Below are 57,441 nucleotides of genomic sequence, written 5' to 3'. Positions count from 1 at the left end.
CCAGGAAAAACGCCATCGCCATCGGTGTCACAACGAAATGCGCGAAGCTCGCCCCCAGCAGGAACATGAAGGGGGACGCGATCATGAAGGGCAGAAAGGCGCCCTTTTCCGACTTGTACAGTCCCGGCGCCACAAACCGCCACATCTGGTAAGAGATAACCGGGAACGCCAGCGCAAAGCCAAAGACCATGGAAATCCGGAACAGCGTGAACAGATATTCCTGAGGCGAGGTATACTGCATCGTGGGCGACGGATCCCCCAGCGCGCGCAGCGTGTGTTCGATCGGACCCAGCAGAAACTGCAGGATCGGCTCTGACACGGTAAAGGCCAGACACATCCCGATGATGAACGCCACGGCCGAACGGATCAGCCGCGTGCGCAGCTCGGCAAGATGCTCGATCAGCGGCGCGCTGGAATCCTCGATGTCGTCCTTGACACTCATGCGTCACCCTTCGGCGTTTCGCCGTCAGCCGTTGGTTCAGGGCCGATCTGCGCTTCGGCCTTCATCGCCGCTTCCATTTCATCCGCCCGCTTGGCGGCGGCTTCAGCTTCGCGCTTCTTGCGCTCTGCGGCCGCCCGCGCGGTCGACACCTCGATCTTCTTGCGGTCCGCCTCGCGTTCCTTGGAAAGCTTTGCAGTCTCGCTGTCGGGTGTCAGATTGGTCATCGACTTCGCCGCATCCCTGACCCCGTCAAACGCCGAGGACATCGGGCTCGACGCGGTCTTGAACGTCTTGGCCACGTCCCTGACGCCGCTTTCGTCCGCGGCATCGTTCATCGCCTTGGTGAATTCACGCGCCATGCCTTTGGCACGGCCCATGAACCGCCCGATATTGCGAAACAGCACCGGCAGGTCCTTGGGACCCACCACGATCAGGGACACGACCCCGATCAGCATCAGCTCGGACCAGCCAAGATCGAACATTTGGGATTAAACCTTGTCTTTTTCTTGCTCTTTGGGCGTGACGTCGCGCGCAGACTGGGCCTGCTCGTTCTCGTCGTCGACCTCTTTGGATCCGTCACTCACGCCCTTCTTGAAGGCGGTGATGCCTTTGCCGACTTCCCCCATCAGGCTGGAAATCTTGCCGCGACCGAACAGGACCAGCACCACAACCGCGATCAGCAAAAGGCCGGGCAGGCCGATATTGTTGAGCATCTCATTCTCCTAGACGCAGGCAGGCCAGTCAGCGGCCCGCAAAAAAATCATCACCCGTTTCTAGTGGGTTTCGCTCTCCCATAAAAGCGGCAAAGCCACCGGATCACGGCGGTTTGCGGCCCATTTTACCGCGCTGTTTGTCAAGAGGTTGTCAGTTGACAGGTTTTTGTCAGTATCATTCTCGTGAGCCCCTCGAATCACATCCTCTGAAAGGTCCGAATCATGAAACGTGCCGACCGGCTTTATGCGCTGATGATGCGGCTCAAGGACGGCGATCTGCACCGGGCAGAAGACCTCGCAAAGGCACTGCATGTGTCGATCCGCACCATCTACCGTGACATGGACACGCTCGCCGCCTCTGGCGTCCCGGTCGAAGGGGCGCGTGGCATCGGCTACACTGCCCGCGCCGCCATCACCCTGCCACCGCTGAACCTGACCGAGGTTGAACTAGAGGCGCTGCACCTCGGCCTTGCCGCCGTCGGTGCAGGCACCCTGCCCGACCTGGCAGAAGCGGCCCGCGCCCTCTCGGCCAAGATCGACGCCGTTCTGCCGCAGGATGTCGGCCCCGCCCCGGGCCGCTTTGGATTTGCCACTTATCCCTTTGCCGAGGCCGCACAGGGTTTCCGCCACATGCCGGCCTTCCGCTCTGCCATCCGGGCGCGGCAGAAACTCCGTGTCACCCTCGCGGGGGATACACAGGCGCATGTGGTCCGCCCGCTGCACATCGACTATTGGGGCCGCGTCTGGACCTGTGTTGTCTGGGATGAAACCACCAGTGATTTCGCCAGCTTCCGCATCGACCGCATCACCGCGCTCAGCACGGTTGCAGGACTGTTCGTCAACGAGCCGGGAAAGCGGTTGTCGGACTACGCCCCGCATGCAGACGACCGTCCACAGCGCCGCTAGACCCCATATGCGCAGCCATACGGTTTCCATACGCAAACCATACGCCTTCCATATCGGCTTTTTCAGCCCTTTCGGGGAAAGATGAAACAGCGGTCGCGCCGCACGGTCAGCCACATCGCGGTGCCGACCTTGGGCAGGAACACGTTCGGCACCGTCGCCTTGAGCACCGCACCATCATGGTCCATGCGAAACTCGACAAGGCTCTCTGACCCCATGAACCGCGCCCGCTCCACCGTGCCCCGCGCGGGCATACCCTGCAATTCGGTCGGATTCGGGCCACGCCCGGCACGGTCAAAATCGATGCCAACATGCTGCGGGCGGAACACAATCTCGACCGCGCCGCCATCTGGCACCCCTGGTGCTAGGAACTGACCAAAGGCTGTATCCACCAAAGCGCCCTGAACATTGCCTTGCAAGACGTTGATATCGCTAAAGAAGGCAACAGCTTCCTTATCCGCTGGGGATTTGTAGATATTGTAGGGCGCACCCTTCTGCACGATCCGCCCGCCACGCATCAGCGCGATCTCATCGGCCATGCGCATGGCCTCTTCGGGTTCATGGGTGACCAGCAGAACACTGGTACCCTCTTCCTTCAGCAGCGCCAGCGTCTCATCCCGGATGCCGTCGCGCAACCGGTTGTCCAAGCCCGAAAAAGGCTCGTCCATCAGCATCACCCGGGGGCGCGGCGCCAATGCACGCGCCAGCGCAACCCGCTGCTGCTCACCCCCAGAAAGCTCATGGGGATAGTCATCAATGAAATGCAAAAGTCCAACGCGTTCAAGTAGTTCCGTAACACGCTTGCGCTTTTCCGCCTTCGTGCCACTCAGGCCAAAGGCGACATTGTCCCCCACCGAAAGATGCGGAAACAGTGCGAAATCCTGAAACATCAACCCAATCGAGCGCCGTTCCGGCGGCACCCGGAACTGGGTGTCACAGATCAGCTGACCATCCACATAAATTTGTCCTGAATCCTGCATATCCACCCCGGCAATCATCCGCAGCGTGGTGGATTTCCCGCAGCCAGATGGCCCCAAAAGGCAGGTCACATGCCCCGGCAAAATGCTGAGCGAGACGTCATCCACAACCGCCTTGCCCTCGAACCGACGGATAAGGTTACGAATTTCCAGCCTGGGTTGGGTGATTTGGGTGGGGGTGATGTTCACCGGTGCCTCGCATCGTATCCGATGAAAACCATCGGGTTTTGAAGGCGCAGTATCAGCCTGAACAGGCTGCCGCAACCCTTCTGGCCGTCCATCCCTGTCCGGTAGAATTTCTCTGAAAATTTATACACGCAAAAACAGTCCCTTAAAAGACACAGCGCATCAAGAGGTGACCGCCTTGGCCAGCCGTGGTAGCCGCGCTTTCTTCAGCAGGGCGCGCATCTCCCAGGATTGCCCGGACAGCCGCCGTGCCTCCTCAAGCACGCTGTCACAGACACCCGCCACAACCTCGGGCTGCGCCTGCCAGTGCCCCAGCAGAAAGGCATCGGGATCGGCGCGGCTCAGCCCCTCGTCCGCCAGAACATTGCGTGGAAAATCAGAGGCATTGAGGGTAAGGATCACATCCGCCGAACTGGCAACCGCCGCCGCCAGCACATGCACATCGTTGGGATCAGGCAGCCACAGCCGCGATTCAAGCGAGGGTTTCCAGACCACCTCGGCCTTGGGCCAGTCGATCCTCAGCGTGGCAATCTCGCCCCGCGCCTGCGCCTCACCTCCAGGGCCCAGCTTGCGCGCCGCGCGGGCCCATTCTTCCAGGATCCGCGACGACCACAGGGGCGTGAATGCCCCCGTCGCCGCCACGCCCAGAACAACGACACGCATCACCGTCGGATACATGACACAGGTGTCGATCAGAACTTTCACAGGCGGAAGAACAGCGCCTTGAGATAGCCGCTTTCAGCCAGTTGCGGCATCAGCGGATGATCCGGCCCGGCAAAGCCGGTGTGCACCAGCTGCGCATGCCGACCCGCGCGACCAATCCCGCGCAGGCAAGCGCCTGTAAACACGGTCAGATCCGCCGCATGGCTGCAGGAACACAGCACCAGATAGCCGCCGTCCTGAACCAGACCTGCCGAAAGCCGCGCCACACGCTCATAGGCGCGCAGGCCCTTTTCCAGCGCCGGTTTCGACGGTGCAAAGGCGGGCGGGTCGCAGATCACCAGATCGAACAGCGCATCTTCCTGCGCCAGCCCCATCATCGCATCAAACGCATCCCCCTGCCGGGTCGTGAACCGATCACTCGCCCCCATACGATCTGCCGCTTCGGTGGCCAAAGCCAGGGCCGGCGCCGATCCATCAACGGCCAGGGCTGATTGCGCGCCGCCCGCCAGCGCTGCCAGAGCAAAGCCGCCCACATGCGAAAAGACATCCAGCACGCGCGCATCTTTGGCCAGACGTGCCGCAAAGGCATGGTTGGGCCGCTGGTCGTAGAACAGCCCGGTCTTCTGACCGCCCGTCACATCCGCCATATAGATCGCGTCGTTCATTTCCACCGGCAGCGCAGCCTCGGGCGCAGTGCCGACAAGAACGGCATCCAGCGCATCCAGACCTTCCAGCATCCGTCCGCGCCCTCCGGCGTTTTTCAGCACGGTTGTCACCCCCGTCACTTCGACAAGGGCCGCAACCATCGCATCTAGATAGACATCCGCCCAGGCCGCATTCGGCTGAACCACGGCAAGATCGCCGAACCGGTCGATGATCACGCCGGGCAGGCCATCGGCCTCGGCGTGGATCAGACGGTAAAACGGTGTGTCGAACAGCCGTTCGCGCAGCGACAGCGCATGGCCGATCCGCGCCGCGAACCAGGCCTGATCCGGTGCCTCTGTCCCTACGGGATCAAGCATGCGGCACATGATCTTGGAGGTCGGATTGACCGCCACAAGACCCATTGGCGTGCGCTCGGCATCCTCCAGCAGCGCGACACTGCCCGGGGGCAAGGCACCAGTGCGGCGGTCAACGACCATTTCATTGGCGAATACCCAAGGAAAGCCACGCCGCACAGCGCGGGCATTGGCCTTGGGTTTCAGGCGGACGGTGGGGAGAAGGGGATCTGTCATTCTGCTCTCTTAAACGGTCCGGTGCGCACTGGAAAGCGTCCACATGCCTGTGCAGGCCCTGTCACGCCAGAATTCGCACGCGGAGTTGGTTCCTTTTGGCACATGCCCTTGTTGCCCCCGGAAAAATTGCGCAAACTGTAATCACATTCAACGCACAGCGACCCACTGCCCGCTGCAGTCCTAAAACGCCGCCCTGTGGAGAGCGTTCTTTACTGTTAGCGCTAACTGGTCTAAAGTAGTTTTATTCAGCCATTATCGGGACAAGGACAGGTCCATGACCCTGAACGCCACAATCGCCAAAGTCACAAACCGCATCGAAGAGCGCAGCGCCCCGCTGCGCGAGCGCTATCTTGACCGCATGCGCCGCGCCGCAGAGGAAGGCCCGCGCCGCGCCCATCTGACCTGCGGCAACCAGGCCCATGCCTACGCCGCGATGGGCGACGACAAGAGCTCTCTGGCCGACAGCCGCGCTCCCAATATCGGCATCGTTTCTGCCTATAACGACATGCTCTCGGCCCATCAGCCGTTCGAAAAATACCCCGACATCATCCGCAACGCGGCCCGTGCGCAGGGCGGCACGGCTCAGGTCGCCGGCGGCGTTCCGGCCATGTGCGATGGCGTGACCCAAGGTCAGGTCGGCATGGAGCTGTCGCTGTTTTCACGCGACGTGATCGCGCTCGCCACCGGTATCGCCTTGTCCCACAACGTCTTTGACTCGGCGATCTACCTTGGTGTCTGCGACAAGATCGTCCCCGGCCTTGTGATGGGCGCAGCCACCTTTGGCTATATTCCCGGCATTTTCCTGCCCGCCGGGCCGATGACCAGCGGCCTGCCAAATGATGAAAAATCCAAGGTTCGCCAGCAATTCGCCAATGGCGAGGTGGGCCGCGACGCGCTGATGAAGGCCGAGATGGCAAGCTATCATGGTCCCGGCACCTGCACCTTCTACGGCACCGCCAATTCCAACCAGATGTTGATGGAATTCATGGGCCTGCACCTGCCGGGCGCCTCCTTTGTCAATCCCAACACGCCGCTTCGCGACGCGCTGACCGTCGCGGGCACCGAACGCGCGCTGGAAATCACCGCCCTTGGCAATGATTACCGCCCGGTCTGCGACATTCTGGATGCCAAGGCGTTTGTGAACGGCATCGTCGGGCTGATGGCGACCGGTGGATCAACCAACCTCGTCCTGCACCTGCCCGCCATGGCGCGCGCCGCAGGGATCGCGCTGGAACTGCAGGACTTTGACGAAATCTCCAATGCCGTGCCGCTGATGGCCAAGGTCTATCCGAATGGTCTGGCGGATGTGAATCACTTCCACGCTGCCGGCGGGCTGTCTTACATGATCGGCCAGCTGCTCTCCGAAGGGCTGCTGCACGAGGATGTCAAAACCGTTGCCGGTGATGGGCTGTCGCTCTACACGCAGGAACCCAAGCTGGATGCCGGCCGCGTGACCTACATCCCTGGTGCAGGTGCGTCCCTCAATGAAAAAATCCTCCGCCCAGCCTCTGATCCCTTCCAAAAGACCGGTGGCCTGCAGCAGCTCAACGGCAATCTGGGCCATGGCATGATGAAAATCTCCGCCGTAGACCCGTCGCGCCATGTGATCGAGGCAAAGGCCCGCATCTTCCACGATCAGGACGATGTCAAAAAGGCGTTCAAGGCCGGCGAATTCACCGAAGACACCATCGTCGTCGTGCGCTTTCAGGGTCCAAGCGCCAACGGCATGCCCGAATTGCACAGCCTGACGCCGACACTCGCCGTCCTTCAGGACCGTGGCCTCAAGGTGGCACTGGTCACCGACGGGCGCATGTCCGGTGCGTCGGGCAAGGTGCCCTCGGCCATTCACGTCTCACCAGAGGCCGTCAACGGCGGACCACTGGCTCGCGTGCGCGACGGCGACCTGATCCGGCTTGACGCCGTCAAGGGCACGATCGATTGTCTGGCCTCTGACTTTGACAACCGCGAACCCGTCACGGCTGACATGACAGATAATGGTCATGGCGTCGGGCGCGAACTTTTTGACGTGTTCCGAAAAAACGTTGGCCTTGCCTCCAACGGGGCTGCCGTCGTGGTTTGAGCCTCGCTTCTTCTCTCCAAAATACACAAAAACTGACATCACCAAACTTGAAAAGGGCCGTCATGCTCACCCCCCATGCTGCCAGCATCCAATCCGAAGCGCTCTGCCGCCTCGCCCCCGTCATACCCGTTCTTGTCATAGATGACGCTTCCAGCGCACGCGCTTTGGCAGAGGCCCTGGTGGCCGGTGGCCTGCCCGTGCTCGAGGTCACCCTGCGCACCCCTGCGGCACTCGATGCAATCCGCGAAATGGCCAAGGTCGAAGGCGGCACTGTCGGCGCTGGCACGCTGCTGACACCTGCTGACGTGCAGGCGGCTGTGGCTGCCGGCGCCAGATTCGGCGTATCGCCCGGGGCCACCGAAACCATCCTGTCGGCCTGCGAGGCGGCAGATCTGCCGCTGCTCCCAGGAGCGGCCACCGCCTCCGAAGTGATGCGCCTGCTGGAACGCGGCTACACCGTCCAGAAGTTCTTTCCAGCCGAGGCCAATGGCGGCGCGCCAGCTCTCAAGGCCATCGGGGCGCCGATCCCACAGGTCCGCTTCTGCCCGACCGGCGGTGTCTCACTCAAGAATGCAGATGACTACCTGAGTCTCTCCAACACGCTCTGCGTCGGCGGCAGCTGGGTTGCGCCCAAGGATCTGGTTGCAAAAGGCGACTGGAAAGCGATCGAAGAGCTCGCCCGCGAAGCCGCAGCCCTTGCGCGCTAAAAGGTGGCTTAACGAGTTTCGGGTCAAACTTGGATCGGATGTTCGCGACAGATGCTTTGGTCAGGCGCTTAATCCCTTTGTCACGGGCTCGCGTTGACTCCGAAACTCTCCCGAAACCCGGCAGAAGGTCACCCAACGCCAGTGTCCTTCTGCCGTGAGCTCTTGATTTCTGATCGATGACACCAAGCCCCCGAAGCATACTAAATTGCCTGAACAGCATCTCATCTGTACCGATTTAGGGTGAGCTAAGACGCGCCCCATCGACCGATGCACTGCAGAAGTATGAGAACCCCTGCGGCAAGCGCAGGAATGGTCGTCTCTTCAACAGCACTTTATGCCGCCCGATAAGACGATCCGTTGTCGAGTCCCATTGATGTGGACGACACCACCCCTTGCATGCCTGAGAGCTGGAAGCGCGCGACAAGCTGAATAAGTCGCTGGGAATCCGAGCTGAGAACCATCGCAGCGGAAGAGGACTCCTCGACCATGGCAGCGTTCTGCTGTGTCACTTGATCTAGGCTCGTCACGCCAATGTTGATTTCATTGATCCCTAGAGACTGCTCCGAAGCGCCATGAGCGATGTCGCTCACCAATCCGGAAATGTACTGGACCCGGTCCACCACCTCAAGCATCGCAGCACCGGCCTGCTCCACCAGCTGCGCACCGGTTTTCACCTGCAGGCTGGAACCGCTGATCAACGATTTGATCTGCTGTGCGGCACCGGAACTGCGCTGTGCCAGCGCACGCACTTCGGATGCGACCACAGCAAACCCTTTACCAGCCGTGCCCGCACGTGCAGCCTCGACCCCCGCGTTCAGAGCCAGCAGGTTGGTCTGAAAGGCGATATCGTCGATCACGCTGATGATTTCGCCAATCTGTTCCGAAGATTTCTCAATCTCGGACATGGCGGTGACGGCGTTTTTCATGATTCCAGCGTTCTGCTCTGTCATGGCATTTGCGGCTTTCACTGTGTCATCCACCTGTCGCGCGCTGTCCGCAGCCGATTTCACGCTTGTCACAAGTTCATCCAGCGCAGCAGCGGTCTCTTCCAGCGTTGCGGCCTGGGTCTCTGTCCGGTGGGACAGGCTTTCTGACGCCTCATTGATCTCATCCGCACCGCTCCTGATGCTCTCCGCGCTGCTCTTCACCTCTGAGATCGCAGTGCGAAGGCTATCGACTGCGCTGTTGTAGTTCTCTCGCAAGGCCTCGTACTCTGCCGGGAATCGCGCAGAGATATTGTGGGTCAGCACCCCGTCGGCCAAAGCCACCAGACCGTCACTTAGGAAGCGCACCACCTCCGACTGCTCCCGTTGATTGGCCTGCCGGACTTCCTCAGAACTCCGCGCGAGACGCAGCATTTCAGTCAGATCCACCAGTTCCCGCGCAATAGATCCAAATTCGTCCCCTCGCCCGGCTAGCTCGCTGCTCACGTCATAATTGCCCGCAGTAAGCTCTGAAATCGTTTGTTTCAGCGCAGCCACCGGCTTGCCTATCACGTGGCGCAGCAAGAAAACCGTCATTGCAAGCATGGCAAAGAACACGACGCCTCCATAAAGAAGGGCCGCTGACTTTTCCTCATTCAGATCGCCAACAGCAGCATCTGGAGTCCAGATCATGGCAAAGGCGCCCCCTGCGGCTTTCCCTTCCTCTCGTATCAAGGGCTTGGCGATCACGAATCCGTCTTCAGATGTCTGAACCTGGCCGCTGGACGTCGCAACTTTGGCCAGATCGACGGCCTCCGTGTAACGATCGCTGGTCAGATCGCCCTCTTCGAATATGACGCTCGCATCGGCCCCCACCACAATCGCTGCAACGCCACTTCTTTCAGCTTCCTTCAAAGCACGACTGCTGATCGTTGTGATCTTGTCCATGGCTTTGAAGCGTACCGCATCGATCAACTGGTCTGTACTGGCTTCGACTGTTCTCATCGCGGTCTCCAGAACAGAGGCCCGTGCAACACGGCTGCTTATATCGAAGGTCCGGTTTACAAGGACGAACGATACGACGATGGTCGTCACTACCACAATGGCCGAACATTTGACAAAAACCGAAGCCGTGACAGGCCGCAGGCGGTTTCGGAGGGTTTTCATATTCATGCCATTATCCTCTTTTCACGCATCACATGACACTGTCAGGATTTATCCCGACGGTGACTGCTCCGATAAGTTCACCGCTTGTCGGATCTGTGAGGCTGAAGGAAACCTGTGCCTGATACTGCTGGCTGGATTCATCGAATTCCACTTCACCGTAGTTGAAGGCATCTGCCCCGACCCCATAGGTTTTCTGGAATTTCGCCTCATCCCCCTGCCAGTAATCCGATGTCAGGCCGGACGCCGCGACGTTCAGCCCCTTTGCGTCCATCACGAAGATCTCGTAGATCGCGCCGCCTGATTCACCCACATGCATGCGTAGAAAATTCGAAGCCGCCGATTCGATCACCGCGTTGATCAGCGGCGTGTCGCTTCCGCCAATTTCCGCCATCCACTGTGCATCCACTTGCAGCACCTTCGTGGCGTCATAGCCCGCACTCACCGCGTTGTGCGCATTCACCGCATCGATGAGCACAGGGTCCTGAACCCAAGGCATCACGTTCGCTTCGACAAAACTGTGCAAGGCCGTTTCGATTTCCGTGGCCGAAGCAGTCTGAACCCCGGCAAGCAGGACTGCCATTCCCAATAGTGCATGTTTCATGGATCTTCCTCCGCTCAAAGAATGATACCCGGGCGCCGACATGTCGTCCGGTCTGGAGGGAACAATAAGTGTGCAATCCCTCACAGGCCGTTAATCAGACCCTGATCAGCTGTTTTGTGACGAATGCGGTGTTCACAGACTTGGTGGGAATGCGCGCCTTTGCGCGACACACGCAGAATAACCGTACAGACCGCCCCCTCCTCCTCGGGCAAGAACGGGCCCCCTGAGAGAGGATTTCGATTCCCATCCCGTGTCTGATACCCCGAAAGGACAACTGCGCCCTGTCGCCGGTCTGGCTTTTGCGCTATCGCAAAACGACCCGTCCCTGCACGCGGACAGTTCGCAAAGACCACCGCCACCGACGTTTCAAGGACCTGCCATGCCCTATCTCATCCTCGCCATCGCCATCCTGTCGGAAACCATCGCCACCACCGCCCTGCAGGCCAGCCAGCAATTTACCAAGCCGCTTCCCTCGGTCATTGTGGTTATCGGCTACGGTCTCGCCATCTATTTGCTGTCGGTCTCCCTCAAGACCTTTCCGGTCGGCATCGCCTATGCGCTTTGGGCCGGCCTTGGCATCGTGCTCATCGCAGTGATCGGCTACGTCGCCTTCGGACAAAAGCTCGATCTGCCGGCCGTGGTCGGAATGGGGTTGATTATCGCCGGAATTGTCACCATAAACCTGTTTTCAAGCACTGCGACGCATTAGGGGCTGGCCTTTTGGTGCCCTGGCCGCTAGGCCGCGCGCAACACATCCCAAGAGGCAGACCCGAAATGGACCTTCGCAACGTTGCGATCATCGCTCACGTGGACCACGGCAAGACAACGCTGGTAGACGAGCTTCTGAAACAATCCGGCACCTACCGTGAAAACCAGGCCACGACAGAACGGGCTATGGACAGCAACGATCTGGAACGTGAACGCGGTATCACGATTCTTGCCAAGGCGACTTCCGTTGAATGGAAGGGTCATCGCATCAACATCGTGGACACACCCGGCCACGCCGACTTTGGGGGCGAGGTTGAACGCATCCTCTCCATGGTCGATGGTGTTGTCCTGCTGGTCGACGCCGCCGAAGGCCCGATGCCGCAGACCAAATTCGTGACATCAAAGGCGCTTGCCCTTGGTCTGCGTCCCATCGTGGTGCTCAACAAGGTCGACAAGCCCGATGCCGAACCGGATCGCGCGCTGGACGAATGCTTTGACCTTTTCGCCAACCTCGGCGCGGATGAGGACCAACTCGACTTCCCGCATCTCTACGCCTCGGGCCGCTCCGGCTGGGCTGATGCGGAACTCGACGGCCCGCGCAAGAATCTGGACGCTTTGTTCCGGCTGATTCTGAACCACGTTCCCGCCCCGGCGCAGCTGAAGCGCAAGGACGAAGATTTCCGCATGCTGGCCACCACGCTGGGCAATGACCCCTTCGTCGGCCGCATCCTGACGGGCCGCGTTGAATCCGGCCATATCAAGGTCGGCGCAACCGTTCAGGCTCTGTCGCGCATCGGCCAGAAGATCGAACAGTTCCGCGTGACCAAGATCACCGCCTTCCGCGGTCTTGGCCAGCAGGACATCGAAGAGGCCACAGCGGGCGACATTGTCAGCCTTGCCGGCATGACCAAGGCGACCGTTGCCGACACGATCTGCGCTCTGGCGGTGGACGACGCGCTTGAAGCACAGCCGATCGATCCGCCCACCATCACCGTCACCTTCGGCATCAACGACAGCCCGCTGGCTGGCCGTGAAGGCAAGAAGGTTCAGTCCCGCGTCATCCGCGAACGTCTGATGAAAGAGGCAGAATCCAACGTCGCGATCAAGATCGCCGACACCCCCGGTGGCGAGGCGTTCGAAGTATCCGGCCGTGGCGAACTCCAGATGGGTGTTCTGATCGAAAACATGCGCCGCGAAGGGTTTGAACTGTCGATCTCGCGCCCGCAGGTCATCTTCCGTGACGGTGAACATGGTCAGGAAGAGCCGATCGAAGAAGTCACCATCGACGTGGATGACGACTATTCGGGCGCAGTCATCGAAAAGATCACCGGCAACCGCAAGGGTGAACTGGTCGAGATGAAACCGGCAGGCGTCGGCAAGACCCGCATCATCGCGCATGTTCCGGCGCGTGGCCTGATCGGCTATCACGGCGAATTCCTGACCGACACGCGCGGCACAGGCGTCATGAACCGCGTTTTCCACAGCTGGGCGAAGCACAAGGGTTCGATCCCGGGCCGCCGCGCGGGCGTTCTGATCTCGATGGACAGCGGCAACGCCGTGTCCTACGCGCTCTGGAAGCTTGAAGATCGCGGCAAGTTCTTCATCGGTGCACAGACCCCGGTCTATACCGGCATGATCATCGGTGAACATGCGCGTGAAAACGACCTCGAAGTGAACCCGCTCAAGGGCAAGCAGCTGACCAATGTGCGCGCAAGCGGCACCGACGAAGCTGTCCGCCTGACCACGCCGGTCACGCTGACGCTGGAGCAGGCCATCGCTTATATCAACGATGACGAACTGGTCGAAGTCACACCGACTTCTGTCCGCCTGCGCAAGCGTTACCTCGACCCGCATGAGCGCAAGCGTCACGGCAAGAAGTAATCAGTCCTGAAGAAAAACCTTGTCTCCGAGCGTTATACGCCCGGGGACAAGCACCGATCCGCACCAGCCGCCATGCCCGCGCAAGGCATTGTAGCCGCCAAATCCCAAAGTGGTCTCCATCCGGGAACAGGGCGTGCAGGGGCCGGTGATCGCGATCAAAGCCTCCCCCAGACATATCGTGATATTTCGTAAAGCCGACAGGTTTATCCCCTGCACGACGATGTTGCGTCGCAACATCTGCGGCGTCACCTGGTCGAGACCGGCGAGAGAGGCTATGACAGGAAGGTGTTCGGCCTGGATCAGCGTCACGGCGCGTTTGCCCGGGCGCGCATGATCGCCCTCAAGCCCCGACACGGACAGCTGACAGCTTTCTACCTCTGCCAGATCCGCCAGTCGTTCGGATCGCAACCCGATCCAGATGATCCGCCCCGGCGCACGATGACGCCGGAGCATATCTTTCATCAGCAGGGGCAATAACTCACTCTTCGGTGATATCAACGATGATCAGATCCCGCTCGGATGCGCCGCGGGCATGGTCCAGCGCTTCCTGATATTCCGGCGAATGGTAGCAGGTCTCGGCCGCTTCGACGCTTGGGAACCGCGCGACCACATGGCGCGCGCGCTCCTTGCCCTCAAGCGTGACGTACTTGCCGCCACGCGCGATAAAGCTGCCGCCATGTTTGGCAATAGCAGGACCGGCCAGCTTGGCATATTTGCCATAGGCCTCTGCGTCGGTCACATGCACATGGGCAATCCAGAGTGCGGGCATCGTTTATCCTCCAATAACTTTCGCCGCAGCGGCAATCGCCGCCTCGGCATTGTCAACGCTGGCACCACCGCCCTGCGCCATATCCGGGCGGCCACCGCCCCCCTTGCCACCCAGCTCGGCGACCGCAGCGCGCAGCAGATCGACAGCGCTCAGCGTGTCTTTCAGATCATCCGTGACCCCAGTCGCCACAGCCGCCTTGCCACCGGTATCGGCGATCAGCAACACAGCCCCCGAGCCAAGCCGCGACTTGTGCTCGTCAATCAAGGGCGGCAGATCCTTGCCCGATACGCCGGTCAAAACCTGCGCGACAAAGCTGATGCCGTTGATCTGCTGAACCTCGGGCTCTTGCCCCTGCCCGGCACCACCGGCCATGGCCAGATCGCGACGCAACTGCGCAATCTCATTCTCAAGCCGCCGCTTGTCTGACACAAGCGTGCCCACGCGGGCGATCACATCCCCCGGCTGGGTGCGGAATTCCTGCGCCAGATCGTTCACGATCCGGCTGTTCTCGCGCAGATACGCAAAGGCGCCCTCACCTGTCAGCGCCTCGATCCGGCGCACCCCGTTGCTGGACGACGAATCGGACAGCGTCACGAACACGCCGATATCGCCAGTCTGGCGCACATGGGTCCCACCGCACAGCTCCAGCGAATAGGTCTGACCATCCGCGCCCTTGGCAGATCCGGGCTGCTGACCCATGGACACGACACGCACCTCATCGCCATATTTCTCGCCAAACAGCGCCTGCGCCCCGATGGCGCGGGCATCATCCGGCGTCATGATCCGCGTATCGACAACCGCATTCTGGCGAATAAAGGCATTCACCTCTTCCTCGACCTGCGCCAGCTCGGCCGCACTCAGCGCCTTGCCATGGGCAAAGTCAAACCGCAGCCGGTCGGGCGCGTTAAGCGATCCGCGCTGCGCGACGTGATCGCCCAAGGCACGGCGCAATGCCTCGTTCAGAAGGTGCGTCGCCGAATGATTGGCGCGGATTGCGGTGCGCCGCGCATGGTCAACGGTCAAAACCGCAGCCTGCCCGGCCTTTATTTCACCTTCGCTCACCTCGGCAAAGTGGATAAAGACACCGGCCACCCTTTTGGTGTCGGTGACCTTTGCCAGACCACCTTCGACGCGGATCACGCCCTCATCCCCGACCTGGCCACCGCTTTCAGCATAAAACGGCGTCTGGTTCAGCACGATCTGCACCGCATCGCCCCGTGCGGCGGTCTTCACCTCCGCACCATCCTTGACCAGCGCGTAAATCTGACCCTCAGCCGTCTCGGTATCGTAGCCCAGGAAATCCGTCGCGCCATGTTTGTCCGCCAGATCGAACCAGATCGCCGCATCCGCCGCTTCACCCGACCCAGACCAGGCAGCACGCGCCTTGGCCTTCTGTTCGGCCATCGCAGCGTCAAAGCCTTCGGTTTCGACAGTCAGACCACGTTCGCGCAGCGCATCCTGCGTCAAGTCCAGCGGAAAACCATAGGTGTCGTAGAGTTTGAAGGCAGATGCGCCGGGCAGCGCCGCACCCTCGCCCAAACCGGACAGTTCGTCATCCAGCAGCTTCAGACCACGGTCCAGCGTCTGCTTGAACCGTGTTTCCTCCAGCCGCAGTGTTTCCTGAATAAGTGCCTGCGCACGCCCCAGCTCGGGATAGGCCGCACCCATCTGCTGCACCAGGGCGGGGACCAGCCTGTACATCACCGGGTCTTGCGATCCGAGCATATGCGCATGCCGCATCGCACGGCGCATGATCCGGCGCAGCACGTAGCCGCGCCCGTCATTGGACGGCATTACCCCGTCCGCAATCAGAAAAGAGGTGGAGCGCAAATGATCCGCGATCACGCGGTGATGCGTTTTACCCGGCCCGTCCGGATCGGTCGAGGTCGCGTCAGCCGAAGCCTCGATAAGATTGCGCATGAGGTCGGTGGCATAGTTGTCGTTTGTGCCCTGCAACAGCGCGGCCACCCGTTCGATCCCCATGCCAGTGTCGATCGACTGCGCCGCCAGCTCCTTGCGGCTACCATCCTCGAACTGCTCGTATTGCATGAAGACGATGTTCCAGATCTCGACAAAACGGTCGCCATCCTCGTCCGGGCTGCCCGGAGGGCCGCCCCAGATGTGATCACCATGATCGTAAAAGATCTCACTGCATGGCCCGCACGGCCCGGTCGGCCCCATCATCCAGAAATTGTCGCTGGTGGCAATCCGGATGATCCGATCCTCGGGCACGCCAACCTTTTTCCAGATTTCCACTGCCTCGTCATCGGTGTGATAGACGGTGACCAGAAGCCGGTTCTTGTCGATCCCCAGATCCTTGGTGATCAGCTCCCAGGCAAAGGGAATGGCCTGCGCTTTGAAATAGTCGCCAAAGCTGAAATTCCCCATCATTTCAAAGAAGGTATGATGGCGCGCCGTATAGCCGACATTGTCCAGATCGTTGTGCTTGCCGCCCGCGCGCACACATTTCTGTGCTGTGGTCGCCCGGGTGTAGTCGCGATGTTCGACCCCGGTGAACAGGTTCTTGAACTGCACCATACCCGAATTCGCGAACATCAGGGTCGGGTCATTGCGCGGGACAAGCGGGCTGGACGGGACAACCTTATGTCCCTGTTTCTCGAAATAGCTCAGAAAGGTCGAGCGGATGTCGTTCAGGCTGGGCATCTGGTAGGTCTCTTCCGGATCAGAATGGCTTGTGTCGGGCAGGTGTACCGCCGCACCCGCCGCCTGTCCATAAGCCGATAGGCGTGATGTTGGGACGTATTGCCCTGTTAGGGCGGCGCGCAAAGCTCTGACAGCCCGATATGTGACGGTCCAGCGACGAAAAAGGGCACCGGTTAAGGTGCCCTGCTCTCGGATCATATCCTGTAGTCCCGGAAAATCGCCCTAGCGTCCCATCAGAAGGCGGCTCAATCAGCCCTCCATGAGGTCATCATCATCCTTGCTGTCGCTCTCTTCGGACATGTGGAAATCCAGACCATGTGCGGCGCGAATCTTGTCCTCGATATCCAGGGCGATGCGGCTGTTTTCCTTGAGGAAGGTCTTTGCATTCTCGCGCCCCTGACCGATCCGCTCATCCCCGTAAGAGTACCAGGCGCCCGACTTGTCGACCACGCCGGCCTTCACACCCAGGTCGAGCAGTTCACCCGTCTTGGAAATGCCTTCGCCGTACATGATGTCGAACTCGACCTGTTTGAACGGCGGTGCAACCTTGTTCTTCACCACCTTCACACGGGTCGAATTGCCGACAACTTCGTCACGGTCCTTGATTGCGCCAATGCGACGTATATCAAGCCGGACAGAGCTGTAGAACTTCAGCGCATTGCCGCCGGTCGTTGTTTCGGGTGAACCGAACATCACGCCAATCTTCATGCGGATCTGGTTGATGAAGATAACCATACAGTTCGAACGGCTGATCGATCCGGTCAATTTGCGCATCGCCTGGCTCATCAGACGGGCATGCACGCCCACCGACGAATCGCCCATGTCACCCTCAAGCTCGGACTTCGGCGTCAGTGCCGCAACCGAGTCGATCACGACCATGCTGACCGCGCCCGAACGCACCAGCGTATCGACGATTTCCAGCGCCTGCTCACCTGTGTCGGGCTGCGAGATCAGCAATTCGTCCAGATCAACGCCGAGCTTGCGCGCATAAAGCGGATCCAGCGCGTGTTCAGCATCCACAAAGGCGCAAACCCCGCCAAGTTTCTGCTGCTCGGCCACGCAATGCAGCGTCAGCGTGGTCTTGCCCGAGGATTCCGGCCCGTAGATTTCGATGATCCGCCCCTTGGGCAGGCCACCAATACCTAGCGCGATGTCCAGGCCTAGGGATCCCGTAGACACCGATTCAATGTCCTTGATGACATTGTCGCCGCCCAGCTTCATGATCGACCCCTTGCCGAACTGCCGTTCGATCTGGGCCAGAGCACTGTCGAGCGCCTTTTGCTTGTCCGCGGTCTTCTTGTTATCCATTGTCAAAAGATCTGCCGTTGCCATGAGTTCCCTGTCCTTATCCCACACCCGCCTCCGGGCGACAATCGCTGCTTTTGTTCACGTCCTGTTCTCATCCATATGAGGCCAAAAGGGGAACATTTCAAGGTGAATCTTCTGCAACCACTGTTGCGCCAATTCATTAAGGAGAGGTTTACCATGATTCAGAACATATCCGCCTGACAGTTCAGATCCGGCTCGCGATCGGCAAAACGCGCCCACCGTCACCACACGCCGCTTAAGGCAGCAGCCCGTTTGCGCCGCCGACACCGTTTAAGGATCTTGATGGATTGCTTCACACGCCCCCGTCAGGACAATTGCTGATAGACAGTCTCGGTCAGCTCGTTCAGCGAAAAGGGTTTCGGCAAGAAGACCGAATTCGGAACCCGGTTCTTGTCCTCGCCAAACACCTCTTCGGCATAGCCAGACACAAAGACCACCTTCACATCAGGCCGGGTTTCCAAGGCCCGCTTGACCCATGTCGGACCGTCCATACCTGGCATCACCACATCCGTCACAAAGATGTCCACGCAAAGCCCAAGGTCATCCAGTGTGCGCAAGGCGTCCTCGGCGGATTCCGCCTCGATCACCGTATAGCCCCGCAACCGCAGCGCCCGAGAGGCAAAGGCCCGTACCGGAGCCTCATCCTCGACCAGCAGAACCACGCCGTCACCCTGGCGCGCCCTGGGTTTGATCTCTTTTTTCGGCAAAGGCTCAACAACTCCCTGTGGAACTTCATGACTGGGAAAAAGAAGCGTGAAACAACTGCCAGCCCCTGGCACGCTGTCGACAAAAATGAAACCACCGGTCTGTTTCACGATCCCGTAGACGGTGGAGAGTCCAAGTCCCGTACCCTCGCCAGGTCGTTTGGTGGTAAAAAACGGCTCGAACACCTTCTGAAGCTTGTCCGCCGGGATTCCCATTCCAGCATCCGTCACCTTCACAGAGACATAAGAACCCGGTGCGACCACTGCGCGATCACGAGTCAGCGGCTCTTTCAGAAACACGCGCTCGGTCTCAATCTCGATCACGCCGCCTTTGGGCATGGCATCGCGCGCATTCACCACGAGGTTCATCATCACCTGTTCAAGCTGTCGCTTGTCGCCCCGGATGGGCGGCAACGCAGGATCGTGCCGCAGGTTCAGCGAAACCTTCTCGCCCACGAGACGGTTGAGAAGGTGAGTCAGATCCGACAGCGCGTCGCGCAGGTCCAGCACCTCGGGACGCAACGTCTGCTTGCGCGAAAATGCCAGCAGCTGTCCGACCAAAGCAGCCGCGCGATTGGCATTCTGATTGATTTGCACAAGGTCGCTGTAGTCCGGATCACCCTGATCGTGGCGCAACAGCAGCAGATCGCAATGTCCGGAAATCGCTGTCAGAAGATTGTTGAAATCATGCGCGATGCCGCCCGCGAGCTGACCAATGGCCTGCATTTTCTGGCTCTGGACGAATTGTGCCTCAAGTGTCTTGAGCTCGGTCGCGTCATTCAGAACCGCCACCAGAACCGGAGATCCCTTTTCTATCACGCGATTGAGCGTGACCTGAACGAACACCTCCCGATCCGGCCGGGTAAGCCGCAGGAATTCCGAACGGTTCAGACTGCGCCCCGCGGCCGCATCGGCCAGCCAGTCCTTGATCGACCGGCCCAGACCCTCCATAAAATCCGACAAGACTCTTTTTTCCGTCCCTTGGGTGTCAAGAAGCTTGCGCGCCTCTCGGTTTGATCTGACGATGACACCTTCGGGGTCGATCTTGAGCAAGGGCACCGGCAGCGTTTCAAAATCCGTATCGGGATCCCGCGCCACCAGTGTATCGGGCAGCGGCAACAGCAGCAGCTCTTCCCGCCCCGACCCTATTCCTATCTCGCTTATGAGGAACTGGCTGCGACCATCCTTTGTTGTCACTGCGTTGGCGGCACCCGGGCGCAAAGGCAGCTCCGGGAATACCTCGCTCAACCGGTTGGGCCGTTTGCCGATCAGCGTGCGCGCCGATTCGTTCATCGACAGGATCGCGCCATTGCGCCCAAGCGTCAGCACAGGTGTCCCATACCCAAATACCGAATTGGCCGCACCATCATCAAAGAACTCGAACCGCCACAGCGTACATCGGTCAGGCATGGACCGTGCGCTTACGCGGATATAACCGCCCCGGATCGCCACATCCTCGGTTGCCACCACCTTGTCGGACGCGCTGCTTTGCAGCCGGTAAAGGACCGCCCCCGGATTGGCCAGCGTCGGGCGCAGCAGAGCGGTGATTGTCTGCCCCTTTTCAGGCTCATAGCGGCTGCGCGAGGCGGCATTGGTATAAATGATGGCACCATCAATGTCAGAGATGATGCAGGGGGCACTGTCGCGTTCAATGAAATTCGACACCAGCCGGAACATCCGCTGGCGCGACCAGCGTGACATCTGCGAAAGACCCCAGCTGAAACAGCCCACAGCCGCCAGTGCCGCACCTGCAGCCGCCAGGCCAAGCTGACTGGCCTGGCCCGGTGCAACGGCCGCCCCAAGAAAGCAGACGCCACCCAACGTGACGATCAGCGCAACACGCCACAGGACGTTGCGCCGATGCGGGCCCGCATCATGAACGGACATAATGGCCTCAATCACCGTGCATGGACCTTCCAGGAAAACCAACTGCAGAGCAGCATAGTCGAACTTGGACTGGCAAAGGTTAATGCAGACTTAAGGTCGAATGTAATCCCCGGATTGACGACGTTTCAGAACAGGTCGGACTTAAGGCCCGCCGTCACGCACGCGTGAGGCAGGAAACAAAAAATCCATCCCCGCCATCGGCAGGCAGAAAATGGCGCGACGGCCCAACAGCCCAATCCGGCATATCTTTCAGGAAGGATTCGATCTGATCCATGTTTTCGCAGCGCAGAACAGAGCAGGTCACATAAGCCAGACACCCTCCGGACCGCACGAACCCTGAAGCCTCGCGCAGGATCTGTGCTTGAACTTTTTGGACGGCTGCCAGTTTTTCCGGCGTCAGCGTCCATTTTCCCTCGGGCGAGCGGCGCCAGGCACCGCTGCCCGAACAGGGCACATCGCACAGGACAAGGTCGTACTCGCCGTCCGGCTGATCAACGATGCTGACATTCGCCGCTGCCCGCTCGGCGCGGACCGGCAAATCCCGCAACCGTCCAGGATTGGCGTCATGCGCATCAACGGGGCCGTTCAGGCGGGCCGCCATGGCCAGCGTCTTGCCACCGCCGCCTGCACAATAATCCAGCACGCGCTGACCGCTTTCTAGCGGCAACAGATCCACAACCGCCTGACTGGCCGCATCCTGCAGCTCGACCCAACCATTCAGATAGGCATCAGACTGCGCGACACGGCGGGGATTCCCCGTCACCATCAGGGCCTGCGGTGACAGCGCATGGGGAGCAGCTGTAATACCTTCTTCCGATAGGGCCTCAATGGCTTGGGGTACGGAAGTCAGGCCCTGATTGACCCTCAGAAACACTGGAGCACGTGTTTTCAGCGCCTCGGCAACAGCCTCGGCCTCTGACCCCAGATCGGCAATGAACCGCGGCGCCAGCCAGTCGGGCAAATCCAGCGCTGCGTTTCCTTCGGCGGGCTGGCCGGCCTGCAGCTCTTCCTCGGACAGGGGCACGGGGCCATAGCCATCCCCAGTGAAAAGCGCCTCCGGGGCCACACCCTGCAGACGCAGAAGGCCAAGCATGCTCTGCCGCCCGCTTTCGCCGCCCCCGAGGGCAGCAACGCTGCGCCGCTGACGCAAAACATCGTAGACGTGATCGCGCACCGCCGCGCGGTCTTTGGACCCGGCGAACCGTGCGCCACGCGCCCAGTTGGTCAGCGCCTGTTCGGCCGCCAGATCCGCAGAGATCCGGTCGAGAACCTCGATCGCTGCCTGCACACGCGCCGCCGGCGTCATGACGACACCCCTTGAAGGATTCGCGTGCCTCTGGTCACAGTGCTGTCCAAGGAGTCTTGCATGATTATACCTCTGTAAGGGATGTCCCGGCCAAACATAGATATAGTGCACTCCCATCCAGCCGATCTGGAACAGGTGTGCATATCGATGTCACTGGCTGGAAAATGGTCGGGGCGATAGGATTCGAACCTACGACCTACGGTACCCAAAACCGTCGCGCTACCAGGCTGCGCTACGCCCCGAACATGATGCTCGTTTAGCGACAGGGGCGGGAATTGAAAAGCCCGTAAATTGAAATTTTCATTTCAGGGCGTCGGACAGGCCCAAGCCGCCGTATCCTGCACGATACCGGGGTGCTGAAAAACGCTTCCCGGCACGATGCCAAGCGACTTCGCAAGCCCGCCGTTGATCTCCAGAACATACTGAATCCCACTGCCGCCGGGAATCGGGGTCAGATCGCCCGGGACAGCGTTGGGGTGAACGGTCTGCACGACCCCGCGGGAATCGGCAAAAATGATGTCCAGCGGAATTAGCGTGTTCTTCATCCAGAAGTTCGCGACCTGTGGGCGCTGGTAGACAAAGAACATCCCCGTGCCCGTCGCCATCTTTTCAACAAACATCAATCCGCGCGCGCGTTCCTCTGCATCGTCTGCAACCTTAACGCCAAACCGGGCGGACCCCCAGTCACCGCGCAGCCAGACCGTATCATCGCGGCACTTTGCCTCCGCTTGGGCTGCGCCCGTCGAAAGCAAAAGCGCCCCCAAGACCCCTGTTACGAAATTTTTAATGCGGCTTCCCATGCAGATACCTCCGTGGCCATTGCGCCACGTTTACCGTCAATCACCCGGATCGCCAATGCCTCTCCAGGCTCCAGATCGGCAAGACCTGACCGGCGAAGCACCTCGACATGCACAAAGACATCCTCGGGCTTGCCGAAAATATTTGCAAAGCCAAAGCCCTTGGCCTTGTCGAACCACTTTACACGCGCAGGTTGGAGTGGTGCTGAGCGAATGATTTCCGGGTCGATTTCCTCGAAATCCGCAAGCGGAAGCTCCGAGCCACCAGCGGGCGGCTCAATCCGATAAATCTCGACGGCTTGGAACCCACGCTCTGTCGCCTGAACACCCATTTCTATCGTGGCGAGATCGGCAACCGACCCCTGCCCAAAATTCCTTAGCACATTCGCATGAAGAAGGATGTCTGGTCCGCCCATGTCGGGAATCACAAAGCCGAAGCCCTTGACCGGATCGAACCATTTTACCTTTCCCAGAACGCGCTGCGTCTCTGTCTCATTCTGTTTCAACGTGTGTCCACATGTTAAATCCCTTGAGGTGTCTTGCGACAATTGCGGGGATGATTGCAAGAAAATTTGCCCTTATTTTTTTGACTTCAATACATTTTAAGTAACGTGAATGTCATGGGCTCAGTCGCGTCACCTGCCACGCCTGAGCGGTGCTTTGCCGACGCCAGACAAAACGGTCGTGTAATCTGAAGTCACCATCAGCCCAGAATTCGATCTCAAGCGGCACGAGACGAAACCCTCCCCAAAACGATGGTCTGTCTGGGTTGGTCCCCTTCAGAGCCGTGACCTTTGCAACCTCTGCCATCAGCGTCCCCCGACCGGAAAGTGGCTGCGACTGCCTAGATGCCCAGGCCCCAAGTCTGCTTTTGAGAGAGCGGCTCTTGTAATATGCATCGGCCTGAGGACCATCTTCCCGGGACACCAATCCACGCACCCGGATCTGACGACGCAAAGACTTCCAATGCATGACGAACGCCGCCTTTCCCGTTGAAGCGATCTCTTGACCCTTTGCACTATCGTAATTGGTGTAGAACATAAATGCACTCGCCTCAATTTCTTTCAGCAGGACCATGCGCACGTTGGGTAGCCCGCCTTCGTCAACCGAGGCAAGTGCGATGGCATTGGGATCATTTATCTCGGTTTGCTCCGCCTCGTTCAGCCAACGCTGCGCGATCTCAAAGGGGTCGTCACCTGCGAAAATTCCGGCTCTGTCACTCATTGGGGCTCTCCTTGGGGATGAAGCGGGCATTCCCGCCCTTGATGGTGCCTGTCCTATCGCCTAAAGGACGTGCAACAAGTCGGGTGGAGTTTCCAGATGTCAAATAATTTAATGGCGGGCAAGCGGGGTCTTATCATGGGCCTGGCTAACGATAAGTCGATCGCATGGGGAATTGCAAAGGCACTGGGCGATGCCGGTGCGGAACTTGCGTTTTCTTACCAGGGTGATGCGCTCAAGAAACGCGTGGATCCTCTTGCCGCGTCTCTGGGGTCGAACATTGTGCTGCCCTGTGATGTGGGTGATGAGGCATCGATTGATGCGCTGTTCGACAGCCTCAGGGAAACTTGGGGCACGCTCGATTTTGTTGTGCATGCCATCGGATTTTCCGACAAGAATGAACTGCGCGGCCGCTATGTCGACACCTCCCGTGCGAACTTCACCCTATCGATGGATATCTCGGTTTACAGCTTCACTGCCGTTGTGCAGCGCGCGGAAAAGATGATGAACCGTGGCGGCTCCTGCCTGACCCTGACCTATTACGGTGCCGAACGGGTCATGCCGCACTATAACGTCATGGGCGTCGCCAAAGCCGCCCTCGAAGCGTCCGTGCGCTATCTGGCCGAGGATCTGGGCAAGGACGGCATTCGCGTCAACGCCATCTCCGCCGGCCCGATCAAGACACTTGCTGCCTCCGGTATCGGCGATTTCCGCTACATCCTGAAATGGAACGAATACAACTCACCCCTGCGTCGTAACGTGACCATTGATGATGTGGGCGGCTCTGCACTATACCTGCTCTCCGATCTCAGCTCTGGCACCACCGGTGAGGTGCTGCATGTCGATGCCGGATACCACGTCGTCGGAATGAAGGCCGTGGACGCCCCCGATATCGCCAAGGGATAAGACCCATGCTCGACGCCGCGCATCTGATTGCCTTCAATCTCACGCTGCTCGCGGCTCTGGCGAGTCCCGGCCCCGCCTTGCTGTTGGCCCTGCGCACCTCTCTGGTGTCGGGGCCGCGCGCTGGCATCGCCACAGGTGCCGGTCTCAGCCTCATGGCCGCCATCTGGACCAGTGCAGCGCTTCTTGGGCTTGATACGGTCTTTACCCTGTTTCCCTTCGCCTATGTGGCGATCAAGACCCTTGGCGCGCTTTACCTGCTCTGGGTCGCCTATACGCTCTGGCGCGACGCCCGGCAGCCTCTTGACGCCAGCAACGCGCCCCTGCCCCATGGCCATGCTTTCCGCCGGGGGCTGATGGTCAACCTCGGCAATCCCAAATCCGTGCTCTTTGCCTCTGCCGTGCTGCTGGTGATCTTTCCCCAAGATCTTTCGCTTGGCTCCAAGGCGATGATCGTTGCAAACCATCTCGCCGTCGAACTGCTCGCCTATAGCAGCTTTGCGCTGGCACTTGGCACAGCCCCTGCCCGTGCGGGCTACTTGCGGCTGAAACCCCTGTTAGACCGTATCGCCGCCGGGGTCCTCAGCCTGCTGGGCCTGCGTCTGCTTGTGTCGCGCTGACATGACGCTCACCGCCTTCCTGACGGTGGTCCTGATCCACCTCGCCGCCGCGATCAGCCCAGGCCCCTCCTTCGTCGTCGCCGCGCGCACCGCCGCTTCTGAAGGCTTCGCAACGGCCGCAGCACTTGCTCTCGGCTTCGGCCTCGGTGCCGCACTTTGGGCCGCGGCGGCGATGGCAGGCCTCGCGCTGCTGTTCCAGTTGGTTCCGGCACTGTTTGCCGCGCTCAAGATCATCGGCGGCGCCTTTCTCATCTGGATCGCGATCCAGATGTGGCGCCACGCCCGCGCGCCCCTGCCGGACCGCAGCGATCTCGCCCCGCGCAGCAGCCTCAGCGCCATACGGCTCGGCTTTCTCACCTTTGCGACCAACTCCAAGACGGCCGTGTTCTTTGGCGCGGTCTTTGTCGGCCTCGTGCCTGTGGACACGTCTTTTGCAGCACGCGCCGCCCTGCTTGCGGTGATCTTCCTCAACGAAACCCTGTGGTATATCACCGTTGCCCGCCTTTTTTCGCTGACCAGGGCCCGCGCCGCCTATATCAAGGCCAAAGCCTGGATCGACCGCAGCTTCGGCCTTCTGATCGCCGGATTCGGCCTTAAAATTGCCCTCACCTGACTGACCTCAAGGAGCCCTCAGCCATGACCGATCGCCTGCCCCATGAAAAAGGCTTCCACGTCAGCTGGGACCAGCTGCACCGTGACGCCCGTGCCCTCGCTTGGCGCCTGCAGACTCAAGGCCCGCAGGACACCGGCTGGCGCGCCGTCGTGGCCATCACACGGGGCGGCATGACCCCTGCGATGATCGTCGCGCGTGAACTTGACATCCGCACCGTCGACACCATCTCGGTCAAGTCCTACAATCACCAAACCCAGGCAGAACCGCGCGTGATCAAATCCCCCGACATGGACCTTATCGGCGACGGCACCGGCGTGCTCATCGTGGATGACCTCGTCGATACCGGCCGCACGCTCGAAGTGGTGCGCAAGCACATGCCAAAGGCCCATGTGGCCACGGTTTATGCCAAACCCATGGGCAAACCGATGGTCGATACCTTCGTGACCGAGGTCAGCCAGGACACATGGATCTTCTTTCCTTGGGACATGGCGCTGCAATACGTGGAACCCTATCGCGGCCGGGATTGATGACAGCTGAGCTTCAGCCCCTGCCCCGCGGTCCCGGCGCAATCGCAAGCCTCTACCGTCTGGGCCTGCTGTCCAAGGCCAGCGTCGGGCTGCTGCAATTCTGCGCGGGTCTGGGCCTCTGGCTTGCGCCCGCAGACAGTCTTGTGAGGCTGGTGAGCGGAATAAGCCAGGCGCGGCTGCTGCAAAGCCCGCTGCATTTTCTGATGCCCGCGCTGAACACCTGGGCCTTAGCGCTTCCCGCGCAGACCAACGCCTTCTATGCCCTCTACCTCATGGGCCACGGCGCGCTCAGCTTTGGCGTCATTACCGCCATCTTCCTGCGCCTGCGCCATGCCTATCCGGTGGCCATGGCCGTCCTCTTGGGGCTCGTGCTCTATCAGCTCGCCGAATACCTCCACACCCGCGACACGGCCCTTCTGTTTCTCTCGGGGATTGATCTCATCGTGATCAGCCTGATCTCGGTCGAGCGGTTTTTTTCGCCACATTCCAGCCACTAAGCCGCAAAATCCCCTTTCCCTGCGTGACTCCTCCCTTCATCTGTCCATAAATATCCCGGGGAGTTTGAGGGGCTGGCCCCTCAACTCTGTACTTCACCACAAAGGACACCGCAAAATGACCAGCCGCACCGCAACAACCTTCCCACCTCCGGTGATGGAGGCGCGCCGCTGGCTGGACGGTGTGACCTTTCCGGCAGACCGCCCGCTGATCAACGTCAGCCAGGCCGCCCCGGTCGATGCCCCCCCGCCGCAGATGCGCGCCGCCATGGCCGAAATGCTCGAAGATCCGGCCACCCATCTCTATGGCCCCGTCCTTGGCATGCCCGCCCTGCGCGAGGAACTCGCAAAACAATGGGCCGCCCATTACGACGGGCCCGCCCGCGCCGATCAGATCGCCATAACGGCAGGCTGCAATCAGGCCTTTGCCGCGACGATCACCGCGCTCTGTAACGAAGGGGATGAGGTCATCCTGCCAACCCCTTGGTATTTCAACCACAAGATGTGGCTCGATATGTCCGGCGTGACTTCCATACCACTGGCCACCGGCCCCGATCTGATCCCCGATGCCCAAGCCGCACGCAAACTGATCACCCCCCGCACCCGTGCCATCTCGCTTGTCTCGCCGAACAATCCCGGCGGCGTAGAATATCCAGGCGAAACCCTGCAGGCCTTCTTCGACCTTGCGCGGGAGACCGGCATCAAACTCTTGGTCGATGAAACGTACCGCGACTTCGACAGCCGCCCGACACCTCCCCATACCCTGCTCAGCAACGACAACTGGGACGACACCCTGATCCAGCTCTATTCCTTTTCCAAGGCATACCGCCTCACCGGCCATCGCGTCGGCGCTGTGATCGCGCATCCCGACATCCTGTTTGAGATCGAAAAGTTTCTCGACACCGTGTCGATCTGCGCGCCACAACTTGGCCAGCGTGCCGCCCTTTGGGGGCTACAGAACCTTGGCCAGTGGCTCGCCGGTGAACGGGCCGAGATTTTGGACCGCCGTGCCGCGATCACCGAAAACATGCCGCGCCTCGCGGCAAAGGGCTGGAAACTGATGGGGGTCGGCGCCTATTTTGCCTATCTCCAGCATCCCTTTGCCGAAGCCTCGGACAAACTCGCCCCGAAACTGGTGCAAGAGGCCGGCGTGCTGACCTTGCCCGGCACCATGTTCATGCCCCAAGATGACCCCGCAGGGGGCCGACAGTTCCGCATCGCCTTTGCCAATGTGGATCGCGACGGCATCGGACAGCTTTTTGATCGGCTCGCGGCACTCGACTGGCCCCTTGCCCCCCCGCACGTCACCGCATAGACACGAGGCCACAAGAAACCCAAGGAGCGCCTCTTTCATGGCATTCAAGGCCCGCAATCTGTCAAAGACCTTTGTCTGGATTATTCTGCTGATGTTGATGGTGGGCCTTGCCGGGTTCGGCGCCACCAACCTGTCTGGCACAGCCCGCAGCGTGGGCTCTGTCGGTGACAAGGACATCACGATCGAGGCGTATGGACGGGCGCTCCAGAACGAAATGCGCGCCTTCGAGGCACAGACCGGATCGGCTATGCCCTTTGCACAGGCCGAACAGCTTGGCCTGACGCAGCAGGTGCTCTCGCAGCTGGTCACCGCAAAGGCCTTTGATTACGAGGCAGGTCAGCTTGGCCTTTCCGTAGGTGACGAGCAGCTCGCGCAGGCCCTATCCCGCATCAAGGCCTTTCAAGGTGTCGATGGCACATTCGACCGCGAATCCTATCGCTTTGCCCTGCGCAATGCAGGCCTGACCGAAACCGCCTTCGAGGCGGAAATGCGCGACGAAACCGCCCGCACCATCCTTCAGGGCGCCGTGCTGGCAGGAACCTCTCTGCCCGACACCTATGTGAACACGCTGCTGGCCTATGCTGGTGAAAAGCGCGCCTTCACCTATGCGACACTGGATGAAAGCAGCCTGCAAACTGGCCTGCCCGTCGCCACGGATGAAGAGCTGCAAACCTATTACGACGCCAACACGGATCAGTACACCCGGCCCGAAACCAAGGTCATCACCTACGCCTGGATCACCCCGGCGATGCTCCTTGATACGGTCGAGGTCGACGAGGATGCCCTGCGCGCCGCCTATGACGAACGCAGCGACCAGTACAACACGCCCGAACGTCGGCTGGTGGAACGCCTCGTATTCGCCGATGACGCTGCCGCACAGGCCGCCAAGGCAAGCATCGATGCAGGTGAGACGGATTTTGAAACCCTTGTCAGTGATCGCGGTCTGGACCTTGCCGATGTCGATCTGGGCGATGCCACCCTTGTCTCGCTGGGCGCTGCGGGCGAAGACGTCTTTGCCGCCGAACCCGGCACGGTCGTCGGCCCGCTGCCGTCCTCGCTTGGCGCGGCACTGTTCCGGGTGAACGGCGTGCTGCCCGCACAGGTCACCCCGTTCGAAGAAGCGCGCGATCAACTCAATGATGAATTGGCGCTCGACCGCGCCCGCCGCGTGATCGAAACCCAGGCACAAAGTTTTGATGACGAACTGGCCGGGGGCGCGACTCTGGAACAGCTGGCCGCCGATACGGAAATGCAACTGGGTCAGATCGACTGGGCGGGCGAAGCTGCAGATGGCATCGCCGGCTACGACACCTTCCGCGAGGCGGCGCAGGCTGTGCAGGATGGCGACTTCCCCGAGATCACCGAACTGGGCGACGGCGGCCTCTTTGCCCTGCGTCTGGACGAGGTTCAGCCCGAAGCCCCGCTGCCGCTTGCGGATGTGATCGACCGCGTGCGCACCGGACTTGATCGCCAGAAGGCGACAGAGTCACTGACCAAAGCCGCCGAAGCGCTTGTCGCGCAGGTGGGCAACGGGCAAACCTTCAGCGATCTCGGCCTGAACATCACGGTCGAGGAGGGTCTGACCCGCAATGCAAAGGTCACCGACCTGCCCCCCGGTCTGCTGACTGCGGTGTTTGAAATGGAACCTGCCCAGATCCGCATCCTGCCTGGCAATGGACAGGTCACGCTGGTGCGTCTGGACGAGGTGATCCCGGTCGACCCCGAGGCTGACGACAGCAAGGCACTTGCCGATCAGCTGCGCCAGCAGGCGGCCAATGATGTGGCGCAGGATGTCTATGGCGCCCTGTCCGCGGATATCCAGTCCCGCGCCGGGGTTCGGATCAACCAGCAGGCGCTGAACGCCGTCCACGCACAGATACAGTAACCCGATGGCCCTGACCCCCGATTACGACAGCTTTGCCAAGGCCTATAAGGCCGGCGAAAATCAGGTTGTCTACGCCCGCCTCGCCGCCGACCTCGACACGCCGGTTTCCCTGATGCTGCGGCTGACTGGGGCGGCCAAGGACGCCTTCATGCTCGAATCCGTGACCGGAGGCGAGGTGCGTGGACGGTATTCGATCATCGGGATGAAGCCAGACTTGATCTGGCAGTGCCACGGCACCACCGCCCGCCTGAACCGGCAGGCGCGCTATGATGCAGAGGCGTACAAGGACGTGGACGCCGATCCGCTGACCTCCCTGCGTGCATTGATCGCGGAATCCCGCATCGCCCTGCCAGAGGACCTGCCCCAGGCCGCCGCCGGTCTGTTTGGCTATCTCGGCTATGACATGATCCGGCTGGTCGAACACCTCCCGGACGTGAACCCCGATCCGCTCGGCCTGCCCGATGCGGTGATGATGCGCCCATCGGTTGTCGCCGTGCTCGACGGAGTCAAGGGCGAGGTGACCGTGGTCTCCCCCGCATGGATCAATGACGGTCTGTCCGCCCGCGCCGCCTATGCCCAGGCGGCTGAGCGTGTGATGGACGCCATGCGCGATCTGGAACGTGCCATGCCGCAGGCCAGCCGCGATCTGGGCGAGGCGCAGGAGGTCGGCGCGCCGGTCAGCAACTTCACCCCCGACGCCTACAAGGCCGCCGTGGAAACGGCGAAGGATTATATCCGCAAAGGCGACATCTTTCAGGTTGTTCCGTCCCAGCGCTGGACGCAGGATTTCCCGCTGCCGCCCTTCACGCTCTACCGCTCGCTCCGGCGCACCAACCCCTCGCCCTTCATGTTCTACTTCAACTTCGGCGGCTTTCAGGTCATCGGTGCCAGCCCCGAAATCCTCGTGCGGGTCTTTGGCCGCGAGGTCACCATCCGCCCCATCGCCGGCACCCGCCCCCGCGGCGCCACCCCGGAAGAGGACAAGGCGAACGAACTGGAGCTTCTGGCCGATAAAAAGGAGTTGGCAGAACACCTGATGCTGCTGGATCTGGGCCGCAACGACACCGGCAAGGTCAGCAAGATCGGCACGGTGAAGCCAACCGAACAGTTCATCATCGAACGCTACAGCCATGTGATGCACATCGTCTCGAACGTGACGGGCGAGCTGGCGGAAGATCAGGATGCCCTTTCGGCATTTTTCGCAGGCATGCCCGCAGGCACCGTCTCGGGCGCGCCCAAGGTACGCGCCATGCAGATCATCGACGAGCTTGAGCCAGAAAAGCGCGGCGTCTATGGGGGCGGTGTCGGATATTTCAGCGCCGGTGGTGACATGGACATGTGCATCGCCCTGCGCACGGCGATCCTGAAAGATCAGAAACTCTACATTCAGGCCGGTGGTGGTGTCGTCTATGACAGCGACCCCGAAGCGGAGTATCAGGAAACCGTGCACAAATCCAACGCCATCCGCCGCGCCGCTGCTGACGCGGCCCGCTTCACCGGCAGCGGCAACACCTAGATCCCGCAAAGGCTCCACGCTGTCGACCTGACGCCACTGACCTTTCAGCCAATACAGCCAACATCGCAAAACCAGACTCCGCTCTGGGCGGCCCGTCGGCTCCGCCACCGACCCAAAAAGCGCCGTTCACCTGAAAGGCCGGACTCTATAGACCCAAACGTCTCCCGCGCCCAAAGCCCCGGTTTCATCTGCCCCTAAATATCCCGGGGAGTGTGAGGGGCTGGCCCCTCACTCCTGCCCTGACGAAAGGCACAACATCAGAGGGTCAGACCGCCTCAGCCGCCTGGATCCGGATCCGCTCGATCATCGCGCTCAACCCGTTAGAGCGCTGCGCCGACAGATGGTCGTTCAACCCCAACCGCCCCAGTTCGGCCCGCGCGTCAACCTTGCCGACTTCGGCCAAAGGCAATCCGTCATAAAGCCGGTGCAAGACGGCGATCAGACCGCGCACGATCATCGCATCGCTGTCACCCTGGAAATGGTATGCACCACCGCTCACCGCCGGATGCAGCCAGACCTGGCTTGCGCAGCCATCAACCTTGGTTGCCGGAACTTTCAACGCATCGGGCAAAGGCGCCATCGCCTTGCCCAGCTCGATCACGTGGCGATAGCGATCTTCCCAATCCTCAAGGAATTCGAAATCCTCGACCACGTCTTCAAATGCCGCCTGGGCCATGAAATCACTCCTCGTGTCCTTGGTCCTGACCTAAGTGCCCCCCCGATAAAGGTCCAGCCCTCTTGGGGAGGCTTTTCAACCGGCGCGCACTGCGCTATCCCTCAGGCAGTAGAAAAAAGGCAGCAGTTGCATGTTCAAACCCCTCATGATCCTGACGGTTTCAGCAGTGCTGCTGACCAGTTGCAGCACCGTGCGCGACTCGCGGGTCAATCCGATGAACTGGTTCGGTGGCGCCCGCTCCCAACCTGTGGCCGTCCAGAACCCGGACAGCACCGTGAACCCTCTGATCCCGGCAGAGCGTCGCTTCAATCTTCTGGGCGCCAAAAAGGCTCCCCCACCCTATGTCGGTCAGCCGATTGCGACAGTCTCCGAACTTTTGATCGAACGCCGCGCCGGTGGGGCGATCATCCGGGCCAGCGGTATCGCTGACCGTCAGGGTCCCTTCGATGTGCGCCTTGTGCCCGTGCCCGATCAGCCCGGCACCCTGAGCTATACGCTCAGCGCTCTGCAGACCAATGGCCCGCGTGATACCAATGACTGGTCGCGCACCGTGACAGCGGCCCTCTGGCTCACCGATCAGGAACTTGCCGGTGTCAGCACGATTCGTGTGATTGCTCGCAGCAACGAGCAGACCGCCCGCCGCTAAGACCGCGCCGCAGATCTATCTGCTCTTATAATCGCAGCCTGGCCCCATCCGGGCCGGGCTGAGGTTTCGTCGGGCTTGGGGTCGGCGCAACATCACAAAACGGGCCAAGGTGAAAAAGGCGGCGCTGTCTGCGCCGCCCCGATCAGATTTCGATCACTTCCACATGGTTGCCCTTCGCGGCAAGGGCGATGCGCCCTTCGCACAGCCGCAGCGCTTCCGCGCCAAAGACCTCGCGCCGCCAGCCTGTCAGAGCCTGCACATCGCGCAGTCCTGCCGCAATGGCATCCAGATCGGACGCGGGCGCGATCAGCTTTGACGCAACCCCGGAACTTTCGGTCTTTGCCTTCAGCAAGACACGCAGCAGATCAGCCAGCGCCGGGTTGACCTGCATCTTGTCGCGGCTCATGTCGGGCTGCGGCAGATCTTCTTTGGGGCATTCCAGGCCGCGCGTCACTGCCGCGATGATCCCATCGGCAATGTCGCCCTTGCGGGCCTCGCGCAGCAGCAGACGCGAACGGCCAAGATCCTCGTAACTCTGCGGCTTGGTCGAGGCGAGCTCGACCAGCGCATCGTCCTTGTAGACCCGGCTGCGCGGGATGTTGCGTTCCTGCGCATAGCTCTCGCGGAAAGCGGCCAGTTCCCGCACGATCGCCAGAAAACGCGGCGCGGTCGAGCGTGTCTTGATCTTCAGCCAGGCCTCGGCGGGCCGGGTGATATAGGTCTCGGGATTGGTCAGCAGCGTGATCTCTTCCTCAACCCACGGGGTGCGGCCGGATTTTGCCAGCTGTACCGACAGGAATTCGTAGATCTGGCGCAAATAGGTGACATCGGCCAGCGCATAGACCTTCTGCGCATCCGACAGCGGACGCCGCGACCAGTCGGTAAAGCGCGAGGACTTGTCCAACCCTTCCTTGGCGATCCGCTTGACCAGCGTCTCGTAACCGACCTGCTCACCAAAGCCACAGACCATCGCCGCAACCTGCGTGTCGAACATCGGCTCAGGAATCACTCCGTGATCCACATAAAAGATCTCAAGATCCTGACGGGCCGCGTGGAACACCTTGACCACCGACGTGTCGCGGAACAGATCCATCAGCGGCTCCAGCGACAGCCCCTCGGCAAGCGGATCCACCAGCACCGCTGTGCTGTCATCCCGGCCCGGCAAGGCAAGCTGCAGTAGGCAAAGCTTGGAATAATAGGTCCGTTCCCGCAGAAATTCCGTATCCACAGTGATATAGGCCTGCCCCTTGGCTCCTTCGCAGAAGGTCGCCAGCTCCTCAGTCGTCGTTATCGTCTTCATTCGGGCTCCGGGCGATTATCATTCTTGTTGAAAACATGTCGTAAACAATTTTTCGCGATAGATCAAAGCGGTCTTCACGTAAATCAACCCCCAATCCCGACAGAATGAAGGATTGTGTCCTCTGTCAGGGAAAGCAGGACCTCATCTTCCGCATCAAACATCCACTTTATGGCAAAATTAGGCGCCCGGCCACAGCCATCAATATTTGTGATTAACCTTACACAAAACATTCATTTTCATAACGCTTACCGGATCGCTATACCCTGATCCTGACTTCATGGATCGGAGCTAACCCCATGACCACACTTGATTTTCACATTGCAACGCCGCGCCGCGCGGCGATGGACCGTTCGACCCTTGCGGCCGCGCTGACGGCAATTGCGCTTGTTGTCCTGATGGGTATCCCTGCCCTGATGGCCCCGACGTCGGAAATTCCGGCCACAGGCTGGCACGGCAATGCCGCCACCTCGGTGTCACTGCGCTAAAGCGTTTCGGGTTCAAACTGAATCTAGACAGATGCGGCCACCCTTTTGGGGCGAACGCGAAATCTGATTCTGGTTCAGGGTGATCCCAAAACGGGCTAAGGTAGCCGCACCATTGTGCGGTCGCCACCAGCAAACCGACGCAACACCGCCGGATAAAGCTGATGTTCCATCACAAGGACACGCGCGGCCAATGTGTCGGGCGTGTCCTCTGCGTTTACAGGCACTGTCGCCTGTCCAAGTACCGGACCTTCGTCCAACTCCGGAGTGACCTCGTGCACCGTGCAGCCATGCTGTGCATCGCCCGCCTCAAGCGCGCGGGCATGGGTGTGCAATCCGCGATATTTCGGCAGCAACGAAGGGTGGATGTTCAGCATCCGGCCCTGCCAGCGCCGCACGAAGCCTTCAGTCAGCACACGCATGAACCCGGCCAGACAGATGATATCCGGCTGGGCCTGCACCAGACGGGCATGCAGCGCATCCTCGAACGCGGCCCGGTCACCTTTGAACGGGCGGTGATCGACAAAATCGGTCTCGATCCCCATGGCGCGGGCCTTGTCCAGCCCGCCCGCCGCCGCACTGTTGGCCATCACCAGCACGGGACGCGCCGGGTGATCACCCGTCATGCTCTGCGCCAGCGCCACCATGTTGGAACCGCCACCAGACAGCAGAATAGCAACCCGTCTGGTCACGCAAGGTCGCCCTGATACTGCACGCCCGGTGTGCCGCTCACATAGCCCAGCGGAATGACGCTCTCGCCCTCTTCGGCCAGCAACGCGGTCAGCGCTTCGGCCTGATCCGGCGCAACAACGGCGATCATGCCCACACCGCAGTTAAAGGTCTTGAGTAGTTCTGCCTGCGCCATGCCCCCCGTCTCGGCCATCCAGGCAAAGACCGGCGGCAGTTGCCAGGCGTCCAGATAGATCGTCGCACCCAGCCCCTCGGGCAGGACACGCGGCAGGTTTTCGGTCAGACCGCCACCGGTGATATGCGCCAGCGCATGCACGCCACCCGCCCGGACAGCCGCAAGGGCCGACCGCACATACAGGCGCGTCGGTGTCAGAAGCTCCGCACCAAGGCTCTGCTCCGACCAGGGGCACGGCGCGTCCCAGCCCAGCCCCGAAACCTCGACCAGCTTGCGCACCAGCGAATAACCATTGGAATGCACGCCGTCCGACGCCAGTCCCAGCAGCACATCGCCCTCGGCTACACCGGCAGGCAACTCACTGCCCCGTTCCATCGCACCGACGGCAAAACCGGCAAGGTCAAAGTCGCCCGCCGGATACATCCCCGGCATTTCCGCCGTCTCGCCCCCGATCAGCGCACAGCCGGACCGCACGCAGCCCTCGGCAATGCCCTCGATCACCCGCGCGGCCGTGTCGGTGTCCAGCTTGCCTGTTGCGAAATAATCCAGAAAGAACAGCGGCTCCGCACCCTGACAGACCAGATCGTTTACGCACATGGCAACCAGATCAATGCCCACGCCATCCACATGACCGGTGTCGATCGCGATGCGCAGCTTGGTGCCCACACCGTCGGTCGCCGCCACAAGAACCGGATCAGTGTACCCGGCGCCTTTCAGATCGAACAGCGCGCCAAAGCCGCCAAGACCCGACATCACGCCGGGGCGCGCTGTGCGCTTGGCCGCAGGCTTGATCCGCTCGACCAGGGCATTGCCCGCATCGATGTCCACACCTGCATCGGCATATGTGATGCCGTTCTTGCCGCCGGTCTCTGTGCTGCTCATGGCGCTCTCCCGTCTAGATTTACGGCGCTTTAGCGCACCTGCGAATTGAAGGAAAGCACCTTGGCACGCATGGGCGTGGTCCGGGACCTTTCTGACACTAACCTCAGCTCATGTGAACAAAGCTTTTTGCCTGTTGAATGAATTACAGCGTTTCGGGTTTAACCAAAGGCAACGGGCATCCGATGTCGCGTTCAATCAAAGGGAGAGACCGCGAATATCCGATCCAGGTTTAAGCCAAAACGCAGTAAACGCCTCAATCACCCTCCGCCAGCCGCAGATAGCCTTGGTGGGCATGGCAGTGGTCTCTACGCCCTCTGGCCGCATTTTGCGCCGGTTCTGTCTTGACCCGCGCCGCCCGGATGATATGCACAGGTCTCAGCGGGCCTGTAGCTCAACTGGTTAGAGCAGAGCGCTCATAACGCTTTGGTTGCGGGTTCAAGTCCTGCCGGGCCTACCATCCCACCCGCATCGTTCGAAATCCATGCAATCGCGCCAGACCAGCTGCCGCGAGCGGCCAGCGTGTTTCGTCGGCAACCTTTCCCCCCGTGCCGCGTTGGACACAGGCAAATACCGGCGAAATCCGCATCCCGCAGCCTTGCGGTCAAATATTTAAAAAGGGGCCAAAATGGCACTCCAGGCAATTCTTATCATTCTTCTCATCGGTGCCATCGCTGGATGGCTGGCCGGGCTGATCGTCTCGGGCTACGGCTACGGCCTTCTGGGCAATATCGTGGTCGGCATCATCGGCGCCTTTATCGCGGGCTGGTTGTTCCCCTATTTCGGCTTTGCCATGGGCGGCGGCATCCTCGCGTCGATCCTTCAGGCCACACTCGGCGCGGTCGTCCTGCTGGCGCTGATACGGCTGGTCAAGCGCGTCTGACCAACAATCCCGAACACGACAAAGTCCGACGCATCCCCTGCGCCGGGCTTTTTGATGTGAACCGTTCGGACCTCAGCTCAGGTCATCGACCAGCCGTGTGATACGTTCAGCGACTGACCGGTCAGCGCATTGGTTTCAAACGCGGCAAACACCCAGGCGATTTCCGCCACATCCTCGACCGTGGTGAATTCTGTATCCACCGTGCCGCCCAGCATCACCTTGCTCACAACCTCGTCTTCGGAAATACCCAGATCCTTGGCCTGCTCCGGGATCTGCTTTTCCACCAGCGGCGTGCGCACGAATCCCGGGCAGATCACGTTGGAGCGCACGCCTTTCGGACCACCCTCTTTGGCGATGACCTTGGACAGGCCCATAAGCCCGTGTTTGGCCGTCACATAGGCGGATTTGAGCGCGGAGGCCTCCTTGGAATGCACCGATCCCATAAAGATGATGCTGCCCGACCCGGCCGCGTACATATGCGGCAGCACCGCCTTTGAGGTCAGGAACGCCCCGTCCAGATGGATCGACAGCAACTTTTTCCACTCATCATAGGGGAAATCCTGCAGCGGGTGCACGATCTGGATCCCAGCGTTGGACACCAGCACATCCACCCCGCCCCAGGCCTTGACCACCTCTGCGACGCCTGCATTCACCTGCGCCTCGTCGGTCACATCCATCTCGACCGCCATCGCCTTGCCCGGCCCCGCGGCCGTCAGCGCATCAGCGGTCTTCTGCGCTGCGTCAAGCTTGAGATCCGCAATCACCACACGCGCGCCATCCGCAACATAGCGCTTGGCGATGGCATGGCCGATGCCACTGGCGGATCCGGTGACGATGCAGACCTTGTCTTTGAGGTTCATGAGTTGGCTTCCTTCTGTGCAGCGCAGGCGCGATACCCGCATGGGGCGCAAGCTGTCCGCGTCGGGGACAGGATGCAGTGTCTCAGAACCAACCAGACGCAGCCCCCCCGGGTTCCCGGCAGGGTGGCATCCGGCACGTTCCAATAACAATTCTTCCGGGCAACTTGCGGCAGATGCAACCGCAACCTTGCCCTGCTCTTCATCTGGGCAGCGTCGCTGTCAGCACCCTGACAGCCACATGACATCGCTGTAAGGTTCAACAACCAGAAGGGGCGCCAGCCTGCGCTGCGCCCCCTCTCTCTTCATGCCCAAATCACTCAGTTCTGCAGATAACTTTCCAGACTGTCGTCCAGCGCGTCTTTCCACGGCGTGTGATGCGCGGGCGCCATCGACCCGGTGATCACCGAGCGATAGCTGTTGTCGCGAAAACCCATGATGTCGGCCTTCTTGTGCTTTTTCCACTGAAAGAACGCATCGCTCGCGCCGTCCACATCAAAGCTCGGGTAATCGGTTTCGGAAATCAGCTCCTTGATGTAATCGCCCTGATAGCAGATCGCATCATGATCGCTTTGCCCCGCATCTTCGCGCGCCACTCGTTCCGTCACATCGGCCTGCATCGCGGCAGGGTCATTGGGCAGTGCAATCCGGCCCAGAATGACATCGCGCACATACCACGCCTGCGCGTCGAACATGTTGAAGGTAAACCACTGATCCTGCATGCCCAGATAGAACATCGCCGGATTGTGCGTCAGCACCACCCCCTTGTAAAGATCCGCCGTCGCCAGCCGGTTCGCGGTTTGCAGGCGCAGATCATCAGGCAGGAAGGCAAAGTGATGCCTGTAGCCGGTGCACAGGATCACCGCATCCACGTCCTTGGTGGTGCCATCCTTGAAGGTGGCGGTGTTGCCCTCGATCTTTTGCAGCAGGGGCACCTCCTGCCAGTTGTCGGGCCAGTCATAGCCCATCGGTGCCGTGCGATGTGACACCGTCACCGATCTGCAGCCGTACTTCCAGCATTGCGACCCGATATCCTCGGCGGAATAGCTGGTGCCGACAAGCAAGATATCCTTGCCCGCAAATTCCCGTGCATCGCGGAAATCATGCGCATGCAGCACCCGCCCGTTGAACCGGTCGAACCCGTTGAATTCCGGCACATTCGGCGTCGAAAAATGGCCCGAGGCGACGATGACATGATCAAACACCTCTTCATAGGCGTGATCCCCGACCAGATCGTGTGCCGTCACGGTGAACAGCCCGGTCACCGCGTCATAGGACACATCCCGCACCGGGGTGCGAAAACGGATCCAGTCGCGCACATCCGCCTTTTGCACCCGTCCCTGGATATAATCGAACAGCACCGCCCGTGGCGGGTAGGATGCGATCTGTTTGCCGAAATGCTCCTCAAAGGAATAATCGGCGAATTCCAGCGCCTCTTTCGGACCGTTCGACCACAGGTAGCGATACATTGACCCGTGCACAGGTTCACCAAATTCATCCAGCCCGGTGCGCCAAGTGTAATTCCACAAGCCGCCCCAGTTGTCCTGCTTTTCAAAGCAGACGATTTCAGGGATCTCGGCCCCCATCTGTGCGGCAGATTGAAAGGCCCGCAGCTGGGCCAGCCCCGACGGCCCGGCGCCGATCACGGCAATACGTTTCGTCATTGGCAGTTTTCCTTCAGTCATTGAAATATGCAGGATCAGCCAACCCCAAGGTGTTTCTTGCGCTTGTTTGCCCAGCCCTGGATCAGCCGGTCGGCCACGATCCCGATGGCGGCAATGGAGAGCCCCGCCAGAATGCCGCGCCCGGTGTCCGCCGTGGGCAGCGCGCGGTAAATTTCTTGCCCCAGATCACGCGATCCGATCAGGGCAGTGATTGCGACCATGGACAGCGCCATCATGATGGTCTGGTTCAGACCCAGCATGATCTCGGGCAGGGCCACGGGCAGTTCGACCTTGAACAACCGCTGGCGTGGTGTGGCCCCATTGGCAATCGCCGCCTCGATGGTCACATCCGGAATGCGCCTGAGCCCCAGATAGGTGTAGCGGATCGACGGCACCGTGGCATAGGCCAGGATCGCCACGATATTGGACAGATCCCCGACCTTGAGCAGCATGATCACCGGGATCAGATAGATGAAGGACGGAAAGGTCTGCAGCGTGTCGCAGATCGCCATGACCGGGCGCGCCACGCGCGGCGATCTGGACGCCCAGATGCCGATCGGCAGCCCGATGCAGACGCAGATCACAACCGCCGAAAACACCAGATAGACGGTCAGAACCGCCGGTTCCCAGAACCCGAACAGCACGATACCCAAAACCAGACCCATGCACAGCAGCGCCGTGCCGCGCCCGCCCAGACGCAGCCCCGCCGCGCCGACCAGTCCCACAACGACCACCCAAGGCACCGCCAGACAGAAATCACGCAGCGGGATCAGCATCTCAACCGTGATGAAATCCCGCACCGGCTGGATGTAGTCATAGCTGACCTTTGCGAACCAGCGCACCGCCTCGTCCATCTGCGTGCCAAAGGTCACAGTCAGCCGCTTGGGCAGGACCGAGGCTTCCTTGAACAGCGCCGCCAAGGCGAACGACACGATCAGCGCCGCACCAAAGGCCAGCGCATGACGGTGGCGAAAACGCCAGCTGCGCCCGCGCGCCGCATAATCCGTGGGCCGGTTCGCCCAGGCCTGCGTCACCCGGTCCAGCACGATGGCAATCATCACGATCCCCAGCCCCTGCTCGACCGCGGCACCCAGTTTCAGCTGCTGGAGCGAGGTCAAAAGCTGCTGCCCCAGACCCGTCGCCCCCACTAGAGACGCAATCACCACCATGGCCAGCGTCTGCATCACAACCTGATTGACCCCCAGCATCAGGATCCGCTTGCCCGCAGGGATCTGCACCTTCCACAGCAACTGACGCGGCGTGCAGCCCGACATCGTGCCCGCTTCGGTGATTTCCGGCGGAACGGTCTGTAGCGCCAGGATCACGCAGCGCGCCATCGGCGGCATGGCAAAGATCACTGTGGCGATCAGCGCAGGCACCTGACCGAATCCGAACAGGATCACCACAGGCACCAGATAGGCCATATGCGGTGTGGCCTGCATAAGATCGAACATCGGACTGACAACCGCTGCCACACGGCGTGACCGCACCGCCCAGATCCCCAGCCACAGCCCGATGCTCACCGCAAAGGGCACGGCCACAATCACGATTGTAAGGGTGCGCATACCGTCACGCCACAACCCGAACACTGCGAGGTACAACAGGCAGCTGGCCGAAAACAACGCCAGCCGCCAGCCGCCCACCCAATGGCCCAGAATAGCCGCGCCCAGCACAATTGACACCCACGGCAGCGGCGGCAGATCCAGCGGCCGGATACCGCGATACAGCAGATATTCCGCCCAGGTCAGCGGCTGATCCAGCAGATCCGCCAGAAACCGGGTCAGGTCGCGAACCTTGTAGCTGCCGATCCCGGCATCCTCGCCCAGCCATTCGAAAAACCGCGTGATCCATCCGCGCATCGGGATGACCCAGGCCTCGGGCCAGCGCAACGCCCCGCCCCACAGCGCCGACAGGGCAAGGCCCAAAGCAATGATCACGGCAAACTGCCAGATCAGCGGCACCTGCGCCAGCGACAGACGCGGCGACAGCAGGCGCGGGGCAGCGAGGAAACGTGGCATTTGAAACGGCTGGCTCATTGCGCCTCTGGCCCGTAAAGCCCGTCCAGCATCTGCACCCGCCCGACAGAGCCTACGATTTTCCCGCGATGCGCCACGGCAATCGGTGTTTCCGACGACAGCACCTGTCGCGCCACATCCCCGATCAGGTCACGGGCGTTCAGCGGCGGCACATCCGTGACCACCCGGTCCGACGACATGATGGCGCGCAGGGTGATGATACGTTCATGCGGGGCATTGCGGGCAAATTCGGCGACATAATCGGTGGCCGGGTTCAGCACGATATCCTCGGGCGTGCCCATCTGCACCATGCGCCCCCCTTTCATGATCCCGATCCGGTCCGCCAGTTTCACGGCCTCTTCGAAATCATGGGTGATAAACACGATGGTCTTTTTCAGTACCTTTTGCAGGCGCATGAATTCATCCTGCATTTCCGCGCGGATCAGCGGATCCAGCGCCGAAAACGGCTCGTCCAGGAACCAGACATCCGGGTCCACCGCAAGCGACCGGGCAATCCCGACCCTTTGCTGCTGCCCGCCCGAAAGCTCCCCGGGGAAATTCGCCTCGCGCCCCGTAAGCCCCACCAGCTCCACCATCTCGCGCGCCTTGGCCTCGCGCGCCTCGCGGCCCATGCCCTGCATCTCCAGCGGAAAGGTCACGTTGGACAGCACATCGCGGTTGGGCAACAGGCCAAAGTTTTGAAAAACCATACCCATCTTGTGGCGCCGGATCTCGATCAGTTCGGCCGCCGTGGCATTCAGCAGATCCTTGCCGTCAAAATCCATCTCACCCGAGGTCGGATCGTTGAGGCGGCTGATACAGCGGATCAGGGTCGATTTCCCCGATCCCGACAGCCCCATGATGACCAGTATCTCGCCGTCATGCACATCAAACGACACATCCTGCACCGCCCCGATATAGCCGCCCTCTTCCAGCGCCTCAGCGCTTGGATTGCCGTCATGGTCCTGCAAAAAGCGCGCAGGGTTCGGGCCAAACAGTTTCCAAAGGTTCTTGCAGCGGATCTTGACGTCAGAGCTCATGCGGGTGGTCCTTTGGATTCCAATAGGGAACAGGATGGGCGCGCAGCCTGGCGCCCATCCCAGTCATTTCTGATCGCGTGGCGCTTACTTCAGCCAGCTGTCGACAAGATCCTGATTTTCGCTGATCCACTGCGTGGCCGCGTCTTCCTGCGACATGCCATCCACATCCACCAGCAGGGCGGCGCGGGCGATCTGCGCGTTATTGACGTTCATCTTTTCGACAACCGACCAGGCACCGGGCCATTCTTCGGCCATGCCCGACCATGCCGCCTTTTTCAGCCAGGCAGAGCTCGGAGCGCCGCAATCGCCGGTGGCATCGGGGTTGGGGCCCCAGGCCTTGTCTTCAAAGCAGGCGGGCTCGGGTTCCGGGAAATCGACGAACTGGCCCTCGAACTTGCTTTCGATGAAATTCGGCGTCCAGTTGAACAGAACGATCGGCTCCTCGCGGTCATATGCCGATTGCAGCTCCGCCCACAGCGTGGCCGCCTGCCCGACGTTGATCGCGACAAAATCCATGTTCAGCGCCTCGATCCGCGCCGCATAATTCTTGCCCCAATCCGCCGGCGGTCCCAGGAACCGGCCTTTCGGCGATGTCTCGGCAGTTTTGAAAATATCGGCGCAGGCATTCAGCCCTTCCCAGGTGCCGGCTTTGGGGCAAACCTCAAGAACGTAGTTCGGGATCCACCATTCCTCGCGGGTGACGGCGTCATGTGTGCCGGCATCCACCATGCCATCCTCAAGACCCTTTTCGAACGCTGCCTTCATCGATCCTTCCCAGGCCTCGACCTGAACATGCATGTCGCCATTGGCAAGGGCACTGAACTGAAGCTGGCTGTCCGAGGGTGTATATTCGACCGTGTAGCCCTTGCTTTCCAGCATCTGACCAAGAACATTGGACAGCACCAGCTGACTGGTCCAGTTGTTCTGAACGATGATGATGGGTTCGTCGGATTCGACCTCTGCCAGTGCAGGCATTGCGCCAAAGGCGCATAAGGCGATTGCTGTAATTCGTGTGTGGTTCATGGATTTTTCCTCTGTCCGATTGCGTGAATTGGGTGTGCTGCGCATAGCAATCCGGCACACCGCGTTTCCCATTTGGGTTTTACATTCGCCATTCGCGGCAAATCACCTCGGGTCGTGGGTAAAAATCGGCCGATAACCTTCCATATGCATTTGCAACGGGTCGCCATTCACCTGGATCAAATATCCAGCGTGTTTTCGCGGTCCCATTGGGCGAAATATGAGACGAAGGAAATTCCCCTCATCTTGAGAAAAGCCGCAGATCATGCATCGCCCACGGCAATTGCGACGCCGGATCGGCATCCAATGCGCAGGGCGCGTCCTACAGGTTATGCGGCGGTCGCGGTGCCCATTCGACCTTGTGGCCGTCCTGGTAAATACACTGCGATAAAGCTGCTTCTAGCTGTATCGACCCAGCAGCGCAACCCGATCAGCCCCACAGAGGTCCAGCAAGGCGGCGCAAGACGGGGCTCATCCGCCCCTGCTGGCAGGGGGTGCACACCACTCCATTGGCGCACAAGCAGGCAATTCAGCGCATGAGCCCATAGGGTTAGGTCAGGATCTGAAAATTCCCCGTCGGCGCGAAATCTTCTAACAAAACGATGCGACTTCCCTGCCGCCTTCTGCAAAAACGGCGCGCTTCTGATCTGCTCCAACGGGAAAAGACCCGCCTCGCCCCCGCATAAGGACCGCAACCGGCACCGATATAAAGGTGTCTTGTTGAGGGAAATAGCAGGGCTTAATCTGCACTATCGCGACGGCGAAATCAAAGCCGCCCTGATATCTTCTCTATCAAAGGTCTGAACCCGCAGCGGCGAAACTGCGAAACTGGCGCGGCACAAATCGCAAGGCCGCGCACGCCAATCTTCTGCCCGCCTAACGGGCATGTGCCGTCCCGCCCCACACAATGTGCCGGGCAGGACAGATCGTCATGCGTTCAAAGGCGCGGTATCAGCCCAGCCGATAGTTCGGCGATTCCCGCGTGATCTGTACGTCATGCACATGGCTTTCGCGCAGGCCCGCGCCAGTGATTTTCACAAAGGTGCAGTTCTTGCGCATCTCGTCGACCGTTGCATTGCCGGTATACCCCATGGCTGCCCGCAATCCGCCCACCAGCTGGTGCACAACTGCTGTGGCAGAGCCTTTGTAGGGCACCTGACCTTCGATCCCTTCGGGCACCAGCTTGTCGCTGGCCGCATCCTTCTGGAAATACCGGTCCGCCGATCCGCGCGCCATGGCGCCCAGCGACCCCATCCCGCGATAGGATTTGAACGACCGGCCCTGATACAGGATCACCTCGCCCGGGCTTTCATCCGTGCCCGCGATCATCGACCCGACCATCGCGCAGGACGCGCCCGCCGCGATCGCCTTGGCAAAATCGCCCGAAAACTTGATGCCGCCATCCGCAATCACCGGCACATCCCCTGCCGCCGCGACGCAGTCCATCACCGCGGTCAGCTGCGGCACACCCACACCGGCCACCATCCGCGTGGTGCAGATTGACCCCGGGCCGATGCCAACCTTGATTCCGTCCGCGCCCGCATCGATCAGCGCACGCGTCGCCTCGCCCGTTGCAACATTGCCTGCGATGACCTGAACGTCGTTGGACAACCGTTTCACACGTTCCACCGCAATGGCCACACCTTCGGAATGCCCATGCGCCGTGTCGATCACGATCATGTCGACCCCGGCTTCGATCAGCGCCTGCGACCGCTCGAAACCCGCGTCACCCACGGTTGTGGCCGCAGCCACCCGCAACCGCCCCAGCCCGTCCTTGCAGGCTGTCGGGTTCAGCACCGCCTGTTCGGTATCCTTCAGCGTCAGAAGCCCGGTCAGCTTGCCATGCTTATCCGTCACCAGCAGCTTTTCGATCCGACGCGCACGCATCAGGTTCTTGGCCTGATCGCGGTCCGCCGGTTCCTGCAGGATCGCCAGATTGTCAGAGGTCATCATCAGGCGCACCGGCGTGTCGTCATGTTCGGCAAAGCGCATGTCGCGGTTTGTCACAATGCCCAACACACGGCCTTTTTCGTCAACCACCGGAAAGCCTGTGAAATTATAGCGCTCGATCAGCGCCTTGGCATCGGCCAGTGTCTGGTCGGGGCGCAGGGTAACAGGACTGTAGACAATGCCGCTTTCGAACCGTTTGACCCGGCGCACTTCGCGCGCCTGCTGGTCAACATCCAGATTGCGGTGAATGACACCCATGCCGCCGGACTGGGCCATGGCAATGGCCATGCGGCTTTCAGTCACCGTGTCCATCGCAGAACTCAGCAACGGAATATTGAGCTTAATGCTCTGGGTCACGCGGGTGCGTGTGTCTGCCGTACTTGGCAGGACGCTGGACTTGGCCGGAACCAGCAAAACGTCATCAAAAGTGAGAGCCTCGCGAATCTCCATGGAACAACCTTCCTCAGGAAACATCATTTGGCGCGTCCCTATCGCACCTTTGCGTCCCAAGGGAAACCCCAATAGCGCCCGATTTTCCCGGATGTCTCAGGCTGATGCCGCAGAGGCGGACTCGGCGGGCCGAACACCAGCGATAAGGTCAGTCTGAAAGGCGTACGAAAAAATCGCCTCAGACAACCCCCGGCAGCAAATAGACCGTCCCCAGCCAAAGGCAGCCAATCACCCCCGCCATAAGATGCGTGGACCGCCTGTTCAGAAAAGGCGCTGGCTTAAAGCAATAGGGACAGTCTGAGGCGCCCATCCTGATGTCATAGTTGCAGGCCTTGCACGTGAAAACTCTGATCGTCATCATCCCTCGCTCTTTTGTTTGTTCTTCTCAACGGGCGATGCTGCCCTCGCCGAGCAGTTCCTGCCTAAGCTCATCCCGCTTTCTTGGAATGCACAAAGTTAAGAATTAGTTAACGCGAGCGGTGGCCAATGGTTCCACAACCCCCAGCGAAGGCCGTGCCCTCAGCAGCACCGTTGAATTTCGCCTTACGCCAGCCATACGCTTTCCATACGGCCACCATACGCCTTCCATCTGCCGGATTTTGCAGCAAAACCCTTGCAGAGAGGCAAGGCACTGCCGTCTAAAGGTTGTGCTGCACGCGCATTCAGAATCAGGATCAGGCATGTCTCTCCCTCTCGCCGGCATCACCATACTTGACCTCACACATGTGCTCGCAGGGCCCTTCTGCTCGCTGACACTGGCCGATATGGGCGCAAAGGTGATAAAGGTCGAACGCCCCGGCATGGGGGATGACACCCGTGCCTTTCCGCCTTTCAAGGATGGCAAGAGCGCCTATTTTGCCGCCATCAACCATTCCAAGAAATCCATCGCGCTCGACCTCAAGAACGATGGGGACCGCGCAGTGTTCGAACGCCTTCTGGAACGTTCCGACATGCTGCTGGAAAACAACCGTCCCGGCGTGATGGATCGTCTGGGCTATGGCTGGAAGGCGATACATTCTGCTTATCCGGCAATGATTTACGGCTCTGTATCCGGGTTCGGGCAGACCGGCCCGGATGCCAAGCGCCCGGCCTATGATATGGTGGTTCAGGCGCGCGGAGGGGTCATGTCGATCACCGGTGAAAAGGGCCGCGAACCGGTGCGCGTCGGGGCGTCCATCGGGGATATTGTCGCGGGCATGTACCTCTGTCAGGGCGTGCTTGCCGCGCTGCTGGACCGCACCAAGACGGGTCAGGGTCGGCGCATCGACATCTCGATGCTGGATGCTCAGGTGACCCTTCTGGAACACGCCATTGCGCTCACCACCGTGACCGGAAAGGCCCCCGGCCCGATCGGATCGCGCCACCCGTCAATCGCACCCTTCGAAACCTTCCATGCCTCTGACGGGCTTTTCGTCATCGCCTGTGGCAATGATGTGCTGTTTGAAAAACTCTGCGTCCTGCTCAGCCTGCCGCTCTCGGACTCACCACGCTTTGCCACCAACCCCGAGCGGGTGAAAAATGCCCGCCTTCTCAAGCGCTTGATCGAGGCGGTGACACTGGACAACACCCGCGCCTACTGGATTGCCAAGATGACGGCGGCAGGCATTCCAACCGGCCCGATCCAGAGCGTCGATCAGGTGCTGCGCGATCCGCAGATCCTTGCGCGCAACATGGTGGTCGATGTGCTGGACAAGAACGGCCGCGCCGCCTTTACCGCCGCGGGCAATCCGATCAAGATGAGCGGCGCCGAAGACCGCACCACCCGCACCCCAGCTCCCGATCTGGACGGCAACCGGGGCGAGATCCTGCGCTGGCTGGACGGGACTTGACCCGATGCCCCGCTCCGCCCCTTAACCAATGCTTCACCGCTCTCTGCGACACTTGCGGATGAGCGTTGTCCTTCCCCTTGCGGCGATGCTGCGCACCATGGCGCGTCTTGCGCTGATCGGTGCGCTTGTCTGGGTGGCGGTGACGGCGCTTGACTGGCTGCGCATGGAAACCGGCGCGGCAGGCATGGCTACGTTGGGTCTGTTGCTTGTGATCTACGCGCTGCTCATCGCGCTGCCCTTCATGCCGGGGGTGGAAATCGGCCTTGCCCTGCTGGCCATGCGGGGCGCTGATGCCGCGCCCTTTGTCTGGGCCGCGACGGTGGCGGGCCTATGCCTCGCCTGGGTGCTGGGCCGCGCGCTGCCCACGCCCTGGATCATCGGCGCATTGCGCGATCTGCACCTGACCCGCCCGGCAGAGCGGATCACCCGCTTCAGCGGCGAACCACCCGATCTGCGCCTGCGCTATCTGTGCCAGCAGGCACCGGACTGGCTCGCCCGGATCCTGCGCGACTGGCGTTATCTGGCGCTGGCCCTGCTGATGAACCTGCCGGGGAACGTTGTTCTGGGCGGCGGTGGCGGGCTGGCCATGACCGCCGGGCTCAGCCGGATCTTTGCCCCCGTCCCAACCCTGCTGACCTTCGTGCTCGGCACCGCGCCCGTGCCGCTGATCGTCTGGATCTTCGGCCCCGGCATCCTGCCCTGGACCAACTGAGCCTGTGGAACGGCCGGTTGCCGCCTTTCAACGCCCCCCACAACGCCTATCTTGCCGCAAACAGGAAAACTCAGGACCCGCACATGACCACCGACCCCCTTGTCGTGTTCACGCCCTCGGGCAAACACGGCCGTTTTCCCAAAGGCAACGCCTGTCCTGACCGCCGCGCGAAAACTGGGCGTCGATCTGGATCGCACCAGCAAAGCCCTGAAAACACAGTAGAATAATCCCGGCATCTCGACCGATCTTGCCACCCTGTCGCGCCTGCAAAAGGTGCTGCACAAGGGCAACTGGAACGTGACAATCGCCCTTCACAAGGCACATGGGACGGCAGAGCGCATGGTCGCGATCTGCCCGCGCCTGTACGACTCCGCCCTCTGCGGCCTTGCCATCAATCTTGGATCGATCACCATCACCGTCCACCTCACTGACCTTGAGCCCCGTGCCGTCATCGCCTCGGCTGGCATCATGAATCCCCAGATCCGCTTTGGCGAGGATCTGATGAGCCGCCTGTCCTGCGCAATGATGAACTCCGGCAGCGACCGCGAAATGACCAGTAAAGTACGCGAGGCGATTGGCACGCTCACCGTCGATGTCGCCAAAGAGGCGCATATCAACCCCTCTCTGATCCTTGAAACAATCTTTGGCTGCAACCCGATCATGCGCCACCTTCTGCTGGGCATCGACCCGGTGGAACTCGGCCTAACCTCCCTGCCGCCCTCCTCCCATTTCTATATGCCGCCCTGTCCGAAGAACCGGGAAAATCCGAAGACCTCGTTCTGATCGGCGATGTAGGCACCAATGCCGAGCTGCTGCTGGGCAACACCACCCGCGCGCTTGCATGCTCCCGGCGGCGCGCTGATCACCGTCATCCAGCGTGACATCCGCGCCATTCATCTCGCCAAATCAGCGCTTTATGCCGGGGCGCGCCTCTTGATGGATGAAATGGGCGTCGATACTGTGGACCGCGTCGCGCTCGTCGGCGCATTCGGTGCGCATATCTCAGCCAAACACGCGGTCATCCTTGGCATGATTCCCGATGTGCCACTCGACAAGGTGACATCTGCCGGCAATGCCGCAGGCACCGGCGCGCGCATCGCGCTTTGCAGCCTTGCCGCACGCGCCGGAATTGGACGTGTCGTGCACCAGATCACCAAGGTCGAAACAGCGATAGAGCCGCGTGTTAAGGAACTTTTTTTCGCCGCCAGCGCGATCCCGCACAATACCGATCCCTTTGACGAACTGGCCAAGATCGCAACCTCGCCCGATGTCGCCGTTAACACCGGCGGCGACCGCGAGGGGCGCAGACGGCGGCGGCGCTAGGCCCGCCCCACCTGCGTCACGATCTGCTCCATAAGCCCGCGCAAGTCACCGAAATAGCCACCCGACCGCGCGGGCAAGGTCGGATCCGACGTGATCGCGATCGTCAGATCCACAGAGGGCACAACCGCCAGGATCTGACCGCCATAGCCGCGCCCATAGGCCGCCTGCCGCCCATCTATCTGCGTCAGGAACCAGCCATAGCCATAGTCATCCCCGGAAAACGGCGACCGCCCGCGGGCCTCCCAGGACGTCTCGATCCAGCTCTGCGGCACCACCTGCCGATCTCCGGCGCGGCCATTGTCCAACACCATCTCTCCGATCCGGGCCAGTCCCTGCGGGCTGAGCGCCATTTCATTTCCCCCCAGATAGCGCCCCTGCGGATCACGCACCCAGGGCGCGAAATCGACACCCAGCGGCGCACCCAGCCAGTCCTGCGCCATCTCATGCAGCGACAGACCAGAGGCCCGCGCCAGCGCCGCGCCCAGCACATGCCAGCCGCCGGTGGAATAGATGAACCTGCCCCCAGGCTCTGACACCCTTTCTTGCGCCAGCGCAAAATCGACCCAGTCGCGGCTAGACACCCAGGTGCCATAACTCCCGCCAGAGGTGCTCGCGAGACCGGCGCGCATGGACAACAGATCCCCGACGGTCAGATCGTCGCGTGCATCATTGCTGGGCGCACGGCCCAGCAGCGGCAGAACCCGCTGGTCCACGCCGCTCAGGTGCCCACGATCAATGGCAATGCCGGTCAGCGACGCCACCAGCGTTTTGGACACCGATTTGACATTGGCAACGCGCGTCAGCCCAGGGCCGCGAAACGCCTCTGCGACCAGATCGGCACCGCCCTGCCGCACCACCAGCGCGTGCAACTGATCCAGACGCTCAGCCTGCTGCAGATAGTCCGGGGCGGATTGCGCCAGCACCGCAGGCGCGGCAAGGGTGGCAGCGCCCGTCAGGGCAAACGTCCGGCGGGTCATAATCATTCTGGGGCCTTTCTGTTTCTGATCCGTCCCCCAATAGATGGCCGCAAACCGCTCTCTGCCTAACACGAACCGCTCACCTTTGCGTGTGCCGCAAGAGAGACTTGACGCCAAAGCGGTGCCAGCGTAATGGGTCGCTCAGTGAGCGCGGGTATGGTGAAAAGGTATCACGGCAGCTTCCCAAGCTTTAGTTACGAGTTCGATTCTCGTTACCCGCTCCATCTCACTTAGCCCGAAAAACATGCAGCGACAGACTGTCTCGCCACAATGTGCCTGCAACCGGCGGGACATCCCCGCGCCAGTTCTGGTTCGCCACACCCCACTCCCGCACCCCTTGCGGACGCAACCCACCCCAAACCGTGTTGGCGATATCGCAAGAGCGCCCGGAAAAACGCACACCCCACGGCATCTGTTGTCATTCGGCGCAGTTTAGGGGATTTTGTACAGGCCAGAACAGATTCAGGTTTGCAGATGCAAGATATCGATCCCGCCAAACTTGCGGCCCTTGCCGGTCTGCGCCTGCTTTGAATTTCATCGTCTACGCCAATGCTGTCCTTCTGATGGCCATGGGCGCGCTCATGGCGCTGGTCGCGGCAATTTTTCCCGAAACGCGCCAATACTTCCTCGAAGCCGCGCTGCTGACGACCCTGTGTGGCGGTCTTGTCTCGATCTGCGTCTCTCACAATGTCTCGGATTTTCGCAGGCTGCACGTCTTCCTGCTGACGGCGAGCATCTGGATCACTGGCGCGACCGCCGGCGCGCTGCCCCTTTGGCTCTGGCAGATGACCCCCACGGATGCGTTTTTTGAAGCAATGTCCGGGATCACCACAACCGGATCAACCGTCATGACCGGACTGGACACCACAGCCCCCGGGATCCTGATCTGGCGGGCCCTGCTGCAATGGATGGGTGGGCTTGGCTTCATCGTCGCCGGGATTGCCCTGCTGCCCATCCTGCGCGTCGGTGGCATGCAGCTGTTCCGCGCCGAAAGCTCTGAACGCGGCGACAAGGAGATGGCCAGTGCGACGCGTTTTGCCGGCGCCACCTTCTGGGTTTACCTGTCGCTGACCTCGCTCTGCGCCGCCGCCTATCGGGCCGGCGGCATGACGTTTTTCGAGGCGATCGTTCACGCCTTCACCACCGTGTCCTCGGGCGGCTATTCGACCTCGGATTCTTCCTTTGGCCATTTCGAAAACCCATTCCTGCAATGGGCCGGGACTGTCTTCATGATCTCCGGCGCGCTGCCCTTTGCCTGGTACATCCGGGGGCTTAAACGACGCAGCTTCAAGAATGAACAAGTGAACGCGCTGTTGCTGTTCTTTGTGGTGGTGATCCTGTTGCTGACCGCCTGGCGCGTTGTCACGGGGCACACGCCGGTGCTGGAAACCCTGCGTCTGGTGGCCTTCAACGTCGTCTCCGTGGTCACGACAACCGGCTATGCGACCACCGATTACACCACATGGGGCCCCTTTGCCGCCTGTGCCTTCTTTGCGCTGACGGCGGTGGGCGGCTGCACGGGTTCAACCGCCGGGGGCGCAAAAGCCATGCGCTGGATCGTTCTGATCCGCAGCGTGCGCGCCCAGATCCGGCTGACTCATTCCCCCCACGCCGTCACGACCGTCAGATACGAGGGCCGCGCCGTCAGCCCAGATGTCATCAACGGCGTCATCGCGTTTTTCGTGTTCTATGCAGCCACGGTCAGCATCATCGCCTTTGCCCTCGGGCTGTACGGGCTGGATCTGGCAACCTCAATCAGCGGATCGCTTACGGCGGTGGCCAATGTCGGCCCGGGCGTCGGCGCCATCATCGGCCCGGCCGGCACCTTCACCTCGTTGCAGGACGGCCCCAAATGGCTGCTCGCCTTCGGAATGTATGTGGGGCGGCTTGAAATGCTGACCGTCTACGTCCTGCTGACCTCGGCCTTCTGGCGCGAAGTCCGCTGAGCCCCCTAAAGCCAGCCGCGCCGCTTGAAGAACAGATAGGGCAGGATCGCGGACAGCACCATCAGGCCAAGCGCAAAGGGATAGCCCAGCGGCCAGTTCAGCTCGGGCATATGGACAAAGTTCATGCCATAGATCGACGCCACCAGCGTCGGCGGCAGAAACACCACGGCGGCCACCGAAAAGATCTTGATGATGGCATTCTGTTCGATGTTGATCATGCCCAACGTCGCATCCAGCAGAAAGGTGATCTTCTGCGACAGAAAACTGTCGTGATCAGCCAGAGAGCGCACATCGCGCGACAGCGTCTTGATCCGTTCCCGGATCACCTTGTCGCTTTTGCGCTGCATGGCACCCTGCCCCAGAAAGCCGATCAACCGCTCCATCGTCACCAGGCTGTCGCGGATGTTGGAAATCAGATCCCCCTTATGCCCGATGGATTGCAGCACCTGCTGGAAGTCCCGGCTCTTGCTGGGTTTCGCGCCCTTGTGCTGAAAGATGTTGCGCGAAATGGCATCAATTTCGCCCCCGGCACGTTCCAGGATATCGGCCAGCCGATCCACGATCGCCTCCAGCAGCGCGACAAGCACACCTTCCCCTGTATCGCAGCCCATCGGCGCCTTTTCCGCGCGGATCGGAAAGGTCTGAAAGGCGCGCGGTTCATGATACCGCACGGTGATCAGCCGGCTGCCCGCCAGCACAAAGGACACCGGCGCCATCTCGGGATCGTCGCCATCGGCCCGTGACGGCAGGATCGCCGTCATGAAGGACGCGCCGTTTTCGTAATACAGCCTCGAGGAAATCTCGATCTCCTCCATTTCGTCCTTGGTCGGAATATCAACCCCAAGCCGTTTTTCAAGATCGTCCTCTTCGGCATGGCTCGGATTCATCAGATCGATCCAGACCACGCCGTCATACTCCTCGCCCAGCCCCTCGACTTGCCGCAACCGGCCAGAGTCATTCACATATCCGGTGATCATCGGCGCCTCCTTTTCTCGCTCCGCACCCCGTGACCTGATGCCGCTCAGGGCAGTGTGCGGTCGCGTTAAATGATACCAAACCGGAAAGCCCCTGTCGCAGGACAGGATCCGCCCCGGCTCCGTTCAACGACCCCTCACGAGGCCAGCTCGCGCCGACTCATACCTGCGGTTTGTGTCTTGGCCATAGCTTTCTTTGCACAAACGGGTGTGAAACAGGGTTCCCCAGCGTGATCCCGCCGCGAAAGGCGCAAGCGTCAGAAGCACCGCAACAGATCCGCCTTTTCCCGCGCGGGGCAGCGCCGTGCATTTGCGAATTGACCGGGCCCCGCGCGCTGATAGCATCAGGCGTCACTCCATATTTCAGGACACTCGCGAAAATGATGCGCACCAACCGCTTTGTTCCCACTCTGCTGGGCCTTTTCCTCGCCTCCGGCACACTGGCCGCCGCCGACAGCCCAAGCGACGCGCCGACCCCCAAGCTCGGCCCCAATGCGGTGCCCATCACCGCCGATCACACCTATCTCACCACGGCAGCCGCGCCCGATTACTGGGCTTTCGCGGCTTTCGTCAAACCACAGGTCACAACCTCCGCCTGTTCGATTGCCGCTGTCACAGGGGCGCTGAACGGCCTGCGCGGCCTTCCTGCCAATGCCCTGGACACCGTCACCACCCAACAGCAGATGCTGGATCTGGTGGGCGACGCCGATTGGGCCAGCCTCTCCACCGAAGGCGGCGACGGCGTGACCTTCGACCAGCTCGTACAGTTCACTGACGAGGCTTTGAAGGCCACGGAAATGAGTGGCTACCACACCGAAACCCTCAAGCCTGCCAATGACGACGCTGCCACGCTGGACAGCGTGCGCGCCCTTCTGACAACCAACGAGGCCTCGGCCGGGGATGCGCTGCTGCTCTATTTCAACCAAGGCGTTGTCACCGGCGACTGGGACGGCCCGCATGTCTCGGTCATCGGGGCCTATGACGCCGCGTCGGACAAGGTGCTGATCCTTGAGGTGGATCAGGAATGGTACACCCCTTACTGGACCCCGACCTCCGTGCTGTTGCAGGCGATGCTCAAACCCACCGGCGCAGAACATGGCGTGCTGGAAGGGCAAACCGGCGGACTTGTGCACATCCTGAATTGAGCGACGGGACGCGGCGGGACATCGCAGAGATGCCTAGCACGCCATGTTCTGCGCCGAAGGTGTTGAGACTGCGCACCCGCTCCTGCTAAGAATCCCTTGGGGGCACCTGCGCCGTCCACACCGCACGAAAGGATCAACAGTGAGAGTTGCGAAATCAAAGCTCCAGACCGCCGCCTGCATCGCGGCAATGGCGCTGATCCTGACAGGCTGTTCGATGTCGGGCCGCCACAGCGAACTGGAGTGCATGGAACGCGCCATGTATTTTGAATCCAACCGTTCCAGCCGGGATGGCATGATCGCCGTCGGCAGTGTGGTGATGAACCGGGTCAACTCAAACCAGTTCCCCGATAGCGTCTGTGGCGTTGTCGGGCAAAAAGGCCAGTTCGCAAAGGGCATCCTGTCAAGCAAAATGAGTTCAAGCGCCCTACCCAGGGTGCAGGAAGCCGCGCGCGCGGTCCTGCGGGGTGAACGCCACCCCCTTGCCGGCGGGGCGCAGTTTTTCCATCAGGCCGGTTACAGATTTCCCTATGACAACATGCACTATGTGCTCGTGGCGGGTGGCAATGCCTTTTATGAAAAGCGCAAAAGCTATCTAGTGACACAGCCTGTCCCACCGCAGGCGACAGAGGGGATCACTGGTCGCTGACGGGCCGCACGCCACCCGCATCGCAGCCAAAGGTCGCGACAGCCGGGTCATCCCCCGAAAAAAGGCGCTCTTCGCCGATACGCCATCCTGAAGCCAACGCCGCGGCGTCCTCTAACGGAAAGCGCAGCAAAGCCAGGAGGCTAATGGCAACAGCCTGTCCGCTTGCAACCAACCTGCGGAAAAAAACACACCAGACAGCTCAATATAACAGCGGATTGACGGGGTTTTGGCGGAGGGAACGGTACTTCGGTCGAACCTCCTCTGAGCCCGACCGAACAGGCAAAACCCACAAGAGGACTGGTAACTATCTGACTTGCATATCATTTTCGATGACGCCTTCGTTCCCCTGCGCCCATGCGGGCGGGCGCGAAAGGAGTCGAAGATGGCCATCTGGCGCCAAAGCCTTTTATCTTCGCACCAAAACCTGGTTGGAGATCGGTGATTAGCCGACGGTGAAGCTTTCAAACGCGCGTGAAATTGCGCTAACGGCAAAGCGGCTGCGGGGAGAAGGATTCAGTGTTCCAGCCCTCAAAAAGGGCCTAGCAAATTCGAGCGAAGCAGCCACTTTCGAGAAAGTGGTACGGGGGGAAATTTTGGGTGACCTTGGTGAAGCACTCAGTGGGCAAGTCCCAACTTATGACGAAATCTGGTGAGAGTGGTTCTCAGATGTCTAATTGCGCCTGCAAGCAGGACCTAGTCGACGCCGACCGCGCGCGATTCATGAACAGCACGTGAGCCCCGTTATAGGCAAACGTCCCCCGCATCCCCCAAGGACTCTGGACTGTCATTAAGTTAAGCCATCCAGCCGGTCGAGGAGCTTGGCCCGCATGTTCTCAAGTGATGGCACGACGTCCCTCTCGGAAACAAGCGACAGCACCTGATCCTCGAAGTGCCCACTTTGAAAACAAAACGATCCGCGAAATGCACGACGTGCCGCGGCTGGTTCGCCTCAATATCGTTGGGCAAGAAGCTACAGATACGAATGACCGGGTCTATGCCGAGGAAACCGAACTTCCAGTGATGCAAAATGTTATCGAGAGGCTGCCGGTTTGCTGGAAGTAGAGTCTATAAAAAGCGATGGTGCCAACAGCGCGACATTGTAGATTTACTGATCGAATTGACCCATTTTTCCATTTGGCGCTGACCACTCTGAGACATGGTAATCTACTGAAGAGTAGACAAAACTACCGGCAGATGATGGGTCGCGACATTTCGGAAAACTGGGTCAATTTCTGGCGGAAATCAACACCGGACAGGATCAGCGACAGCCTGCTGCACATGCGGCGGGCACTCGACGAAGCCTCGGCCTGACGCGCCACCCGGCGGCGAGCGCCCGGGACCCCGACGCCGGACATGGACAGGCCGCCGCGCGACGGTCGCGCCATGCGGCAGCTGTGCCCTCGATCACTCCCTGTCGAGCTGCACA

At 60.8% G+C, this 57,441-nt stretch carries 51 protein-coding genes, 3 tRNA genes and 1 pseudogene (1 of these 55 only partly in view); 24 read left to right on the top strand and 31 right to left on the bottom strand.

The window, feature by feature from the left end; all coding sequences use genetic code 11:
* The 3 genes in view from tatC to P775_RS25330 are tightly spaced (at most 6 nt apart) and all read right to left on the bottom strand, a layout consistent with a single transcriptional unit that may run on beyond the window.
* A protein-coding gene (gene tatC / locus P775_RS25340) for a twin-arginine translocase subunit TatC (protein ID WP_099913592.1) crosses the window boundary here: on the bottom strand, positions 1 to 442 show its beginning. Its footprint begins 488 nt before the window's first position; only the first 442 of its 930 coding nucleotides appear in the window; it begins with the start codon at positions 440 to 442; its stop codon lies beyond the left edge, outside the window.
* Positions 439 to 924, bottom strand: a complete 486-nt coding sequence (gene tatB, locus P775_RS25335; RefSeq protein WP_099913591.1) for a Sec-independent protein translocase protein TatB — start codon at positions 922 to 924, stop codon at positions 439 to 441. Before tatB ends, tatC begins: the two co-directional genes overlap by 4 nt.
* A 6-nt stretch (positions 925 to 930) precedes the next feature.
* Positions 931 to 1,155: a twin-arginine translocase TatA/TatE family subunit gene (locus P775_RS25330; RefSeq protein ID WP_099913590.1), complete on the bottom strand. Its 225-nt coding sequence runs from the start codon at positions 1,153 to 1,155 to the stop codon at positions 931 to 933.
* A gap of 222 nt (positions 1,156 to 1,377) precedes the next feature.
* On the opposite strand from P775_RS25330, the gene P775_RS25325 reads away from it, so the two are divergent.
* A complete protein-coding gene (locus P775_RS25325) occupies positions 1,378 to 2,061 on the top strand; it encodes a helix-turn-helix transcriptional regulator (protein WP_099913589.1) in 684 nt (227 codons plus the stop codon).
* A gap of 62 nt (positions 2,062 to 2,123) precedes the next feature.
* Here P775_RS25325 and P775_RS25320 read toward each other — a convergent pair whose 3' ends face one another.
* From P775_RS25320 to P775_RS25310, 3 genes are all read right to left on the bottom strand, one after another.
* Positions 2,124 to 3,224: an ABC transporter ATP-binding protein gene (locus tag P775_RS25320; protein WP_425439935.1), complete on the bottom strand. Its 1,101-nt coding sequence runs from the start codon at positions 3,222 to 3,224 to the stop codon at positions 2,124 to 2,126.
* Positions 3,225 to 3,383: 159 nt separating this feature from the next.
* The gene (locus P775_RS25315; protein ID WP_099913588.1) at positions 3,384 to 3,926 is read right to left on the bottom strand and encodes an RSP_2648 family PIN domain-containing protein; all 543 of its coding nucleotides are present in this window, start codon (positions 3,924 to 3,926) and stop codon (positions 3,384 to 3,386) included.
* Positions 3,923 to 5,119, bottom strand: a complete 1,197-nt coding sequence (locus tag P775_RS25310) for an RSP_2647 family RNA methyltransferase (RefSeq protein ID WP_099913587.1) — start codon at positions 5,117 to 5,119, stop codon at positions 3,923 to 3,925. Before P775_RS25310 ends, P775_RS25315 begins: the two co-directional genes overlap by 4 nt.
* Before the next feature lie 274 nt (positions 5,120 to 5,393).
* On the opposite strand from P775_RS25310, the gene edd reads away from it, so the two are divergent.
* Together edd and eda are read left to right on the top strand one after the other, a co-directional pair.
* On the top strand, positions 5,394 to 7,199 hold the full coding sequence (gene edd, locus P775_RS25305; protein WP_099913586.1) for a phosphogluconate dehydratase: 1,806 nt from the start codon (positions 5,394 to 5,396) through the stop codon (positions 7,197 to 7,199).
* 62 nt (positions 7,200 to 7,261) lie between these two features.
* Positions 7,262 to 7,906, top strand: a complete 645-nt coding sequence (gene eda, locus P775_RS25300; RefSeq protein WP_099913585.1) for a bifunctional 4-hydroxy-2-oxoglutarate aldolase/2-dehydro-3-deoxy-phosphogluconate aldolase — start codon at positions 7,262 to 7,264, stop codon at positions 7,904 to 7,906.
* A 332-nt stretch (positions 7,907 to 8,238) separates the two neighbouring features.
* Here eda and P775_RS25295 read toward each other — a convergent pair whose 3' ends face one another.
* Positions 8,239 to 10,002, bottom strand: coding sequence for a methyl-accepting chemotaxis protein (locus P775_RS25295; RefSeq protein WP_099913584.1), 1,764 nt, complete (start codon positions 10,000 to 10,002; stop codon positions 8,239 to 8,241).
* Between the two features lie 22 nt (positions 10,003 to 10,024).
* Complete coding sequence (locus P775_RS25290; protein ID WP_099913583.1) at positions 10,025 to 10,597, bottom strand: hypothetical protein; 573 nt, start codon at positions 10,595 to 10,597, stop codon at positions 10,025 to 10,027.
* 379 nt (positions 10,598 to 10,976) lie between these two features.
* On the opposite strand from P775_RS25290, the gene P775_RS25285 reads away from it, so the two are divergent.
* Positions 10,977 to 11,306: a DMT family transporter gene (locus P775_RS25285; protein ID WP_099913582.1), complete on the top strand. Its 330-nt coding sequence runs from the start codon at positions 10,977 to 10,979 to the stop codon at positions 11,304 to 11,306.
* A gap of 65 nt (positions 11,307 to 11,371) precedes the next feature.
* Positions 11,372 to 13,186, top strand: coding sequence for a translational GTPase TypA (gene typA, locus P775_RS25280; RefSeq protein WP_099913581.1), 1,815 nt, complete (start codon positions 11,372 to 11,374; stop codon positions 13,184 to 13,186).
* Here the strand turns inward: typA and P775_RS25275 are convergent, their stop codons facing one another.
* The 10 genes from P775_RS25275 to pdxH form a co-directional block, all read right to left on the bottom strand.
* Positions 13,187 to 13,648 carry an MOSC domain-containing protein gene (locus P775_RS25275; protein WP_245875858.1) on the bottom strand — a complete coding sequence of 154 codons (462 nt, stop codon included), beginning with the start codon at positions 13,646 to 13,648 and terminating at the stop codon, positions 13,187 to 13,189. It abuts the gene before it with no gap.
* 16 nt (positions 13,649 to 13,664) lie between these two features.
* Positions 13,665 to 13,955 (bottom strand): DUF1330 domain-containing protein, encoded by a 291-nt coding sequence (locus tag P775_RS25270; protein WP_099913580.1) that lies wholly within the window; start codon positions 13,953 to 13,955, stop codon positions 13,665 to 13,667.
* A gap of 3 nt (positions 13,956 to 13,958) precedes the next feature.
* Positions 13,959 to 16,619 carry an alanine--tRNA ligase gene (gene alaS / locus P775_RS25265; protein WP_099913579.1) on the bottom strand — a complete coding sequence of 887 codons (2,661 nt, stop codon included), beginning with the start codon at positions 16,617 to 16,619 and terminating at the stop codon, positions 13,959 to 13,961.
* Positions 16,620 to 16,868: 249 nt separating this feature from the next.
* On the bottom strand, positions 16,869 to 17,951 hold the full coding sequence (gene recA, locus P775_RS25260) for a recombinase RecA (RefSeq protein WP_099913578.1): 1,083 nt from the start codon (positions 17,949 to 17,951) through the stop codon (positions 16,869 to 16,871).
* 302 nt (positions 17,952 to 18,253) lie between these two features.
* Complete coding sequence (locus P775_RS25255) at positions 18,254 to 20,539, bottom strand: ATP-binding protein (RefSeq protein ID WP_099913596.1); 2,286 nt, start codon at positions 20,537 to 20,539, stop codon at positions 18,254 to 18,256.
* Positions 20,540 to 20,693: 154 nt separating this feature from the next.
* Positions 20,694 to 21,845, bottom strand: a complete 1,152-nt coding sequence (locus P775_RS25250) for an RsmB/NOP family class I SAM-dependent RNA methyltransferase (protein WP_099913577.1) — start codon at positions 21,843 to 21,845, stop codon at positions 20,694 to 20,696.
* 165 nt (positions 21,846 to 22,010) lie between these two features.
* Positions 22,011 to 22,087: transfer RNA gene (locus tag P775_RS25245), tRNA-Pro, on the bottom strand.
* A gap of 63 nt (positions 22,088 to 22,150) precedes the next feature.
* Positions 22,151 to 22,645, bottom strand: a complete 495-nt coding sequence (locus P775_RS25240) for a DUF192 domain-containing protein (protein WP_099913576.1) — start codon at positions 22,643 to 22,645, stop codon at positions 22,151 to 22,153.
* Entirely contained in the window at positions 22,618 to 23,148 is a 531-nt protein-coding gene (locus P775_RS25235; protein ID WP_099913575.1) for a cold-shock protein, read from the bottom strand. The genes P775_RS25240 and P775_RS25235 overlap by 28 nt, the downstream gene beginning before the upstream one ends.
* Before the next feature lie 112 nt (positions 23,149 to 23,260).
* A complete protein-coding gene (gene pdxH, locus P775_RS25230) occupies positions 23,261 to 23,866 on the bottom strand; it encodes a pyridoxamine 5'-phosphate oxidase (protein ID WP_099913574.1) in 606 nt (201 codons plus the stop codon).
* A gap of 96 nt (positions 23,867 to 23,962) precedes the next feature.
* On the opposite strand from pdxH, the gene fabI reads away from it, so the two are divergent.
* The 8 genes from fabI to trpE all read left to right on the top strand — a co-directional run bounded on the left by fabI (position 23,963) and on the right by trpE (position 31,736).
* Entirely contained in the window at positions 23,963 to 24,769 is an 807-nt protein-coding gene (fabI, locus tag P775_RS25225) for an enoyl-ACP reductase FabI (protein ID WP_099913573.1), read from the top strand.
* Positions 24,770 to 24,774: 5 nt separating this feature from the next.
* The gene (locus P775_RS25220; protein ID WP_099913572.1) at positions 24,775 to 25,386 is read left to right on the top strand and encodes a LysE family translocator; all 612 of its coding nucleotides are present in this window, start codon (positions 24,775 to 24,777) and stop codon (positions 25,384 to 25,386) included.
* A gap of 1 nt (position 25,387) precedes the next feature.
* Positions 25,388 to 25,999, top strand: a complete 612-nt coding sequence (locus tag P775_RS25215) for a LysE family translocator (RefSeq protein WP_099913571.1) — start codon at positions 25,388 to 25,390, stop codon at positions 25,997 to 25,999.
* A 23-nt stretch (positions 26,000 to 26,022) separates the two neighbouring features.
* A complete protein-coding gene (gene gpt, locus P775_RS25210) occupies positions 26,023 to 26,526 on the top strand; it encodes a xanthine phosphoribosyltransferase (protein ID WP_099913570.1) in 504 nt (167 codons plus the stop codon).
* Positions 26,526 to 27,023 (top strand): DUF2127 domain-containing protein, encoded by a 498-nt coding sequence (locus P775_RS25205; protein WP_180287578.1) that lies wholly within the window; start codon positions 26,526 to 26,528, stop codon positions 27,021 to 27,023. The genes gpt and P775_RS25205 overlap by 1 nt, the downstream gene beginning before the upstream one ends.
* 115 nt (positions 27,024 to 27,138) lie before the next feature.
* Positions 27,139 to 28,335 carry an aminotransferase gene (locus P775_RS25200; protein WP_099913568.1) on the top strand — a complete coding sequence of 399 codons (1,197 nt, stop codon included), beginning with the start codon at positions 27,139 to 27,141 and terminating at the stop codon, positions 28,333 to 28,335.
* Between the two features lie 37 nt (positions 28,336 to 28,372).
* Positions 28,373 to 30,220, top strand: a complete 1,848-nt coding sequence (locus P775_RS25195; RefSeq protein WP_099913567.1) for a peptidyl-prolyl cis-trans isomerase — start codon at positions 28,373 to 28,375, stop codon at positions 30,218 to 30,220.
* Positions 30,221 to 30,224: 4 nt separating this feature from the next.
* The gene (gene trpE / locus P775_RS25190) at positions 30,225 to 31,736 is read left to right on the top strand and encodes an anthranilate synthase component I (RefSeq protein ID WP_099913566.1); all 1,512 of its coding nucleotides are present in this window, start codon (positions 30,225 to 30,227) and stop codon (positions 31,734 to 31,736) included.
* Positions 31,737 to 32,001: 265 nt separating this feature from the next.
* On the opposite strand, the gene P775_RS25185 is transcribed toward trpE, so the two are convergent.
* Entirely contained in the window at positions 32,002 to 32,412 is a 411-nt protein-coding gene (locus P775_RS25185) for a SufE family protein (RefSeq protein ID WP_099913565.1), read from the bottom strand.
* A 130-nt stretch (positions 32,413 to 32,542) separates the two neighbouring features.
* Here P775_RS25185 and P775_RS25180 point away from each other — a divergent pair, with 130 nt between their 5' ends.
* Complete coding sequence (locus P775_RS25180) at positions 32,543 to 33,058, top strand: hypothetical protein (protein WP_099913564.1); 516 nt, start codon at positions 32,543 to 32,545, stop codon at positions 33,056 to 33,058.
* 142 nt (positions 33,059 to 33,200) lie between these two features.
* Here the strand turns inward: P775_RS25180 and rnd are convergent, their stop codons facing one another.
* Entirely contained in the window at positions 33,201 to 34,358 is a 1,158-nt protein-coding gene (gene rnd, locus P775_RS25175) for a ribonuclease D (protein ID WP_099913563.1), read from the bottom strand.
* Between the two features lie 296 nt (positions 34,359 to 34,654).
* On the opposite strand from rnd, the gene P775_RS25170 reads away from it, so the two are divergent.
* Positions 34,655 to 34,843 carry a hypothetical protein gene (locus P775_RS25170; protein WP_099913562.1) on the top strand — a complete coding sequence of 63 codons (189 nt, stop codon included), beginning with the start codon at positions 34,655 to 34,657 and terminating at the stop codon, positions 34,841 to 34,843.
* 95 nt (positions 34,844 to 34,938) lie between these two features.
* On the opposite strand, the gene purN is transcribed toward P775_RS25170, so the two are convergent.
* Together purN and purM are read right to left on the bottom strand one after the other, a co-directional pair.
* On the bottom strand, positions 34,939 to 35,532 hold the full coding sequence (purN, locus tag P775_RS25165; protein WP_099913561.1) for a phosphoribosylglycinamide formyltransferase: 594 nt from the start codon (positions 35,530 to 35,532) through the stop codon (positions 34,939 to 34,941).
* Positions 35,529 to 36,587 carry a phosphoribosylformylglycinamidine cyclo-ligase gene (gene purM, locus P775_RS25160; RefSeq protein WP_099913560.1) on the bottom strand — a complete coding sequence of 353 codons (1,059 nt, stop codon included), beginning with the start codon at positions 36,585 to 36,587 and terminating at the stop codon, positions 35,529 to 35,531. The genes purN and purM overlap by 4 nt, the downstream gene beginning before the upstream one ends.
* A gap of 380 nt (positions 36,588 to 36,967) precedes the next feature.
* Between purM and P775_RS25155 the strand changes: the two genes are divergently transcribed.
* Together P775_RS25155 and P775_RS25150 are read left to right on the top strand one after the other, a co-directional pair.
* A tRNA-Ile gene (locus tag P775_RS25155) sits at positions 36,968 to 37,044 on the top strand.
* Positions 37,045 to 37,212: 168 nt separating this feature from the next.
* The gene (locus tag P775_RS25150) at positions 37,213 to 37,467 is read left to right on the top strand and encodes a GlsB/YeaQ/YmgE family stress response membrane protein (RefSeq protein ID WP_099913559.1); all 255 of its coding nucleotides are present in this window, start codon (positions 37,213 to 37,215) and stop codon (positions 37,465 to 37,467) included.
* Between the two features lie 77 nt (positions 37,468 to 37,544).
* Here P775_RS25150 and P775_RS25145 read toward each other — a convergent pair whose 3' ends face one another.
* The 6 genes from P775_RS25145 to guaB all read right to left on the bottom strand — a co-directional run bounded on the left by P775_RS25145 (position 37,545) and on the right by guaB (position 46,463).
* Positions 37,545 to 38,327: a 3-hydroxybutyrate dehydrogenase gene (locus P775_RS25145; RefSeq protein ID WP_099913558.1), complete on the bottom strand. Its 783-nt coding sequence runs from the start codon at positions 38,325 to 38,327 to the stop codon at positions 37,545 to 37,547.
* A gap of 317 nt (positions 38,328 to 38,644) precedes the next feature.
* A complete protein-coding gene (locus P775_RS25140; protein ID WP_099913557.1) occupies positions 38,645 to 39,988 on the bottom strand; it encodes an NAD(P)-binding domain-containing protein in 1,344 nt (447 codons plus the stop codon).
* Between the two features lie 35 nt (positions 39,989 to 40,023).
* Entirely contained in the window at positions 40,024 to 42,006 is a 1,983-nt protein-coding gene (locus P775_RS25135) for an ABC transporter permease (RefSeq protein WP_180287577.1), read from the bottom strand.
* Between the two features lie 14 nt (positions 42,007 to 42,020).
* Complete coding sequence (locus tag P775_RS25130) at positions 42,021 to 43,043, bottom strand: quaternary amine ABC transporter ATP-binding protein (RefSeq protein ID WP_099913555.1); 1,023 nt, start codon at positions 43,041 to 43,043, stop codon at positions 42,021 to 42,023.
* 84 nt (positions 43,044 to 43,127) lie between these two features.
* Positions 43,128 to 44,066: an ABC transporter substrate-binding protein gene (locus tag P775_RS25125; RefSeq protein ID WP_099913554.1), complete on the bottom strand. Its 939-nt coding sequence runs from the start codon at positions 44,064 to 44,066 to the stop codon at positions 43,128 to 43,130.
* A 948-nt stretch (positions 44,067 to 45,014) separates the two neighbouring features.
* A complete protein-coding gene (gene guaB, locus P775_RS25120; RefSeq protein ID WP_099913553.1) occupies positions 45,015 to 46,463 on the bottom strand; it encodes an IMP dehydrogenase in 1,449 nt (482 codons plus the stop codon).
* 680 nt (positions 46,464 to 47,143) lie between these two features.
* On the opposite strand from guaB, the gene P775_RS25110 reads away from it, so the two are divergent.
* The 3 genes and pseudogenes from P775_RS25110 to P775_RS25100 form a co-directional block, all read left to right on the top strand.
* The gene (locus tag P775_RS25110; protein ID WP_099913551.1) at positions 47,144 to 48,292 is read left to right on the top strand and encodes a CaiB/BaiF CoA transferase family protein; all 1,149 of its coding nucleotides are present in this window, start codon (positions 47,144 to 47,146) and stop codon (positions 48,290 to 48,292) included.
* A gap of 58 nt (positions 48,293 to 48,350) precedes the next feature.
* Entirely contained in the window at positions 48,351 to 49,004 is a 654-nt protein-coding gene (locus P775_RS25105) for a hypothetical protein (RefSeq protein ID WP_143521003.1), read from the top strand.
* Positions 49,005 to 49,385: 381 nt separating this feature from the next.
* A pseudogene (locus P775_RS25100) lies at positions 49,386 to 50,327 on the top strand (ASKHA domain-containing protein); the annotation flags it as partial.
* On the opposite strand, the gene P775_RS25095 reads toward P775_RS25100, so the two are convergent.
* Positions 50,324 to 51,310 (bottom strand): serine hydrolase domain-containing protein, encoded by a 987-nt coding sequence (locus P775_RS25095; protein WP_099913549.1) that lies wholly within the window; start codon positions 51,308 to 51,310, stop codon positions 50,324 to 50,326. The pseudogene P775_RS25100 and the gene P775_RS25095 overlap by 4 nt on opposite strands.
* 144 nt (positions 51,311 to 51,454) lie before the next feature.
* Here P775_RS25095 and P775_RS25090 point away from each other — a divergent pair.
* Both P775_RS25090 and P775_RS25085 read left to right on the top strand, forming a co-directional pair.
* A tRNA-Gly gene (locus tag P775_RS25090) sits at positions 51,455 to 51,528 on the top strand.
* Positions 51,529 to 51,831: 303 nt separating this feature from the next.
* Positions 51,832 to 53,250, top strand: a complete 1,419-nt coding sequence (locus P775_RS25085) for a TrkH family potassium uptake protein (RefSeq protein ID WP_099913548.1) — start codon at positions 51,832 to 51,834, stop codon at positions 53,248 to 53,250.
* 5 nt (positions 53,251 to 53,255) lie between these two features.
* On the opposite strand, the gene P775_RS25080 is transcribed toward P775_RS25085, so the two are convergent.
* Positions 53,256 to 54,227, bottom strand: a complete 972-nt coding sequence (locus P775_RS25080; RefSeq protein WP_099913547.1) for a magnesium transporter CorA family protein — start codon at positions 54,225 to 54,227, stop codon at positions 53,256 to 53,258.
* Positions 54,228 to 54,604: 377 nt separating this feature from the next.
* On the opposite strand from P775_RS25080, the gene P775_RS25075 reads away from it, so the two are divergent.
* Together P775_RS25075 and P775_RS28290 are read left to right on the top strand one after the other, a co-directional pair.
* Positions 54,605 to 55,369 (top strand): phytochelatin synthase family protein, encoded by a 765-nt coding sequence (locus tag P775_RS25075; RefSeq protein ID WP_099913546.1) that lies wholly within the window; start codon positions 54,605 to 54,607, stop codon positions 55,367 to 55,369.
* 187 nt (positions 55,370 to 55,556) lie between these two features.
* Complete coding sequence (locus tag P775_RS28290; RefSeq protein ID WP_218967767.1) at positions 55,557 to 56,015, top strand: cell wall hydrolase; 459 nt, start codon at positions 55,557 to 55,559, stop codon at positions 56,013 to 56,015.
* A 1,184-nt stretch (positions 56,016 to 57,199) separates the two neighbouring features.
* Here the strand turns inward: P775_RS28290 and P775_RS25065 are convergent.
* Positions 57,200 to 57,441: hypothetical protein (locus P775_RS25065; protein WP_218967766.1), on the bottom strand; the 242-nt coding region annotated here is incomplete at its 5' end.

This window comes from Puniceibacterium antarcticum, from assembly GCF_002760615.1.
GTDB lineage: Bacteria > Pseudomonadota > Alphaproteobacteria > Rhodobacterales > Rhodobacteraceae > Puniceibacterium > Puniceibacterium antarcticum.
The sequence above is the reverse complement of the archived record's forward strand: the minus strand, read 5'-3'. Positions and strand labels throughout refer to the sequence as shown.

Excerpts from the sequence above, each read along its gene's own strand:
- tatB (WP_099913591.1), bottom strand. The coding sequence starts at position 924 with ATGTTCGATCTTGGCTGGTCCGAGCTGATGCTGATCGGGGTCGTGTCC.
- P775_RS25330 (WP_099913590.1), bottom strand. The coding sequence starts at position 1,155 with ATGCTCAACAATATCGGCCTGCCCGGCCTTTTGCTGATCGCGGTTGTG.
- P775_RS25325 (WP_099913589.1), top strand. The coding sequence starts at position 1,378 with ATGAAACGTGCCGACCGGCTTTATGCGCTGATGATGCGGCTCAAGGAC.
- P775_RS25310 (WP_099913587.1), bottom strand. The coding sequence starts at position 5,119 with ATGACAGATCCCCTTCTCCCCACCGTCCGCCTGAAACCCAAGGCCAAT.
- edd (WP_099913586.1), top strand. The coding sequence starts at position 5,394 with ATGACCCTGAACGCCACAATCGCCAAAGTCACAAACCGCATCGAAGAG.
- eda (WP_099913585.1), top strand. The coding sequence starts at position 7,262 with ATGCTCACCCCCCATGCTGCCAGCATCCAATCCGAAGCGCTCTGCCGC.
- P775_RS25295 (WP_099913584.1), bottom strand. The coding sequence starts at position 10,002 with ATGAATATGAAAACCCTCCGAAACCGCCTGCGGCCTGTCACGGCTTCG.
- P775_RS25290 (WP_099913583.1), bottom strand. The coding sequence starts at position 10,597 with ATGAAACATGCACTATTGGGAATGGCAGTCCTGCTTGCCGGGGTTCAG.
- P775_RS25285 (WP_099913582.1), top strand. The coding sequence starts at position 10,977 with ATGCCCTATCTCATCCTCGCCATCGCCATCCTGTCGGAAACCATCGCC.
- typA (WP_099913581.1), top strand. The coding sequence starts at position 11,372 with ATGGACCTTCGCAACGTTGCGATCATCGCTCACGTGGACCACGGCAAG.
- P775_RS25275 (WP_245875858.1), bottom strand. The coding sequence starts at position 13,648 with ATGAAAGATATGCTCCGGCGTCATCGTGCGCCGGGGCGGATCATCTGG.
- P775_RS25270 (WP_099913580.1), bottom strand. The coding sequence starts at position 13,955 with ATGCCCGCACTCTGGATTGCCCATGTGCATGTGACCGACGCAGAGGCC.
- alaS (WP_099913579.1), bottom strand. The coding sequence starts at position 16,619 with ATGCCCAGCCTGAACGACATCCGCTCGACCTTTCTGAGCTATTTCGAG.
- recA (WP_099913578.1), bottom strand. The coding sequence starts at position 17,951 with ATGGCAACGGCAGATCTTTTGACAATGGATAACAAGAAGACCGCGGAC.
- P775_RS25255 (WP_099913596.1), bottom strand. The coding sequence starts at position 20,539 with ATGTCCGTTCATGATGCGGGCCCGCATCGGCGCAACGTCCTGTGGCGT.
- P775_RS25250 (WP_099913577.1), bottom strand. The coding sequence starts at position 21,845 with ATGACGCCGGCGGCGCGTGTGCAGGCAGCGATCGAGGTTCTCGACCGG.
- P775_RS25240 (WP_099913576.1), bottom strand. The coding sequence starts at position 22,645 with ATGGGAAGCCGCATTAAAAATTTCGTAACAGGGGTCTTGGGGGCGCTT.
- pdxH (WP_099913574.1), bottom strand. The coding sequence starts at position 23,866 with ATGAGTGACAGAGCCGGAATTTTCGCAGGTGACGACCCCTTTGAGATC.
- fabI (WP_099913573.1), top strand. The coding sequence starts at position 23,963 with ATGTCAAATAATTTAATGGCGGGCAAGCGGGGTCTTATCATGGGCCTG.
- P775_RS25220 (WP_099913572.1), top strand. The coding sequence starts at position 24,775 with ATGCTCGACGCCGCGCATCTGATTGCCTTCAATCTCACGCTGCTCGCG.
- P775_RS25215 (WP_099913571.1), top strand. The coding sequence starts at position 25,388 with ATGACGCTCACCGCCTTCCTGACGGTGGTCCTGATCCACCTCGCCGCC.
- gpt (WP_099913570.1), top strand. The coding sequence starts at position 26,023 with ATGACCGATCGCCTGCCCCATGAAAAAGGCTTCCACGTCAGCTGGGAC.
- P775_RS25205 (WP_180287578.1), top strand. The coding sequence starts at position 26,526 with ATGACAGCTGAGCTTCAGCCCCTGCCCCGCGGTCCCGGCGCAATCGCA.
- P775_RS25200 (WP_099913568.1), top strand. The coding sequence starts at position 27,139 with ATGACCAGCCGCACCGCAACAACCTTCCCACCTCCGGTGATGGAGGCG.
- P775_RS25195 (WP_099913567.1), top strand. The coding sequence starts at position 28,373 with ATGGCATTCAAGGCCCGCAATCTGTCAAAGACCTTTGTCTGGATTATT.
- trpE (WP_099913566.1), top strand. The coding sequence starts at position 30,225 with ATGGCCCTGACCCCCGATTACGACAGCTTTGCCAAGGCCTATAAGGCC.
- P775_RS25185 (WP_099913565.1), bottom strand. The coding sequence starts at position 32,412 with ATGGCCCAGGCGGCATTTGAAGACGTGGTCGAGGATTTCGAATTCCTT.
- P775_RS25180 (WP_099913564.1), top strand. The coding sequence starts at position 32,543 with ATGTTCAAACCCCTCATGATCCTGACGGTTTCAGCAGTGCTGCTGACC.
- rnd (WP_099913563.1), bottom strand. The coding sequence starts at position 34,358 with ATGAAGACGATAACGACGACTGAGGAGCTGGCGACCTTCTGCGAAGGA.
- P775_RS25170 (WP_099913562.1), top strand. The coding sequence starts at position 34,655 with ATGACCACACTTGATTTTCACATTGCAACGCCGCGCCGCGCGGCGATG.
- purM (WP_099913560.1), bottom strand. The coding sequence starts at position 36,587 with ATGAGCAGCACAGAGACCGGCGGCAAGAACGGCATCACATATGCCGAT.
- P775_RS25150 (WP_099913559.1), top strand. The coding sequence starts at position 37,213 with ATGGCACTCCAGGCAATTCTTATCATTCTTCTCATCGGTGCCATCGCT.
- P775_RS25145 (WP_099913558.1), bottom strand. The coding sequence starts at position 38,327 with ATGAACCTCAAAGACAAGGTCTGCATCGTCACCGGATCCGCCAGTGGC.
- P775_RS25140 (WP_099913557.1), bottom strand. The coding sequence starts at position 39,988 with ATGACGAAACGTATTGCCGTGATCGGCGCCGGGCCGTCGGGGCTGGCC.
- P775_RS25135 (WP_180287577.1), bottom strand. The coding sequence starts at position 42,006 with ATGCCACGTTTCCTCGCTGCCCCGCGCCTGCTGTCGCCGCGTCTGTCG.
- P775_RS25130 (WP_099913555.1), bottom strand. The coding sequence starts at position 43,043 with ATGAGCTCTGACGTCAAGATCCGCTGCAAGAACCTTTGGAAACTGTTT.
- P775_RS25125 (WP_099913554.1), bottom strand. The coding sequence starts at position 44,066 with ATGAACCACACACGAATTACAGCAATCGCCTTATGCGCCTTTGGCGCA.
- guaB (WP_099913553.1), bottom strand. The coding sequence starts at position 46,463 with ATGGAGATTCGCGAGGCTCTCACTTTTGATGACGTTTTGCTGGTTCCG.
- P775_RS25110 (WP_099913551.1), top strand. The coding sequence starts at position 47,144 with ATGTCTCTCCCTCTCGCCGGCATCACCATACTTGACCTCACACATGTG.
- P775_RS25105 (WP_143521003.1), top strand. The coding sequence starts at position 48,351 with ATGAGCGTTGTCCTTCCCCTTGCGGCGATGCTGCGCACCATGGCGCGT.
- P775_RS25095 (WP_099913549.1), bottom strand. The coding sequence starts at position 51,310 with ATGATTATGACCCGCCGGACGTTTGCCCTGACGGGCGCTGCCACCCTT.
- P775_RS25080 (WP_099913547.1), bottom strand. The coding sequence starts at position 54,227 with ATGATCACCGGATATGTGAATGACTCTGGCCGGTTGCGGCAAGTCGAG.
- P775_RS25075 (WP_099913546.1), top strand. The coding sequence starts at position 54,605 with ATGATGCGCACCAACCGCTTTGTTCCCACTCTGCTGGGCCTTTTCCTC.
- P775_RS28290 (WP_218967767.1), top strand. The coding sequence starts at position 55,557 with ATGGCGCTGATCCTGACAGGCTGTTCGATGTCGGGCCGCCACAGCGAA.